Genomic DNA, 41,254 nt, shown 5'->3' on the forward strand with positions numbered 1-41,254 from the left:
TTCTGCAGCAGGCGCTCCTGGGTGGCCCGGTCAAAATAGATCATGACGTTGCGGCAGAAAATGGTGTCGAGAGGTTCCGGGAAAGCGAACGAATCCATGAAGTTGAGACGGCGAAAATCAATGATGCTGCGGATGTCCGGGGCCACGCGCACCAGTCGCTTGGCCTTGTCCTTGCTGCGCAGAAAATAGCGGCGCTTGAGATCCATGGACATCTTGGCCAGCCGTTCTTCGGGATAAACAGCGTTTTTGGCCATGGACAGCACCCGGGTGGAGATATCGGTGGCCATGACGCTGAAGCGGAACCCCGGCGAGCGGGCAGCGAACTCCGACAATACAATGCAAAGGGTATAGGGCTCCTCGCCGGTGGAACAGCCGGCGCTCCACAGCCGGAAGGGGCGTCCCGGGCCGTTCTGGCTGCGCCAAAGCGGCAGCGTCTGCTCGGTCATGATTTCGAAGTGGCGCGGTTCCCGGAAAAACTCCGTCGTATTGGTGGTGATGACGTCAATAAGGTGGACAAGTTCCTCTTCCAGTCCTTCGGGACTAAACAGGTACTCGTAATAGTCGCGATACCCGGCCTTGCCGAGCACTCGCAGACGTTTCTGCAACCGCGCTTCGACCATGACCTTTTTCGAGGACGGCAGTTTGATGCCGACCTCGGTATGAATAAATTCACTTAACCGCTTGAATTCCTTGTCGCTCATGGCGACGAGCCCGGACGTCCGGCCGGCAGTGACAGTCGCCGTCATGGAACTCAAGCCTCCCCGACATCCGGGCCGGCCTCTCCCAGGGCCTGGGCCAGGCCGGCCAGTTCCATGGAGGTAAAGACCTTGCCGATGTCCAGAATGATGATGAACTGTTCGCCGGACTGGCCCATGCCCCGGATGAACTCGGACCGGATGGGTGTTCCCATGCGCGGCGGCGGCTCGATCTGGCCGGTCTCCATCTCGTAGACTTCCTGTACCGAATCGGCCAGGGCTCCCAGCACCGTGTCTTCGCCGTCCAGGGCCACCTCGACGATGATGATGCAGGTGTCGACGGTGCGCTGGGTGGCCCCCAGGCCGAACTTCATCTTGAGGTCCACCACCGGCACGGCCCGCCCGCGCAGGTTGATCACGCCGCGGATGTAATCCGGGGTGCGGGGGACCCGGGTGATGTTGACGAGTTCGAGGACTTCACGCACCGAGGCGATATCCAGGGCGAACAGTTCGCGTTCCAGGGTGAAGGTCAGGTACTGGTTGTCGTTGGTGGTTGCGGCCTCGGCCATATCTTCCTCCCGCCCTCGCGGTGTTGCCCAAATTAGCGGACGCGATTGCGTCCGTTTCATGCAGTTTCGCCTGCTCTGCCAGCGAACCCAAACAACCCGTCAAAAATTTTCCCTTTGTGGGTTTCCAAAGGGCGATCTTTCCCTTTGGCCGCCGGAGCACCGGTGGTTCCCGTCAAGATCAAAAAGCAACTTTTGCGTCTCAACTTGGTAACGCACCCGGTCCAATCAAACGAACCCCAGGTGGGTTTCCAAAGGGCACTGCCCTTTGGCCGCCGGAGGCACTCTTTCTCTTTTCTAACTCCAGTCCGGCCGTCGGAGGCATCTCCCGTCTCCCCATTCTCCCCTGCTAGCGCAGGCCGTCGGTTTCGGCGACCCGCCGCACCAGGGCGGGCACGTCCACGATCAGGGCCATGGTGCCGTCGCCCCGGATGGTGGCCCCGGAAAATTCCTCGACATCGCGGTACAACCTGCCCAGGCTTTTGATCACGGTCTGGTGTTCACCCACCACCCGGTCCACGGCGATGCCGATGCGTTCGCCATCGACCTTGGCCACCACAATGGGTTCGATGGCCGGGGCGTCGCCGCCAAGGCCGAAGACGTCGCGCAACCGCATCACCGGCACCACTTCGCCGCGCATATTGACTATGCGCCGCTCGGCACCGTCGGCCTGCCGGGCCATTTCCACGCATTCCTCGACCAAACCCAGCGGGACGACATAGTATTCCCCGGCCACCTGCACCTGCAGGCCGTCGATGATGGCCAGGGTCAGGGGCAGACGGACGGTGATGGCCGTCCCCTGGCCGGGGTCGGAGTCGATTTCCACGCTGCCGCGCAGGGCGTCGATGGCCCGTTTGACCACGTCCATGCCGACGCCCCGGCCGGAAATGCTGGTGACGGCCTTGGCAGTGGAGAATCCGGGCTGAAAAATGAGATGGTACAGTTCCTTGGCGGTCAGGTCCGCTCCTGGCGCGATGAGCCCGCGCTGTTCGGCCTTGGTGCGGATGCCGGCCGCGTCGAGGCCGCCGCCGTCGTCGGCAACGGTAATGAGCACCTCTCCGCCGGCGTGGGCGGCGGAGAGGCTGATACGACCGATGGGGGGCTTGCCGGCGGCCTGTCGAACCTCTGGGTTCTCGATGCCGTGATCAATGCTGTTGCGCAGCAGATGGACAAGGGGATCGCCCAACCGCTCGATGACGGTTTTGTCGAGTTCGGTCTCCTCGCCGCTGGTGACAAGCTCGATCTCCTTGCCGAGTTCGCCGGAAAGATCGCGGACCAGACGGCGGAATTTGGTGAAGGTGGCCCCGATGGGCAACATGCGGATGGACAGGGTGGAATCGCGCAGGCTGTCGCTTAAGCGTTCCAGGTGCTCGGCCAGGCTGCGCAAAGCCGGGTCGCCCCGCTCGTCCACGGCCTGCCGGATCTGGGCCTGGACAATGACCAGTTCGCCCACGAGGTCGACGAGAAAATCGAGCTTGTCGGCGGGCACCCGGATGCTGGAGGTCTTTTCCAGGCGTTCAGGTTGCGCCTTCTGGCCAAGAGTGCGCACAGCGGACTGCTCGGCCAGGGCCGAAGCCACCTGGGTCGGATGCACCAGTCCCTGGTCGGTTAAAATATCGCCCAGCCGTTTCTGGGAAGACAGGGCCGCCTCAAGATCCTCAGGCGTAATGTCGCCGCGTTCGACCAGGATCTGGCCCAGGAGCTTGTGGGCCTGCTCCCCGTCTTCGGCGCAGCTGTCGTCGAGAATGTCGATGATCAGTTCACAGTCGTCCTCGGCAAAGACGAAGACGTCGGAAACCTCCTGGCGGCTGGCAGTGGTTCGCAGCACGCAGTCCCACCACACGGGGCAGGATTCCGGATCCAGGACGTCGAGGGCCGGCAGGGCTTCGGTGTGGAGGAAAAGCCGGCAATCACCCAGGGCGCAGAGATCCTCAAGCAGATGCAGGGGATTGTTGCCTGTGGCCAGCATGTCGGCATGGGGCTTGATGCGCAGCCGGTAGATCAGCGGCTGGCAGCCCCTGCGTTCCTCGGGCGGGTGGCCTTCCCGGGGGGCTTCGGGAAGCGAAGGGGCCGCGTCCTCCCCGGCAAACTGGTGGAAACCATCAAGGATGGTGCGCCCTTGGGTCGCCAGGATGGCATCCTGGTCCAGGCCGGGTTCGAGCAAGGCCCGGATGTGGTCGCAGGCATGAAAGGAAAGATCGAGCAATTGGCGGTTGACGCCGAGCTGGCCGTTTCTCACCCGGTCAAAGACGGTCTCGACATCGTGGGTAAACGCCGCGATATCGTCGAAACCGAACATGGCCCCGGACCCTTTGATGGTGTGCATGGCCCGGAAAATCTTGTGCAGCAGATCGGTGTCGTCAGGGGTTGTTTCCAACTCCAAAAGCGAGGCCTCAAGGTCGGCCAAAAGCTCCCGGGCCTCTTCCAGATAGGCCAGGCGGTGGGCGTCGTCCTGGGACATCATCGTGTGTCTGGCTCCTGTGCACCCTGCGGCGCCATGGCCCTAAAACAGCTCCACGTTGTCACCGAATTCGGTTGGTTCCTGGGCAATGGCCTTGGTCTTGGACGGTGCGGTCAGTTTCGCCCGGGATTGGCCAAAGGCCGCCTCGTGCACATTCCGCTCGGCTTCCATGGTATAGCGGTCATAGAGCTGGCGCAGCCGGCTGCTTCGCCCCTTGCCGCCGCTTGGCACAAGCTTTCGGGCCGCTGCGATCTGTTCGTCCAGGGACCGGCGGATACCCGAAAGACTGCGGCTGATCTCCCGGTCAAAGTTGATGCTGCGGGCCAGTTCATCGGCCCGAGCGCCCCAGGTGCGGCTTGAGCTGCTCAGGGACGCGAACAACTCCTGGCATTGCTTGACGGCCCCGCTGGTGTCGGCCAGAACCGTATCGAGCTCCCCGACGATCCGCCACGCTTCGGATTGATCGTTATACCGGCCGGCATTATCCTGCAACCCCTTTGAAGCACTGGCAATGTCTCCAAGGATGCGGGCAACGGCATCGGTCTGGCGGCGGGCATCACCCGACAGACGCTGGATGGCCAGGGCCAAAACGCCCAAGGCTGCCCCGGCCTCGCCGGTGTGCGCGGCCTTGATGCTGGCATTGATGGCAATGAGTTCGATTTCCGTCCCCACTTCCTCAATGGCTTCGATGGCCCCGCCCATACCGGCAATGGTGTCGGCCACGGAGTCCATGATATTGCCCAGGGCCTCGCCTTCGGCTGCGAAATCGCCAAGCTCGGATTTTACCGTGACCACGCCGGCCTCAAGCCTGGCCAGAGGCGTATCGGAGGAGCCCACGCCGGCAATGCCGCCAATGGCTTCGCCGATGCCGCGGATGCGTCCGGCAAGAGAGGCCAGGGAGTTGCGCAGGGTATCGGCGGCCTCGATGAAATGGTCGTCCGCACTGCCGATTTGGGAGGTCTGCAGGGTGAGCACGTCGGCCACGAAGGCCACCAGTTCAAGCAGTGCCGCAACATCGGCTTCGTCGGTGGCCTCGGCATCGAGCATTGCGGCCGTCTCGGCCAGGGCATGCTCGGCATGTTCGATCTGCTGGCGGACGATGTCATGGGACTGCATCGAGCGTACGGCTTGTCCGATGTCCACGGCGATGTCTTCGGCGCTGCGGGACAGTTCCAGGGAAACCCCGCTGGAACAGGAGGCCATATCGCCAAGGGCCACGATATTGGCTGCAAGCTGGCGGATAATGACCTCGTGGCATTGCTCCTGGGTATCGAGAATCGCCAGGTTGCGCTCTCTGGCCGACTGGACATGGCCGCGCAAGGTCTCAATGCGCCCGGCGATGCCGGCGCAGTGTTCGACGATCTGATGGGCCAGCTTTTCCACATCGTCGGCCAGGGTGGTAAATCCCCGGCCGTCATTGCCGAGACGGGCGCTTTCGATGCGGGTGGCGATCCCGAGAATGCTCAAATATTTGACGATTTTCGAGAAGGCCGAAAGAATGTCGGAGAGTTCATCCACGATCCGGACCACGCCGTCGATTTCCTTGAGGCTCTGACGGCCAGCGGCCCTGGCTGTTTCGTCCGTAAGCGCTTCGAGCTCTTCCGAAAGGGCGCTGAGGGTGGTGTGCATGGCCTGGCCCGAGGTGCAGGTCACCAGGGACTGGGCAGTGCGGGAGATGTCCTCGCAACTGTTCTGCAAGGCGTAGAGATCTTCGCCCAGGGATAAAAAATCCTGTTCACGGGCTTTGATGACCCCGGTCAGGCCGTTTTCACTGCCGCCAAGGGCCCTGCGGCATTGCCGCAACAGGTCGCGGGCGAAGGCTAACTGGGTCGAATCGGCCATTGTCCTCACCCCCGCCATTTATTCTTCGACAACGCATTGCCAAGCGCCCGGACAGTGGCGCATTTTATGGACATCGTACGGCCCGGGTATCTGAGCCATGGGCCAAATTACATGTTTTCCTGAAAAGATCAAAGCGTTCCTGCCCCTACAAAAGCTGCCAGCCAGGAGATCACGTTCAAAGCAGCCGTGTCGCGTTTGGAACAAACACGCGGCCTTGGCAACGCCCCTGCAGGGGGCATGCCTCGGGAAGGCAAAGGGCAGCGGCTTTTGGAAACGCACTTTTATTTCGAGTGTTGCGGGCGAACGAGGGGTGGTGGGCCATGGCTTCGCGCGCGAGGCGGGACCAGAAAAATCCGTATTTTTGCAAAAGCCCCACACGAGTCGTATGTCGTCTGTTCTAAAAAGGGCCTTTTTTAGGAATAACATTATGATTCTAGGATATTATCTTTGCTGTCCGCATGAACAATTTTGAGAGCGCGGCACTAGCGGGAGCGGCGCATGGCCTTTCGCAGCCACAGGCCCAGGGCCACCAGGGCCGCCAGACCGAGAATGGCCAGTTCGACATGGTGCACATTATCAATAAGTTTGGTCAGGACGTTTTCCAGCAGACTGCCGAAGCCGTAGCCGATAAGGGTAAAGGCCACGGCCCAGATGCCGGCACCAATAGCGTTTAAAACGAAGAACTTGAGTATGGAGATATCAGCCGTGCCCAAAACAAAGGGCGTGAGATTGCGCAGGCCGTAAAAAAATCGAAAACTCAGGATCAGGACCTCATGGTATTTCTTGAGCATGGCGTGGACCCGGTCGGCCCGGTTGCGCCATTTCTCGCTGCGGGCCACGAGCCTGCGGCCGTAATGGCGGCCGATGAAAAAGGCCGTCTGATCCCCGGCCAGGCTGCCGCAGAAGGCCACCAGGATGACCAGGCGCACATCAAGGTTAAAGGCCGGAGACTGGGCCGCAAACCCGGCCAGCAGCAAAATGGTCTCGCCTTCCAGGAACGTGCCGATGAAAAGCGCCAGATAGCCGTACTGGGCGATAAGTTCCTTCATGAATTCAATGGACATATACCCTGCCCTCATCCAGGCTCCACAGCTTCGGGAGCGTCGTTTCAATCCGGCGAGAAGTATGCGGTTCCCAGGCGTCTGTCCACAGGCTTCTTAAAAATTCGTCAACCTGGCCACAGGACACCCGGCGCGTCTTGAAAAGCACCTGCGACTCTGTCATGTATGCCCATCACCATGCACCGAAGTCGATCATGACCCACATAAGCGACCTGATCGCTCAAAACGTCGTCGAAAGTCTGCCGGTGGGCTTGCTCATCGTGGACCATACCGGCGCTTTTGCCACGGTCAATCCGGCGGCCGCCGCCATCCTGGGCTATCCCCGGGAACAGTTGCTTGGCCGGGGATGGGGCGAACTGTTTTTCGAAAACGACGCCAATGCCCGGTTCAATCAGATCGTCATGGACGTGATTCAAAACGAACTCGTCGGGCTTTGCCGGGTGGTGCCCTATGCCGCACCGAGTGGTGCACTCTTTGAATTGTCCATCACCAGTTCCTATCTGTCCGGCGACAGCAACTCCGCCGGGGTCGTGGTCATTTTGCACGACATCACCGAACTGTCCCGGATGCAGCGCCGCGAGACGGAAATCCTCAAGGAAATAAACAATATTCAACGGGAAAAGATCAGGGGCCTCAACAAGCTCGCCGCTTCGGTGGCCCACCAGATCCGCAATCCCGCCTTTGCCATCGGCGGCTTCGCCACCCGCCTGTCGCGCCAGATCGAAAGCCTGGGCATCGCCTCGCAGTATCCCGGCATCATTCTCGATGAAGCCAGACGTCTGGAAACCATTGTGCGCACCGTGGCCCGATTTGCCTCGCTTGGCCCCTTGCGCCTGGAGCCGACCACCCTGCCCGTAGTCGCTGCCGATGCCCGCAGCCGGGTGCAAGCCACGGCCACGGCCCTGGGGCGCGGCGTCACCTGGCATCTCGACGCCGTCCCCGACGTGCCTCTGGTGGCCGATGGCAGCCTGCTGGCCGCCGCCCTGGCCGAACTGTTTCGCAACAGTCTGGAGTTTGCCGCTCGCGACTCCCTGGTCATAGGCCTGAGTGCCGCCGTGGTCGGGGAACGCCTGGAAATTGCCGTCACCGACGACGGTCCCGGCATCGCCCCGGCTGACGCCCCGCACATTTTCGATCCGTTTTATTCCTCGCGCTCCGACGGCTGCGGCGTGGGCCTGACGCTGGCCCAGGAAATCCTGCTGGAGCACAACGGCCAGATCGCCCTGGACCGGGCCTACGCTCCCGGGGCCCGGTTCACCCTGTCCCTGCCCCGCTTCCCGAGCCATCTCATGTCCCGGCTTGAGGACACACCCGCCCGGCAGCCCGCGCCGGCTGTGCTCGGGGTGGGATGAGGCGCTGCCCGGGGCCCGGGGAGTAAGCTGTCGGCGCCCTGGCCCCGCCCTTGTCCTTCGCCGCGTTTCCGGCTACCGTCTTTGCTCGCCAGCACCCGGCAAACCTCTTTTTTCCCAAGGATCAGCCGCAAGACACAGCCTATGGAGATCGTTGTCAGCATCTCCGATATGAAGGTCACCAACCGCGCCAAGGATGTGCTCGTCACGCACGCCCTCGGTTCGTGCCTGGGCCTTGCCGCCTACGACCCCGTTGCCGGGGTGGCGGGGCTTATCCATTGCCTGCTGCCCCTGGCCAGGGAAATCAAGTCGCCCCAGAAAAATCCCTTCATGTACGTCAACGTCGGCGTTCCCCAAATGATGCGCGCCATGTTCGGGCGCGGAGCCACCCGGGAAAACCTCGTGCTCAAAGCTGCCGGTTGCGGTCGGATGATGCATATTTCCAATCAATTCGACACCGGGGCCAACAATTTTGCGGCGCTTAAAAAGTTGTTGCAGGTCAACGAGATGCGCCTTTCGGCCGAGGATGTGGGTGGCACCATTCCGCGAACCATGCGCCTTTACGCGGACACGGGCCGAGTCGTGATCTCATCGTGCGGGAGGTCGTGGGAATTATGAGCCGACGCGAAGACATCATCCAAAAAGCCACCGCCATACCGCATATGCCCATGCCGGTGCAAAAGGTGCTGGCCTACATCGGCAATCCCGAGGCCGACCTGCGCCAGTTGGCGAAAATCATCGAATTTGATCCGGGGCTGACCGTCAATGTCTTGCGCATGGCCAATTCCTCATTTTTCGGGGGCGTCGGCAAGGTGTCCACGGTCAAGGAAGCCCTCATGCGCCTGGGGCTTAACCGGATCTACCAGCTCGTCATCGCCTCGGGCGTGGCCCCGTTTACCCGTTACGAGATCAAGGGCTACGGCCTTCGCCCGGGCGAACTGCTCGAACATTCCGTGGCCGTGGCCACGGCCTCGGAGACCCTGGCCCGGGAACTTGAGATCGCCGCCCCGCCCCACACCTTCACGGCCGGGCTTCTGGTCAATATCGGCAAGACAGTCATGGGATCGTTTCTCGAAGTCGACGCCGCCCCCATCCTGACCCTGGCCCACGAACGCCATATCCCGTTCGAGCAGGCCGAGGAAATGGTTCTCGGCATCAACCATGCCGAACTCGGGGCCGTGCTCCTGGAGCGTTGGGGCATCCCGACCCCCATTGTCAATGTGGTCCGCTACCGCCTGCGCCCCGACGATTGCCCCGAACCCGACGTGGCCCTGGACCTTGTCCACGTCGGCGACGTCATTGCCAAGATGACCGGCATCGGCATGGGTATCGACGGGATGCAGTACGCCCCGTCCGAGGCCGTGTTCACCCGTCTGGACATCACCCCGCTTCAGATGGAAAACGTCATGGCCGCCATCATGGAGCAGATCGCCGAAGTCCGCGACATCCTGATGGATAACGCGCTTTAAAGGTTTTTTGATGACCCGATCCCCCCATCCCCTGCGCGCCCGGGACCTGAGCTATGCCCAGCGGGTCTGCGTGGCCAAGGCCGGCAAGCTCATGATGCACACCGGCCAGCTTTCCCCCCGGGCCAGAGTCGGGCTGGCCGTGTCCGGCGGTGTGGACAGCCTGGTCATGCTGGCCGTCATGGCCATCCGACGCCGGATCGTGCCCTTTCCCGTGGAGCTCATGCTGCTCCACTTGAATCCCGGCTTTGACCCGCACAACCATGCCCCCCTCGTCCCGCTGTGCGCCGGCCTCGGCATCCCGGCCCATATCGAGGTCACGGATTTTGGCCCAAGAGCCTTTTCCGAGGAAAACAAGAAAAATTCCGCTTGCTTCTACTGCGCCTGGCTGCGGCGCAAACGCCTCTTCGACCTGTGCGCCCAATACGGCCTGACCCATCTGGCCTTTGGCCACAACGCCGACGACCTGTCGGCCACCTTTTTCCTCAATCTCTTCCAGAACGGCCGGGTGGACGGCCTGTCCAGCCGGGAGTCCTTCTTCAAGGGCCGCCTCACCGTCATCCGCCCCTTGCTCCTGATTGACAAGCCGACCATTCTCCGGGCGGCCAAGGCCTGGGAACTGCCGGTCTTTTCCAATCCCTGCCCCATGGCCGGCAAATCCATGCGCCACGAGGCAGAGACCTGGGTCCGGACCATCTGCGAGGGCGGCAAGAAACGAAACATCACCCTCCAGCACGCTCTCGGCCGCTGGCAGCTGGACCGGGACGCCTTGGCCGGCGGGCCGCTGCCCGGGGACGCAGACGATGTTTAAAAACTACCAGCTCGTCATCTTTCGGGACCACCACGGGGCCTATCGCAAGTTGCGCTTCCGCGGCTGGTTGTTTGCCCTGATGCTCGTCGCCCTGGCCGCATTGGTGGCCGGCAACGTCTCTCTCGTCAAATATTATTATAATTATAAACGGATGGAACAGGAGTTGGCCCAGTGGGAGGCCAAGGCCCAGGACCAGAACGCCCAGCTTTTGAGCCTTTCGGACAAGATCAAGGGCCTGGAAACCGATCTCGTCCGCATCCGGGGGTTTGACGCCAAGCTGCGCCAGATGGTCAACATCGACCAGGACCCCCGCGAGGTCACACCCGGCGGCGAGGACAAGGACTTCGACAAAAAGTACCTGCCGCTGTACCGTCAGGAAATGCTCACCCGCAAACTCCACCAGTTCCTGACCGAACTGCGCGACCAGGCCGCCCTGGAGCGGGTGCGCCAGCAGGAGCTGGTCTCCATGCTCGACGCCACCAAGACGCATCTGGCCGCACTGCCCACCACATGGCCCGTGGCCGGCTGGATCGCCTCCCCGTTCGGGGAGCGCACCTCGCCGTTTACCGGCAAAAAGGAGTTCCACAAGGGCCTGGATATCGCCGCTCCCATCGGTGCCCCGGTGGTGGCCCCGGGAGAAGGCGTCGTGACCTTTGCCGGCGAAACCGAAGGCGGCGGCTTTGGTCTGGTCATCGACCACCAGGGGGGGCTGGTCACCACCTACGGCCACCTGCGCGATGTGCTCGTGTCCAAGGGCCAGACCGTGGCCCGGGGACAGACCATCGGCCATGTGGGGGACTCCGGCCAAACGAGCGGTCCCCATCTCCACTACGAAACGCGCCTTGGCGGAGTTCCCGTCAACCCGATGCGCTACATCCTGGAGTAGCGGGCCGGCCCCTGGCCCGGCTTTTGCTTCCCCCCTGCCATGGACTTGTTCCACATCAATCCGGCGGTCATCTTCAGCTTTTTGTTGACGTTTATGCGTTTAAGCGTCGTCTTGTTCATGCTGCCCTTTTACGGGGCCAATCTGATTCCCAATACCATCAAGGCCGCCCTGTGCTTCATCCTCGCCCTGGCGCTGTGGCCCAAACTGTCTTTTCCCGGCACGGTCATGCCCGCCAACACCTGGACCATCGCGCTCATGTTTCTGGGCGAGATCATCATCGGCCTTTTGCTCGACATCCTGGTGCGCCTGCTTTTTTCCGCCGCCCAAAGCGCCGGGGCCATCATGGGCTTTTCCATGGGCTTTTCGCTCATGAACAGCATCGATCCCATGACCGGCGCTTCGGAATCAGGCCTGGGGCATCTGATGAGCCAGGTCACCACCATGCTCTTTTTGTGCCTAAACGGGCACTTGCTGCTGCTGTCCAGCATGGCCCAGAGCTTCGAGCTCGTGCCGCCTGGGGGGCTTTTGATCAATGCCGCCCTGGGAGAACACCTCATTGCCTTTACCAGCCAGATGTTTGTCATGGCCCTTAAAATCGCCGCTCCCATCATGGCCTCGATTTTCCTGGTCGATCTGGCCCTGGCCCTCATTGCCCGGGCCGCGCCGCAGATGAACGTCCTTTTCATCGGTTTTCCCCTGAAAATCACCGTGGGCTTTCTCTTTATGACCATGGTCTTTGCGGCGCTGGCCATCACCATCGAGCAATTCCTGATGGAGCTTGAACCGATGTTCCGCCTGGTGCTCAAGGCCTCAAGCTGATGTCGCGTTCTCAATCCGTCACATCTCCTTTTTGAGAATATAAACAAGGAATTGACGCTAGAGCTTGGCACCACCCCTAAGCGGCGCGCCAGACCGGCAAAACCGGTTTCACCCCTGTACCGGGATATCGCGACATGGCCAAAGATCCGAGTAAAACAGAAAAAGCCACCCCGAAACGACGCGATAAAACGCGTGAAAAGGGGTCGGTGCCGCGAAGCCAGGAGTTGCCCAAGCTCACCGTGCTCATGGCCGGTCTTTTCGCCATCCGCTACACCCTTGAGGACATTTCCACCGAGATGCGGGATATTTTCCGGACATTTCTGGGACAACGGCTGAATTTTCAAGCCACCACCGACGACGTGACCGCGCTCATGTGGTCGCTGTCCGCCAAATTGGCCATCATGCTCCTGCCCATCCTGCTGGTCATGGCGGTCGTGGCCTACATCACCCAGCGCCTCCAGGTGGGAGCGCTTTGGCGACCGAAGATCTTCGAACCGGATTTCAGCAATATTATCAACCCGATGGCCGGGTTGCAAAAACTCCTCATCAGTCCCCGCACCTTCATCCAACTGGCCAAGCAGGTGGTCATGGCTGTGGCCATTTCCCTGGTCCCCTATCTCATCTTAAAAAATAAATTCAACGAATTTCTGCCGCTCTTTTACCAGACCACTGAAACATTTGCGGTCTTCTTGCTGAGCAACGGCTACGACATGGTCCTCTACACCCTGGGACCGCTCTTGATCATCGCCATCCTGGACGTCTGGTACACGCGCTGGGACTATGAAGAAAACATGAAAATGTCCAAGGATGAAGTCAAGGACGAGCAGAAGCAGTCCTTCGGCGACCAGGAGATCAAGCAGAAACAGAAACAAAAGATGATGGAAGTGATGAATCGCCGGATGCTTAAGGACGTTCCCAAGGCCGATGTGGTCATTACCAACCCGACGCACATCGCCTGTGCCCTGAGCTACAATCCAACTGTATCGCCGGCCCCCATGTTGCTGGCCAAGGGAGGCGATTTCATGGCCGAAAGAATCAAGGACATCGCCCGGGAGCACAATGTCCCCATCCGGGAGAACAAGCCCCTGGCACAGGCCTTGTATAAGAACGTGGAGATTGGCCAGGTGATTCCCGAGGATCTCTACCAGGCAGTAGCCTCGATCCTGGCCCAACTCGACAAGTTCCGGCGTTTTTCCCGTCCGCGCTAGGCCGGCCGGATTACCGAAAAGGGTGTCAAAATCATGGCGAAGACAGCCAACGAAACGGTCCAGTTCAACTACGAACGGTTCACCCGTCAGGGCGACCTCATGCTGGCCGCCGGTGTGGTGGTCATCCTGTTCGTCATGCTGGTCCCGGTGCCTTCGGCCTTTATCGACCTCATGCTCACCTTCTCCATCTCGATCAGTCTGGTGATCCTGGTGACGAGCATGTTCATGGGGTCGCCCCTGGAATTCTCCATCTATCCGACCTTGCTCCTGGTCACCACCCTGCTTCGCCTGTCCATGAACGTGGCTTCCACCCGTCTGATCCTGCTCCACGGCGACGAGGGCCCTTCGGCCGCGGGGCACGTCATTCAGGCCTTTGGCCAGTTCGTGGTCGGCGGCAACTACGTTGTCGGCTGCGTCATCTTTCTGGTGCTTTTCGTCATCAACAAAAAGGTCATCGTCGCCGGCACCACCCGTATCGCCGAAGTGGCCGCCCGCTTCACCCTGGACGCCATGCCGGGCAAGCAGATGGCCATTGAAGCCGACCTGAACGCCGGCCTCATAAACGAACAGCAGGCCACGAACCGGCGCAACATCATCCGTAAGGAAGCCGATTTTTACGGCGCCATGGACGGTGCCGGCAAGTTCGTCTCCGGAGACGTCACCGCCACCATCATCATCACCGCCATCAACATGTTCGGCGGGTTTTTCATCGGCGTGCTGCAAAAGGGCATGAACTGGAAGGACGCGGCCCAGACCTACACCCTTTTGACCATCGGTGACGGCCTCGTTTCCATCATTCCTTCCATCATCATTTCCACGTCGGCCGGCCTGATCGTGTCCCGGGCCGCAGCCGAGGCCAAGATGGGCGAGGAATTCCTGGCCCAGCTGACCTTCCATCCCAAGGCCCTTCGCCTCGTCTCCGCCATGCTGCTCCTGTTCGCCATCGTTCCCGGCCTGCCCACCATCCCCTTCCTGGTCATGTCGGCCCTGCTCTTCTTCGTGGCCAGACTCTCGGGGCAGCAGCAGGATATGCTCAAGACCAGCGCCGTCGAGCAGGAGAAAAAGCCGGCCCCGGAACTGGAAACCCCGGAAGAAGTCCAGGCCCTGCTGCCGCTGGACGCCCTGGAACTGGAAGTCGGGTACGGACTGATCCCGCTGGTGGACGAGGAGCAAAACGGCAATCTGCTCGCCCGCATCCGCTCCATCCGTCGCCAGTTCGCCCTGGACATGGGCGTGGTCATCCCCTCGCTGCATCTGCGCGACAATCTTCAGCTTCGCCCCGGACAGTACGTGGTCCTTATAAAGGGCAACGAAGTGGCCTCGGCCGAGATCCTCATCGACCACTATCTGGCCATGGACCCGGGCGACGCCAAGCACCGCATCCAGGGTGTGGAAACCCGCGAGCCGGCCTTCAATCTGCCGGCCCTGTGGGTGCCGGAACTGCAAAAGGACGAGGCCATGCTGGCCGGCTACACCGTGGTCGATCCGGCCACGGTCATCGCCACCCATCTGACCGAAGTCTTCAAGCGCCACCTGCACGAATTCCTCGGCCGCCAGGAAGTGCAGACCCTGCTCGAACATCTCTCCAAGCGCGCCCCCAAGGCCAGTGGAAGAGCTCGTGCCCGGGGCCATGAACCTCGGCGGCGTCCAGAAGGTGCTCCAGAACCTCGTGCGTGAAGGCGTGTCCATCCGCGACCTCCTGACCGTGGCCGAAACCATGGCCGACTACTCCTCCTCGGTCAAAGACCCGGACCAGTTGACGGAATACGTGCGCTCCCGCATGGGCCGCACCATTGTGAAGCCCTATCTGACCGGCGACGGAGCCCTGCCCATCCTGACCCTGGCCCCCAAGGTCGAAGGCGCCATCCAGGAAAGCGTACGCCAGACCGACCACGGGGCCTATCTGGCCATGGAACCCGGACTGGCCCAGCGCATCATCCAGTCCATTCAAAAGGCCATGGACAAGGCCATGCTCGGCGAAGGCCAGCCCGTGCTTTTGACCTCGCCGCTGGTGCGGCCCCATCTGGCCCAGCTCCTGTCCCGGTTCATCCCCAATTTGCCGGTGATTTCCCAGGCCGAGATTCCGGCCGAAATCAAACTGCAATCCCTTGCCAACATAGGACTGACCAATGCGGGTTAAGACCTTTCGCGGCGAGAACATGGCCGCCGCACTCTCGCAAATCCGCCAGGAACTCGGCAAGGAAGCCGTGATCCTCGGCAGCCAGACCGTTCGCGAGGACGGCCGCAGCCTGTGCGAGGTCATGGCCGCCCTGGAGCACCCCGGCCAGTCGCTGGTTGCCCCGGCCACTGCCGGCCCGGCCTGCCCGACCCGGCCGGGCAACGGCAACGGGAACGGCAAACCGGCCCCGGCCTCGGGACGCCCGCCCCAGCCGGGCAAGGCCGGACAGGCCGACTGGAACCGGGAATGGTGCGAGATCAAGGGCCATCTGCTGGCCCTCATGCGCCCGCGCATGGACCTGTCCGCCTTGAGTCCGCGCCAACGTCTGGCCCTGGAATACCTGGAACGCGAGGGCGTCAACGAAGCCTCGATCCTGGCCATTTACCGCTCCATCATCGAGCGCTGCGAGGAAGCCGTCATCCCGGCCCTGTCCCGGATCGTCGCCGTCAAACCCCTGACGCCCCAAGCCTGGCCGAACACGGCCCACATGTTTCTCGGCCCAAGCGGCGTGGGCAAGACCACCATTTTGCTGCGTCTGGCCCTGGAGGCCAGACGCCGTCTCCCGCAAAACCGGGTGGTGGTGGTCAATGCCGATACCGGCCGGGGCAAGGGACGCCTGCTCCTTCGCCACTACGCCGAACTATCCGGCCTGACTTATGCCGAGGTCGACAGCCCGGAAGATTTCGGCCGCATCCTGAACGGCGCAGCAGCCGGGGATGCGGTCTTCGTGGACACGCCAAGCCTGGCCCGCGAAGGGGCCTTGGCCGCCTGGCATAGCGAGATGGGACTGTCCGGCCGCGCCGGCCTGGCTGCCCATCTGGTCCTGTCGCCGCTTTTTTCCGACGCCCAGGCCGACCATTACCTGCGCGCCGGGCGCTGCGAGCACGTAAGCAGCCTCATCTGGACGAAGCTCGATGAAGCCTGTAACTATGGCAGCCTTGTCAACATGGCGCACGCCTCCTCCCTGCCTGTTTCGGCCCTGACCTTCGGCCCGGAACTCACCGGCAACATGGCGGCGGCCTCAGGCAAGGCGGTGTGGAAACTTCTTTTCAAACACCAGCTGCCCGGCGAATACCCGGATGCCGACGCCGCAGCCGAAGGATGACGCATGTCAAGCCGTCTCACCGATACGCCGCGCCCAAGCGCCGGACCCGGTCCGGAACTGCCCATGGTCCTGTCCGTGACCTCGGGCAAGGGGGGCGTGGGAAAGACCAACCTCTCGGTCAACCTCGCCTACTGCCTGTCGCGCATGGGCCGCAAGGTGGTGCTGCTCGATGCCGACCTTGGCCTGGCCAACGTGGACATCATGCTGGGGCTGGCCCCCACGATGAACCTGTTCCACCTCTTTCACGAAGGGGTGGAACTGCGCCATATCCTGCTCGAAACGCCCTTTGGCTTTTCCATTTTGCCGGCCTCCTCGGGCATAAGCGACATGCTGGCCCTGTCCACCGGGCAAAAGCTCGACCTGCTCGAGGCCATGGATTACCTTGAGGGCAAGATCAACTATTTGATAGTGGACACTGGCGCAGGAATTAATGATAATGTAATATATTTCAACTTGGCCGCCCGGGAGCGCCTGCTCGTCCTGACGACCGAGCCGACCTCGCTGACCGACGCCTACGCCCTGGTCAAGGTCATGCACTTAAACCATGACGTCCACCGCTTCCGGGTCGTGGTGAACATGGCCCAAAGCGCCAAGGCCGCCAAGGCGGTGTTTGAAAAACTCTATGCGGCCTGCGACCATTTTCTGTCGGGTATTTCCCTGGATTTCACGGGATATGTGCCGACCGACCCGGCCGTACGAAATGCGGTGATCCGGCAAAAACCGTTTTGCCATCTCACGCCTGATTCTCCGGCGGCCAAAAAACTTGTGGATCTGGCGCACGTGATCGACTCCTGGGAAGTGGATGCCAAGCTCGATGGAAACATCAAATTCTTCTGGAAAAAGCTCCTCTTCCAAGAACAGCCCCTGGCTTAATCTCGAGTCCGGGGCAATGTTGTGGAAAGATTTCGATGCGCGCGATCGCCAGGAGATCGTGCGCCATTACTCGCCCAAAATCAAAATCGTGGCCAGCCGGCTCAAGGCCAAGCTGCCGCCGTCGGTGGAGATGGGCGAGCTGTTAAGCGCCGGGGCCATGGGCCTGCTCGAGGCCCTGGGCCGGTTCAAGGCCGCCCTTGGCATCAAGTTCGAGACCTATGCCGAATCGCGGATCAAGGGCGCCATGCTCGACGATCTGCGGCGCATGGACTGGTTCTCCCGGGGCCAGCGCCAGCGGGTGCGCACGCTGGAGGAAGCCACCCGGCGCATTGAAAACGATTCCGGCGGTCCGCCGACACTGGGGCAGTTGGCCGAGGCCACCGGGCTCTCGGAACGCGAGGTCTCCATGGGCCTTGAGGCGCTCCAGAACCAGCTGTGCCTGAGCCTTGACGCGATCACTGAGAACATCTCCTCCTACCAACAGAACCAGCTGGACAACGAGCCGTATAAGTCTGCGGAATTCAAGGAGCTCGTCGACAAGCTGGCTTCCCTGATCGATGATTTGACTCCCAGGGAAAAGCTGGTATTGTCGCTCTATTACGGTGAGGAACTCAACATGCGCGAGACCTCCGAAGTCATGGGCATCACCGAAGGTCGCGTTTCGCAGCTGCACTCCCAGGCCCTGGCCCGACTGCGGCAGAAGTTCAAGTCTCAATACAATATCGAGCAGCACTGAGTACAACGCAGCAAACGCCAAGGCGGATGCATCACCCGGCCTGATCATCGGCCCTCTGGGATGCTCCAAGGCGACTTGAGAAGTAGCACTATTAAGGAGACGAGCCATGGCCTACAATAAGGAAATGCGCATTCTTGTCGTTGACGACTTCTCCACCATGCGCAGAATCATCAAAAATATCCTTCGCCAATTGGGTTTCAACAACATCATTGAGGCCGACGACGGCAGCACTGCCTGGGAAACCCTCAATAAAGACAAAATTGACTTCATCATCTCCGACTGGAATATGCCCAAAATGCCGGGCATCGAACTGCTTCGCAAAGTCCGCACCAGCGAGGAATTCGCCAATCTGCCCTTCCTCATGGTCACGGCTGAAGCCCAGCAGGAAAATATCATCGAAGCCGTTCAGGCCAAGGTCTCCAACTACATCGTCAAGCCCTTCACCGCTGAAACGCTTGGCCAGAAAATCGACAAGATTTTCGATAAGTAATCCGCCCGAAAGGGCCGGCAGGCCGGGGGTAATGCCCGGCTGCCGGCCCGAAGCATCAGGATTTTCCGCGCCACGACGCACCGCAGCCCCCCTGGCGGACGGTCACTTCCCCGAATGTTGCGGCCGGTGCGCCGCCCTGCCAACGAGGCCCGAGCATGGTTGACGAAAGCAGCCTCGATGCCCCGGTCAAGGCCAAGCTTGACGACTCGGAACTCTCCGACGATCTGCCCAAGGCGTTGCAAAAGGTCGATCTCGATCTTGACGACGCACCCTTTCTCGAAGACGAACCCGAAGAAGCCCCCCCTGCCCCGGAAACGCCCACCACAGGCGAAGAGCAGGCTGCGGTCGATGCGGCCGCCAAACCCTCCCGCAAAAAAAAGTTCCTCATCCTGGGCCTGGCCGTGCTGCTGCTTTTGGGCGGGGGCGCTGCCGCCTACTTCCTCTTTTTGAAAAAGCCCGCCGCTCCGCCGCCACCAGTGGAAACGCCGCATGAGGAGCCGGCCCCGCCGCCAGTCATGCCGCCGCCGCCGCCACCCGAGCCGCCCGCGCCCAAGCCGGAAATCGTCCTGACCATGGACCCTTTTCTCATCGAACTGACGGACCCCAAGGGACGGAGCCGGTTTCTGACCATCCGCTTCTCGGCGGCCACCACCGAGCACAGCGCCGAGTTGGAATTCAAGCGCAATACTATTGTCGTGCGCGATGCGGTGTATTATTATCTCAAAAACAAGAGCCTGGAATTTCTGACGGACAAGGGCAATGCGGATGCACTGAAAAAGGACGTCCTCTCGGTTATCAACCAGTTCATCGGGAGCCAACCCTTGGATAACCTGATTATCGAGGATTACCTGGTGAAATAAGATGCCAATCGACCTGACCACCGTGTTCCAGGCCGTGCCCTACGTCCAAAACGTGGCCCACGCCGAGTTGGTCAATCCCCAAGCCCAGTTGATGGCCTCCCAGACCCTGGCCCAGCAGGCTCTGGCCGAGCAGAACAAACAGACCCAGCGCATCGAGCAGCAGGAGGCCACGGATGCCGTGCGCGACGAGGAAAAAAGGGACCGCTCCGGCCAACGCCGTTCCCGGCGCGAGAAGCGCGCGGCAGCCGAGGCGGAAGAAACCCAGGCCAGCAACTCCACGCCCTTTGCCGGCCACATCATTAACATGAAGATCTGACCCCGGTGCGCTGCCCTTTTTCCCCTCTTCCCTGCCCCGGGTGCCAAGCAGGACACCCGGGAACTTCCCTGTGCCACCCCTTCGTCGTTTGCCGCACCGCGCCAATCCTCAACGCCTTGCCATTGGACCGCACCCCATGAACGGCTATTCCACGCTTATCATCTTTTTAACCGTCAGCGAGTTGGCCTTGCTGCTCCTGGTGGTCCTTTTTTTCTCGCGGCTGCGCCGTTCCGAAGAGCTTTTGTCCAAGCTCCAAAAAAACCAGGACGCGTTGCTGAAAAAGCTCGATTTCAATGCCAGGCTCGAGCAGGAACTGGTCGGCAGTTTCCAGCGCCGGCAGACCGAACTGGCCATCCTGGATCAGAAGCTTGAAGAGCGCAGCACCCAGCTGGAGAAGCTGGTGCGCAAGGCCGAAGAAATCAGCCGTTCGCCGGAATTTCTGCGCCAGATCATCGTAAACGGCACCCGCCGCGGCCAGTCGCCCCAGACCCTGGCCAAGGCCACCGGACTGTCGCTCGATGAAGTGCAGCTTATTTTGGCGCAAAAGGGGTGAGCCCCAGGCCCACCCCCGCTTCTACTGTTTGAGCTCGCGCCCCTTGACCGGGGCGTTGTCGTGGACCTTGGCGTCCTTGGGCGGGGTGAAGGCGAACAGGGTGTCGGCCAGCTTGGGATTGGTGACCACGCCTTTAAGCGTCAGGTCGTTGGTGTTGGCGTAAAAGTCCTGGATGTAGATGCGGGCAATCATGTCCGTGGCCAGATCGATCCAGACCTTGGCCATGACCAGTCCCGGCTCGGGATCCCGGGGGGCGAGCTGGAGCACCGCCTGTCCCGGTCCGGCCTCGCCGTCCTTACCGGCAACCACCAGGAAATCTTCCGTCAGATTGGCCTTGCCGGTCAGAAACCGCAGCATCGTCTTGGAGTTGATGATCTCCTCCACGGAATAGCGGTAGGCTTCCTTGTCTTCCTCGAAATAGTCCCACACCGCGTCCTTGCCGACGATGAGCAGTTCCTTCTCGGGCTTGACCGTTTCCCAGCGCACCAGCGTCGGCTTTTTAAAGACAAACGAGCCGGAGCGCTGCTCCACATCGCCGCTGGCCGCATTGCGGATGGCCTGGGTGAACTCGGCGGAAAAGGCGCTGATCGAGGCGTATTTCTTCTGGATGCGCCCGGCCAGCTCGGCCGGATCGGCAGCCAACGCCGGAACGGCCAGGGCCAGGGCAAACAGTACGAGCAAGGCAACAACACGACATTTCATGGGATTTCTCGCTTTGCGGCAGCATTCTTGCCGCCAAAGGCCAGGCAGGAGGCGGCGGCCGGCCGATTGGCCGGACGACCGCCCGCCTTATTCTTTGTTTCTGATGACCGAACGCGGCTTACTGCCTTCCTGGGGACCAAGCAGGCCGTCGCGTTCCATTTGTTCAATGAACCGGGCCGCCCGGTTAAAACCGATGCGGAAACGGCGCTGGATCAGGGAAATCGAGGCCTTGCCCTGCTCCATGACAAAATCCACGGCCTGGGGATAGACCGCGTCGGAGGCGGTGTCGTCGGCCTCGCCCACAAAGTCGCTGCCGCCGCCCTCGCCGCCCTTCTGCCATTCGCTAAAATCGAGCTTGTAGCTCGGCGCAGCCCGGCTCTTCCAGAATTCCACAACCGCGGCCGTTTCCTCGTCTGAAACAAAGGCCCCGTGCATGCGCACGGTCTTGCCGCCGCTTGGCTTATAGAGCATGTCGCCGCGCCCGAGCAGGTATTCCGCACCGACCGCGTCGAGGATGGTGCGCGAATCGTGCTTGCTCGTCACCTGGAAGGAGATGCGGGTGGGGAAGTTGGCCTTAATCAGTCCGGTGACAACGTCGACACTGGGCCGCTGGGTGGCCAGGATCAGATGGATGCCGCCGGCCCGGGCCAGCTGGGCCAGGCGCACAATGCTCACTTCCACTTCCTTGGCCGCGGTCATCATGAGGTCGGCCAACTCGTCGATGACGATGACCAGGTAGGGCAGGGGCTCCAGTTCGGCCAGCTCGGGGTCGCGGTTATCGCCAAGCTTTTCAAGCTTCTCGTTGTAGCCGGCGATGTTTCGCACCCCTAAAAGAGCCATGGCCTCGTAGCGGCGGTCCATCTCGGCCACGGCCCAATCCAGGGCGGACTTGGCCATGGCGGTCTCGGTCACCACCGGATGCACCAAATGGGGCAGGTCGTTGTAGACCGATAGCTCGATGCGCTTGGGGTCGACGAGCAGGAGTTTCACCTGATCGGGGGTGGCCTTGTAGAGGATCGAGAGCAGGATGCCGTTGATGCACACGCTCTTGCCGCTGCCGGTGGCGCCGGCCACGAGCAGGTGGGGCATCCGGGCCAGATCGGCCACGTGGGGCCGGCCCTGGATGTCCTTGCCGATGGCCAGGGTCAGGTGGGAGGATGAAGAGCGAAAAACCTCGGCGTCGAGAATCTCGCGAAAATAGACAGTCTGGCGCTTGGCATTGGGGATCTCGACGCCGACCGTATCCTTGCCCGGGATGGGGTCGATACGAACAGCGAGCGCCTTCATGGACAGGGCCAGATCCACGGACAGGCCGACGATACGGCTGATCTTCACACCCGGCGCGGGCTTGACCTCGAACATGGTGACCACCGGTCCGGGCACCACCCGCATGACCTCGCCCTGGATGCCGAAGTCGTTTAGACAGGTGATGAGGCTCTCGGCCTGGATGCGGCAGATTTCCGGATCGGCCGGAAGCAGTTCCGCCGCCGGCGGCACGGAGAGCAGATCCAGCGGCGGCAGGGTCATATCGCCGGACGCGGCAGCGGCCCGGCCGGCTTTGATCGCCTGCTTGGCGGTCATGACGGGCGCAGGCGCGGGCGTGGGGACAAGGACCGGCTCGTCGTTCTCTTTGCCCTTGGCTCCAGGCTTTATCACTGCCTTGGGGCCGTTTACCTGCTCCACCACGGCATCGAGGAAGCGGTCCACCGCTTCCGACGGCCCGGCATCGGCCTCGACGGCATCCGGACCGGCCGCAGGCGCGGCCGGCTCGGGCTTTTTAAGGCGCGGGGCACGGGCCGGTTTCGGGGCGGCCGCGACGGCGCCGCCGTCGGTCTCCCGGGCCGCAGCCCGGTTTGCGCGCCAGGCGCGTATCGTGTCGCCCGCCCGCCAGAACTGTTCGTTGACCACCCCGGCCAGCGGCCGCCAGAAATTGTCCAGGGTCAGGCCAAAGGTGAGTTGGACCGCGGCAATGAAGCCGAACAGAAGCAGAGAGGCGGCTCCGAAAATGCTCAGGTAGCGGTTGAGGAATTCAAACAGGAAGTGCCCGGTCTGCCCGCCGCCGCGCACCTGCCCGATGGTCAGCTCACCCCAGGGGGAGCCCAGGAAGACGAGCAGCACCGCAGCAAAAAGGACCACCCCGGCCGTGCGACGCACCGGCAAAACCAGGCGCGGGGCCAGAAAACGCAGCCCGCGCCAGGCAATGAGCCCAGGCACGAGATAGCCCCATACGCCCAGCAGTTCAGCGAGAAGCCCGCCCCAATACGCCCCGACCAGCCCGGCTTTGTTGGCCACGGCGTGTCGGGCCGAAACGGCCTGATTGAAGCCCGGATCGGCCGCGCTGTAGGTGTACAGGGCGACGCAGGTGAAGGCAGCCAGGAACAGCGCCCCCAGCCCGACCAGTTCCCTGGTCAGGCGGAAGCTGCCGTCCCCGACAGGTGCGCTATTCCCGGCCAATGTAGTCGCCCGAGCGGGTATCTACTTTGATCTTGTCGCCGATATTGACAAACAGGGGCACGTTGACGGTGATGCCGGATTCGAGCACCGCCTGCTTGCTGGCACCGCTGACCGTGTCGCCCTTGACTCCGGGCTCGGTCTCGGTGACTTCGAGCACCACCGAGGCCGGCAGGTCGATGTCCAGGGGCTGGCCCTTGTAAAGCAGCATCTTAAGCTCCATGCCGTCCTTGAGATAGCCGCCCTTCTCGCCAATCTGGGCCACGCTGGCGTGCATCTGCTCGTAACTCTCCATGTCCATGAAGACGAACTCTTCGGCCTCGCGGTACAGGTACTGCATGTCTTTGGATTCCAGATCGGGCTTGACCATCTTTTCGCCGGAACGGAAGGTGTTTTCCACCACCCGGCCATTGATCATGTTCTTAAGCTTGGTCCGAATGAACGCGCCGCCCTTGCCGGGCTTGACGTGGAGAAACTCCACGATTTCATAAGGCACACCATCCATTTCGATCTTGAGGCCGCGACGGAAGTCGGTCGTGGAAAGCATTGTATCTCCTTAGATGTAATTGGGATTTTCAGTGATTTGCTGCCACAGGGCCATGACGGCCAGGGCATAGCTGGTGACGCCGAAACCGGCAATGCAGCCGATGCAGTTCTTGCCGATAAGACTTTTATGGCGCAGCGGCTCGTCGGTGCGGGCAAAAATATTGGATATATGCACCTCGACGCAGGGAATGCCGATCCAGGCCAGGCAGTCGGCCAGGGCCAGGCTCGTATGGGTGTAGGCTCCGGCATTGAGCACAATGCCGTCAAGGCCGTCCTTCCAGGCCTGCTCCAGCCGGTCGATGCATTGCCCCTCGCTATTGGCCTGATGAAACTGCAGTTCCAGACGCTCGGCCTGGGGGCCAAGCATGTCGACCACCATCTCGGGCAGGTCCTCGATGGTGCGGCTGCCGTATATTTCAGGCTGGCGCACCCCGATGAAACCGAGGTTGGGGCCGTTTAAGACAAGCATTCTGACCTTGCGCATGGGGTCTTCCTTTTCTTTGCCGCCAAGACACGGCCTTGACGGATAGCTTCCCGCCGGTCACAACCCCGGCATGGACGACCAAGCACGAAAACAGACGGACCTCGGATTGACCTTGCTCAGTACGGCCTATCTGGCCAACCAACTGCCAACCCTCGACGCGCCCCAAATTGCCTTGGCCGGGCGTTCCAACGTCGGCAAATCGACCCTGGTCAACTGCCTCGCCGGGCGCAAGGCCCTGGCCAAGACCAGCGCCACCCCGGGCAAAACCAGAAGCCTCAACTTCTATATGGCCGAGAAGCATGGCTTTTGCCTGGTTGATCTGCCCGGCTACGGCTATGCCCGCTGCTCCAAGGATGAGCGCGACAAGTGGGCCAAACTCATCGAATCCTACATCAAAACGACCAAGAGCCTCTTGGCCGTGACCGCCCTTATCGACTGCCGGCTGACTCCCCAGCGCCTGGATATGGAACTGGTGGACTGGCTGCGATCCCGGCGTATCCCGGTGCTCATCGTCCTGACCAAGGCCGAAAAAGTGGCCCAGCGCGACCGGGAGGCCCGGAAAAAAGAGTGGCGGGAGCTTGCGCAACCCGCCTTCCCGCCCATTGTTTTTTCCGGCAAGACCGGGCTTGGCCGGGAGGCGCTGTGCCGGGTCCTGATCGAAACCGCGCTTAGCCCCGAGGCATCCTCACGTTCTTTGAAAAAAATTGGCGAGAAACTCGGTGTCACGGGGGCTTAGATTGAACTGCATGGCAGCTTTGTCGATAAGTTCGGGAAATGGCTTGCCCGTATCGCCCCCTCGTCGATCCATTTGACGGCGCGTCTGGTCAGTTCGCCTTGCGGCATGATCGTGGCCATAAAGCCTCCTTGCTCGGCCTCAAGGCATACACGAGGCCGGGCCGGGTTGCAACTTGCCCGGCCATTGGGTAGACCCGCCTCGAAATCCCGCCGCAGGAGACCGCTTTCCCATGACTGAATCCCTCGCCGCCGTCGTCCTTGGCCTCGTGGAAGGTGTGACCGAATTCCTTCCCGTCTCCTCCACAGGCCATCTCATTTTGGTCGGCCATCTCATCGGTTTTACTGGTGAAAAAGCCGACAGCTTCGACATCATCATCCAGCTCGGTGCCATCCTGGCCGTGGTGTGTCTGTATTGGCAACGCTTCTGGTGGCTTGTCTCGCCAAAGCCCCTGCACGCCTTTTCCGGGCTGCGCGGCCTGTGGATGCTGTTTCTGACCTCGCTCCCGGCCGGCATCGTCGGCCTGCTCGCCCGAAAGACCATCAAGGCCCATTTGTTTGGCCCGACCAGCGTGGCCCTGGCCCTGGCCGTCGGTGCCCTCATGATCTTCTGGGTGGAACGGCGCAAGGTGCGCGACCGCTTCTACACCCTGGACGAAATGACGCCCGGGCTGGCCCTTGGCATCGGCTGCTTCCAGTGCCTGTCGCTGTGGCCCGGCTTTTCGCGCTCGGCAGCCACGATCATGGGCGGCATGCTCCTTGGGGCCAAACGGGGGCTGGCGGCGGAATATTCGTTCATTGCCGCGGTCCCGCTCATGTTTGCAGCCACACTGTACGATTTTTACAAGAGCGCTGATCTGTTTTCAGCCGACGACCTGGGCGTGTTGGCCATCGGATTCGTCGTGTCCTTTGTGGCGGCCCTGGCTGCGGTCAAAGGCTTCATCGTGCTGGTCAAACGGGTGTCGCTGCGGCCCTTTGCCTGGTACCGGCTGGTCCTGGCCGGGGCAGTGTTTCTTTTCTGGCCGAAATAGCTGGTCAAAAAAAATGCTTGCCAAGCCCGGACGGATTATATAAGTACCCGCTTCTGCACAGCATGACGGTTTGGCGAGGTAGCTCAGTTGGTTAGAGCATGCGGCTCATATCCGCAGTGTCGGGGGTTCAATTCCCTCCCTCGCTACCACATAGTTTAGCGGAGACAGCAGTCTCCGGAAGGCAAAAGCCGGACTCGCAACAGTCCGGCTTTTTCTTTAGGAAAGTCCGGCCCGGACCGGGTGGCGAAGCGAACTCCCGCCGTCGTCGGCATGGCGTTTGGGCCAAAGCGCCCACCGCTCCGGCAGTTCCACCCCCAACCACGGGAGCAGTAACACGTGATGGACAACCGCCTGCCCCGCCAAGCGCCCTGGTGGATCGGTCTATGCGCCGGGCTGGCCACGGTTTTGTTTCTTCCGCAGCTTTTTGCCGGCTCATTCCCGGCCCTCTACGGCACCGTCACCGGCCTGCTCCTCCTGGCTGTCTGGAAGTTTCCGGGTAACCGCCGGATCGCTTGCGGGCTTGCAGCCATGCTCGCCACCCTGGCCGCCCTGTCGCTTTGTCCGGCGGTCCTGGCCGAGGGCAGGGCTGCCCTGGCCGCCCTGCTGGCCAACAGCGTCCCCGCCTTGATAGACGGCCGCGAAACGGTCAAGATCTGGCTTGTGGCCCAGGGGCGCAGCCTCTACCCGGACATGGCCGGCTATCCCTATCTGGTGACCCTGTACACGCCGATCTACCATTCCCTGGCCGCTCTCGTCGCCCTGGCCGCCACGGCGGGCGATGTCATTACAGCCGGTCATGTGGTCAGTTACGCCGGGTGGCTGGGACTGGCCTGCGTCATGGCCTGGATCATCCGCCGCCAATCGGCCAGTCGCGTCATGGCTGCCATCGTGCCGTTGGCCTTTCTCACCGGTCCCTATCTGGCCGGCTATATGCTGCATATCCGCCCGGACCTCCTGGCCTGGTGTCTGGCCTTCGGGGCCGTGGGCCTCTTTGCCGCCAAGGCCGAGGCCGGCCCGTCGCGGGACTGGCCGGTGGCGGCCGCCCTGGCCATGACCGCTGCCCTTTTGACCAAACAGCAGACCCTGGCCGTGGCCTGCGGCCTCATCACGGTATGCCTGGTGCAACGCACCCATTTCGGGCTGTGCCTGCGCTTTGCCGGACTGGTCGGCGGCCTCGGGCTGGCGGCGGCGGCGGCCCTGTATTGGCTGACCGACGGAACCTTCCTGCTCCATACCGCCTGGTATCCGGCCCGTCTGGCGGCCGATCCGTCCATCACCAACCTGGACAACGCCTGGCCCAGGCTGGCTGCGTTTTGCCGCGTCTATTGGGGGCTTTTGGCCCTGTTTGCCCTGGCCCTGGTCCATGACCTGCGGCGAAGGACTCTCCCTCTGCTGGACTGGCTGGTCCTTATTCATGGGCCGTTTCTGGTCAAACTGGTCAGCACCTGGGGTGCGGACGAGAATTACTTCATCGGGCTTATCGGCCTTATGACCCTGCGCGTCGGCGTCTTTCTCGGCACTCTCGCTGCCAGCGGCCCGCGGCAGGCCGCCCTGGCCCTGGCGCTTCTTGTGCTGCTGTTGCCGACAAAGCCCCTGTCCTGGTCCGGCCCGGCAGCCGGGCAGGAGGGAATGGCTGTTTGGGAACAGGAGGCGCTGCGCCAGGCCGCGGGCAACCAGGACACGCTGATCAACGCCGAAGGCGCTGCCCCGCTGCTGGCGGCCAACGGTTCCAGGCTCTTTTTCTTCGATGCCACGGAAACCCAGTTTTTCGAGAAAGTCGGCCTGTGGTCGTTTCGCGATTCGCAAATGGCCAAGGATATTGCCAGACGCCGATTTCCGGTCATCATCCTCAACCCGACCTTTCTCGATCCGCAACTGCTTCGCGCCGTGCAAAACACGTATGCCTTGGCTCGGCAATTGCCGGGCTACGCCATCTATGCCCCCAAAACCGGCGTCGTCCAGGTCCTGGCCGATGTCCTGGCCTCCTCGGACGACGGGCAGTCCGTGCGTCTGCTGCGGGCCGAAAACCTGGAAACCGGGACCGGTTTTGGCGCCCGCTTCACCGGACGTCGTCCGGACGGCGCAACCGGCCCCGGCGAAGCCGTCTACGCAGTATCCGCCCCTTTTGTGGTCCAAAAGGCCGGGTTGACGCTTTTCCCCAAGGTGGCCGTCCTTGGCCCGGACAGTTTCATCGAAGCCGCCTGGTCTGCCGACGGGGTCACCTACCACCCGTTTCTGCGCTATGACGGCTCTGCCGCCGACAATGCCACAAACCTGTTTGAACCACGGCTCGAAGCCGCTTTCAGCCCGAACACGGCCTCGTTTTTCATCCGGCTCACCCTGTCCGGTGCCGCCAAGGTGTGGACCGGCGACAGCGCCCCCCTGCTCGTGACCCTGCAATGAGCCGGGCCAAGGCCGTCATTTCCCCCAGAGCAGTACAAAGGGCCGGGACACCATGCGTGCCCCGGCCCTTTGGCTATTGGCGGGTCTGCCTTACACCATGCCGACAGATACCGGCAGTGGCGGCAAAGCGGACTATTCAAGCATGGCCGACAGGTGTGGCGCAACCTTGCCCGGTATGAATTCAATAATCTCGTAGCTGGCCGCACCTTCCCGGGCAAAGGGGTCCTCGGCCAAAGCCGTTTCCAGGACGGACCGGCTCCCGGCCCGGGCCAGGATCACGCCGCCGGTGCGCGGCTCGCGCCGTCCCGAAGCCAGGAAAAGCCCGCGGGCGTAATTCTCGTCAAGATACCGGACATGGGCTTCAAGCAATGCATCAATCACTTCCAAAGGCTTTTGGTAAGTCAAAATCACGATGAACACGGCCGGCCTCCTTTTCCTTCAAAGAAGACTCGTATAACAAATCCGGGACGTAGGCGGCAACAAGGCTCCTGCCCAGAATCCACCCGGGAGAATCGGCCCATGGAAAAAAGCGACCTCGACGACATCACCACCCTGCTCGACAGTCTCAAACTGGGCGCAGCCCTTGGCTGGGAAGAGGTGCGCAATATCGCCGGGTACATGCAGGTCAAAAGCTTCCCGGCCGGCACCACCATCATCCAGGAAGGCCGCAAGGCCACCTCCCTGGCCTTTATCGAATCGGGCGTGGTCACCATCCAGAAAGAGGAAGCCGGGGGCTCGGAACGCCATATCATCGACCTCAGCCGGGACGCGGTCATCGGTGAGGTGGCCTTCTTCGACAGCGAGCCGCGTTCGGCCACGGTGGTGGCCAGAACCGACGTCCGCCTGCTCATCCTCACCCGGGAGCGCTTTGACGAGCTGGCCGAGGTCAACCCGGCCCTGGCCATCAAAACCCTTTTCTATATCGGCCGGGTCCTCAGCCGCCGGTTGCGCCAGGTGACGGGCCGCTTTGTCGGCCTGCTGGCCTGAGTACGTCCTTTGCCGCCCCGGTCCCGCCCGGCCAGAGGCCGGGGCTGTCCGCGGCATTGCATCCCCTGGCTCTGGCGACGCACAGCCGCTCCACGAAAAAACGCCCGCTTCGCGCCTTGCTGCGGCAAGACGGGAAGCGGGCGTTCGGCAACAGGGGCGGTGTCAGGCCGGCAGGGCTGTCTGACCGACCTCCAGGCCGGAAATCACGCTTTCAAGATCACGGGCCTGCCCGGCCAAGGCAGTCACCGCCCGGGACGACACGGCCATGGCTTCGGAAGTCTGGTTGGAAATGCGGCTTATTTCTTCGGCGGATTGGCGGATCTGTTCGGTGGTCGCCGATTGTTCCTCGGCGGCTGCGGCCATGGAACGGATCTGGTCCGAGGTGCGCGAGACGATGCCCACGATTTCCTGAAGCATGACTCCGGAGGCATTGGCCTTGTCGGTGCCGGCGGCAATGGCCCGGCTGGTCTCGTCGGTCTTGGCGCTGTTTTTGCGTACGCTTTGTTGCATGGTGGTGATAAATCCGGCCACATCCTTGGTGGCGGCCATGGTTTTTTCAGCCAGCTTGCGCACCTCGTCGGCCACCACGGCAAAACCACGTCCCGCCTCCCCGGCCCGGGCGGCTTCGATGGCGGCATTGAGGGCCAGCAGATTGGTCTGATCGGCAATATCGGCAATGACGCCCATGATCTTGCCAATGCCGTCAGCCTGGCCGCCCAGGTCGTCCATATCCCGGCGCAGTTCCTCGGCCAGTTGATTGACATTGCGGATGGACTGCACCACCTCGGAGACCATTGCCGCTCCAGCCGTGGCCTTGCCCCGGGCGTCATCAGCCAGGGAAGCGGCGGCCGAGGCGTTTTTGGCCACTTCCATGACTGCGGCGTTCATGGCGTCCATGGCCAGGGCTGTCTCGCCGATACGTTCCTTCTGGGCCGAGGTGCCCTGCTCCACGCTGTCCACTTGGCGCGACAGGGCTTCGGTCTCCTGGGCCAGGGTATCGGCGATGGATTTGGCCTCCTGGGCCGTCTCCAGCATCCGGCCGGTCTGCTCGCGCATGACGGCCTCGCTGCGGCGCAGTTCGGTAAAATCGGAATAGACGCACAGCGCTCCCATAAGCTTGCCGTTGATGGCATTGTAAAGGACCGTGGCATCGATCAGGACATTCCGCTTGCTTCCTTTGTGGGAAATAAGCTCAACTTCTTTGCGTATTGGCCGATTTTCGGCCATGGCCTGCCCAAGTACGGTCTTGCGGCCCGCCTCGCCGTAAAAGAACTCCGCCACATTGCGTCCGTAATAGGCTTCAGGGCGTCCCGCCTGCTCAAGGAGCTGCATGAGGGTGTCGTTGGTCAGGCGCAGATTCTCGACGGTGTCCACCACTACAAAGGGTGTGGCCATGCCGGCTACGATCCCCTGGTAGTAGCCCAGGGAATCTTCGAGGTTGCGCACCATGCTCTGCAACGAACCGCTTATGGCTTCGAATTCGCGCGGCAACCCGGTCCTCGGGCTTGAGGTGAAGTCCCCGGTGGCGATGGTGCGGGCATAGGTGATAAGCGCCTCGGCACCGCCCGACACGCCACGAATGAGCCAGGTGATCAAGGCCACCAGCACAAGCACGGACAACAGGGCGAAGATCAGAAACATCCGAAAGACCGACTTTTCTCCCTCCTGGATGGCGTCAAGATTGGCCTTGGACACCTTCTGCTGCACGGCAATGGCCTCCAGAACGGTTTTTTTGACGGCGCGCCACAGCGGTGTTTCGTCGGAATTGAGCAACTGCACTGCTTTGACCGTTTCTCCGGCAGTGGCCATGTCCATGAGCTTGCGTTTCAGCACATGGCTGGCATCCCAATTCGGCAACATGCCCTTCAGCGTCGCGGCCATGTCACCCGTAGCCAGGGCTGACGCCGCGGCCAGGGCCTCCCGGAACTGTTTGTCGGCCTGGGTGTAATTATCACGCGCCTTCTGGTCAGTGGAGTTGAGTATGACGTTTCGGGTCGCCTGTTCAGTCTGCAGGCCTTGAGCATAGACATCCTGAAGATGGTAGAGTAATGGCCCGTCAATGGCACTGACATTTTCCAGATAGCCAAGCATTCTGTTCTGCTGTATATACAATAGAGCAAGAGTCAGTGTTGCTCCAACAACACTTGCAATGCCAAGCGTCATCAAAAGTGATTTCAAGCTTAATCGGTTCATTCCTTCCTCCTGGCTGGCCTCGGGGACAGCAAATGACGCAGGCAACGCTCTCGCGCGCCGAACTTGCACAGCTTGCCGGAGAAAACGGCAAACATGTTTCATCAATGTATTTTACGACATAATTTATTGCCAATTTATTGGCAACAGGCAAGATTACTTGGGAAAATCATCACAATTCGCCCCGTTGCATTTTTTCTGATTGCACAAGATCTTGTGACATTATGAACAATCATCAAAAACAGCAGGTTCCGGCTTGACCAAGAGCAGAACGAAATAACCTCGCAGTCTCGAGTTGTACTGCTGTTGCGAACGCCATTCATTGCGAAATGTATGTGCCATAGTGAAAAACAGAATTATTTAGCAAAATTTTTTTGTGTTAAATACATACAGGACAAATATCAGGAAGAAGTAACTGTAATAACTACGTTTAGCATCCATCTATCGCTTCTTTCGGCAGATCACCCCTCTATTGATCGAGCCTCTGTCCGCTACTTTCCGTCTATTGGTCTCCAAAACGAGACTTAATCTCCCAGTCTAAGCGCTCACTGCCGCAGCTTGCCTTCTCGAAAATATACAACGACCGGCCTGTCGCCAGCCATTTTGACCGCTTGAGAACAATCAGGGTATCGGTCTCGGCCACAGCCTCGGGAACTCTTTCGTAACATCAAACATAACCCCCATGGAGGCCGAAAATAGCATTGGACAGTGTCTGTTCAGAGCGGCTCCAGCCTTTTGCATAACCCAAAATTTCAGGCCATCAGACATCATATAGTCACGATTCCAGAAAAATAATGACCGCACGGGCTACAAGCATCGCGCGGGTGGATTGCACCCGCGCAACCAACAAACAAGTGAGCCAGGGCGCGGGGATACGAGTTGTTTTTACTCTGGAGCGTTTCTTGGCAAACACCGGCCACGCCTTTGGCGGGGTCCACCGAATCGTGTTCGCGGAATGCCTTTTTGCGCCTGGACCGGGATTTTATCTGCAAAAAATGCTTTCCGGACCGGGTTGCAAACGGTAAGGAAGAAGAAAGATTGTCCGGATATGATCGGCAATCTTCGACATGGCCTGCCCCATTTTTTTTGCGCACACCCAGTCGCCGGCCTGGCCGGCCAAGGCGATGCAAGGAGTTTTGCCCATGCGCCGATTCATCCCCCTGCTGCTTTTGGCCGTGGCCCTGGCCACCGGTTGCACCCGTCCGCCCTATGCCAAACCCGGCGCGGAACTCTCTGCCGTGGAAGACGACTACACGGACTGCTACAGCCAGGCTTCGCTTGCGGTGAACACGCCGCCGTTTCCTGACCGGCCCTTGTCCGTGGTTGACAGCGATGCCGATGCCTGCATGAAGGAACGGGGTTACGCGTCCAAAATCCGGATGTTTTAGGGATTCTCCCCCTTGCGCTTCGGGGGAAAAGCGTTACATTGTCCTTTCGACGGGGGTGCCCTGGTTTCGACGGGGATAGTGAAGCCCTGGTTGCAGGCCGAGGTGCCGCGAGGCCTCGTAAAACACGCGGCAACTGGTTAACTGCCAACGACTACGACTACGCTCTGGCTGCTTAATTGACAGTCAGCGTTCCATCAGCTGACGCCTGATACGCTGGACCGGAACGCCAAACCCCATCAGGCTGGCGCGAACCCTCGTCCGTTGGGGTAAGCTCGAGACAATAGACGGACTGGCCGGAGGCGGCCCGGCCGAAAGGCCTGCCCGAGGCGAGATTGTTTTTCGGTCTAAGCCTGTAGACGCCTGGAGTGGAGCATTCTCGGACGGGGGTTCGATTCCCCCACCTCCACCAACCCCGCATGTAACGTAACGAGATAACGTCCAGAAGACCAAGAATTTCAAGGAAAAGCCGGTACCGCAAGGTTCCGGCTTTTCCGTTTTTGCCCGGGGACAGCCGACACACCCGGGCAACCGGGCGGGAACTGGAATGCGGCGCGAAGGTTGCCCGGAAGTTCATGGCCACGCAAAACCAGGGACAAAAAGCCGCCTGCCGCTTCCCCTTTTCCTACCCGCCTTCGTCACGTCCCAAAGAGACTGCGCGTGCGGCCGGATACTTTCCCACATTTTCCCAAAAGGCCTTGATAAAATACGACAGCAGGACGTATGTTCCCGGCATAGTTCTCACCACGTAACTCGCAAGCCAAGTAGGTCCCATCATGCGTACCGCCCGTTTTCACCCAACCCTGCCATCGGTCCGCAAGCTGTCGCTTGTCGTGTGTTTGTCGCTTCTCCTGGCCTGCGCCTTCTGCCTGGTCCCGGGCCAGGCACAGGCTGACGAACTCGGAAAACCGGTCGGACGGGTGACCATGGAATTTGGCCAGGGAGGGTTCGTGCTCAGCGCCTCAGGCGGCAAGGGGACATTGACTTTCAAAGGCCGCAAGTACGCCTTCAAGGTCGGCGGCGTGGGCCTGGGAGGGCTTGGCGTATCGAAGATTAACGCTTCTGGCGAAGTCTATGGCCTCAAACGCATTGAAGACTTCCCCGGTGGTTTTATCCAGGCTCACGCCGGCTACGCTGCGGTCGAGGGCAAGGGCGTCTTGTGGCTTGAAAATACCAACGGCGTTGTCATGAAGCTGCGCTCCACCAGCAAGGGATTGTCGCTCAATCTGGGCGCTGAAGGGCTCAAGATTGAAATGGGCCACATCACGAAGAGCAAGCCCAGAGGGTAACCGCTCCCCCTGTCAGGATCAGCTCGGCCTGTCGGCATAGCGGGCCAGCCGAGGGCCATCGGGCGGACGGCGTCCGTCAAACTGGCCGCAGGCGGCAAAATAGCGCACGTCGCTGAGCCACAGGCCGAGCTGGCTGACATCTCCACGGGCAAGCGACAGCCAGCCGGCCGGGCCGGCGGCCAGATCACCGAGCGGGCCGAGCAGTTCGCTCGGGTCACGGAAGCACTCCCAATCGCAGGCCCGGCAGTGGGCTTTGCCGTCCAACCCATCTTCGCCAAGATCCCAAAACGGCCCCAGGTTCTCTGACCCGCGATAGCCGCAGGGAAAACTGTTGCCGAAGCGGTCGACATAGAAAAAGCTCACGCCGCCCAGGCAGGGCCGCCCGCCTGCCCCGTCCCCGGAGTAGTGCCGCACCAGGGACGAAACGGCGCAGCGGGGCGTAAAGATGCGCAACTGGCCGCGATGGCGGGGAACAGTGTCGAGCACGGCCCGGAAAAGCGCCCGTTTTTCCCAGTCGGCAAAGGTCACCCGGGCATCGGCCGCCGTGGCCGCATACACGGCCTGGGTCCCCTTTTCCTGGTCGGCGTCGCTCATGGGATAGCAGCAATTGGCCATGGTGAAGCCAAGATCGGCTGTTGTCTGAAAAAAGACCGACAGCCCATGGCAGGCCTTCTCGTAAAACTGCGCCTCGCTCGCCGCTTCAAGGGCCGTCTCACCGGTCAGAAGCCGGGTCAGGGCCAGATTGGCCGTGGGATAGAGGCCGTGGGCGTGAAAAATCGGCAGGGCTTGGCGTATTCCCTCCACCATGCCCGGGAACCCGCGATTGGCTTCATGGACGCCGGCATCGGCCGAATCAAGGCTGATCCAGAAATTACGCACCGGCGTGTTGGCCAGCCTCTCGGCCAGACCGGTCACCCGGTCACGAAAATCCGGGGCCTCGGGATGGGCAAAGCGGTAGCCGTTGGTCCCGGTGCGCAGGTATTTAATCCCGGCCCGGCCGGCATAGGCCAACAGTTCATAGAGCAGCGGACCGGTCAAAAACGGTTCGCCGCCGGTAAAGGACAGGGCACTGACTCCCAGACGGGCGCAGTGGTCGATGATCCGTTTGGCCGTATCGCCGTCCATGTCGCCGCGCGGGCCGACATTTGCCACATTCATGCCGCATTGGACACAACGGGCATTACAGCGGTCGGTCAGCTGCAACACCACTTGCCGGGGCCGGCCCCGACGGCGCAGGATTTTGAGGATGGGCATGGCAGTCCTTGAAACGGGTTTGTAGCCTGCCTCCTAGACACTCCCCCAACGCGGCTCCATGACTGCCCGGTGACGTTGCTGCGTCGGCCGGGCCATCGCCTTTGGCGCGTCGTCAAATTGTAACGACGCCTGGGCATGGTGCGCCCATGGACGCCACACCTCCGCCAATGCCCTGCATCGCCTGCCTCAACCACAAAGGCGGCGTCGGCAAGACAACCTGCTCCGTCAATCTGGCGGCCGGACTGGCCCGGCTTGGCTGGCGCATCCTGGCTGTGGACGCCGATCCCCAAGCCCACTTAAGCGCCTCCCTGGGGCTGGCCGCCCCGGACGGCGGCGGACTGGCCGGAGTCCTTGACGGTCGCATCAGCCTCTCTGCGGCCAAGCTGTCGGCAGGTCCGTGCACGGTTGTGCCCGGCTCGGCCGCCCTGGCAGCAACCGAATCCGCCCTGGCAACCGGGAATCCCGGCCACGACCGGTTGCGTCAGGCCCTGGCCGGCATCACCGGCTTTGATCTGGCCATCATCGATTGCCCGCCTCATCTCGGCCCGCTGACCCGGCAGGCGCTGACAGCGGCAAGTGGCGTCATCGTCCCCATGACCCCGGACTACTTGGCCATGCAAAGCCTGGCCTGGCTGATGGACACTCTGGCCGGACTGTCGGCCGAGCATTTGGCTCCGACCGTGGTCGGCATCGTGCTCAACCGGTTTTCCGGCCAAAAGCGCCTGCACCGCGAGGTCCAGGCCGCTGTGGCCGAGCATTTCCCCGGCGTGGCCTTTGCCAATGTCATTCGCGAAAACATCAGCCTGGCCGAAGCGCCAAGCTTTGGCCAAGACATTTTCCAGTATGCGCCGCGCAGCGCCGGAGCCTCGGATTTCGCTGCGGTGTGCCGGGAAACGGCGGCCCGGCTCGGTCTTACCCCCCTATCCGGGGCAAGCGGCAACGCCAGATAAGGACCTTCCACCATGGCTACCCGTTCCCGACTTGGCCGCGATCCGTTGCAAGGCGCAGCCAAACCGGCTGCCAAACAGCCGACCCGGCAACAACGCAAGTCCCCGGCCCGGGCCAAAGCCGCCCCACAGCCAAGCGCCGTCGACCAGAACGCGCCGCCGGCTGCCGAGGCAACTGATTTGCCCCAGCTACCGATGTCAGCCGTCCCGGACAGCGTCCAACCGGCTGGGACGGCCAAACCTGCCAAACCCGCGAAGGGTGACGCGCTGTCCGCGTCCGGTGGGGATGGAACTCCGACAATTGTGGCCCTGGCCCAAGCGCCGTTTGCACCCGATGGGCCCGCGGCAGACTCACTGCCCGACCGGGCGGCACTGTCCGGCCTGGAGGCTGCGCCAACGGCGCCATCCGCGGCCCCCCGGTCCGAGACGGCTGCCCTGCCGCCTGATGCCGCCGGCCCCGGGATGTCGGCCGCAACCGATTCGGTCCGGCCCGACCCGGCCGGGACGCGGCTGGAAGATGCTCTTTTCGGTGAGGCCGCCTTGGCGAAGGGCACGACCGCGCTCGTTGCGCCAAGGGCTGAAGGCGGGGGGTGCGAATGCGCCAACGCCACCCCCGAGGCTCCGTTTGTCGAGCCTGTCGCCCCTCCCGTGCAGAGAGTCGCCTGCGCCGCCGAAGCCCCCTCCCCGGCCCGGCCCACGCCCGTTGCGCTGGAGCAGGGCGCGCATCCGGTGGAAGTCTTTTTGCGAGGCGTCCTTGAAGGCTTGCTCCCCGAGGGAGAGGCCGTCTTGCGGGTGGAAGTCGATCCAGAGACATTTGCCTTGCCCGTGGAAAAACTCTTCTATTTCAGCCATGCCCTGCAACGCATCGTGACCCCCCTGGAACACCTGAATGGAGTGGATTGGCGGCCGGGCGAGCTTGCCGGCCCCCTGCCCGTGCTCACGGTCCGGCTGCGGGCCCACAGCGCCAACCGCCATGTCCTGAGCCTTACCGACAACGGGTTGTTTTTTCGCAGCCGCCTGCCGGAATTACGCCTGGGCATGGAAGCCTTAAAACCGCTTGTGGCCTTTGTCGTCAAACGCCAAGGGTCTGTCCGTCTGGCCCAGGGACGTTCGATCACTTTTGAAATCATCGGCTGACGTCGCACAGCCAAAGGAGCCGCCCATGGAAAAGGACAAGAGCAAGATCAAGGTCGAAGGGGTGATGCAGATCACGGAAGTGATCGCCAACCTGGAAAAGCTGGTGACCGACATGAAGGCCGGGCTGGTCACCATCGCTGCCGGTGAGGAGTCCCTGACCCTGCACCCGTCGGTACTGGTCAATGTGGACATGAAGGCCTCGCAGAAAAAGGACAAAGAGAAGTTCACCCTGGAAATCTCCTGGAAAAAGCACAAGGAGATGGAGGGCTTTACAGAAATGGGCGAGTAGTCTTTGCGCTGCCGCCACGAATGCCGCCAGGGTCCTATCCCATCGGACCCTGGCGGCATTCGTGCATCCGGAAAGTGGCAGACGAAAAGCCGTCCGGAATCAGGGTTGTTCCTCGAAAAACCGGATGGCGTTTCGCAGTTCGCCGAAGCGGTAGATGTTGTAGTGGGCGGCAACGCCGTCCATCTGCTGCTGGCCCTGGCCGGTGGCGAAAAAGACGGTCCGCATTCCGGCCTGCTTGGCCCCGTAGATGTCGCGGTACATGTCGTTGCCGACAAAGACCACTTCCTCCGGTTGCAGATGCATCCGCCGCAGGGTCAGGGCATAGATGCGCGGATCGGGCTTGCGATAGCCAAGGTCGCCTGAAACGACAATCGGAAAGAAATACTCGGCAAGGCCGACCATGCGCATCTCCGGCACGGCCCAGGCCGTCTGGGCATCGGACAGGGCGGCCAGACGATAGTGCTGGCGCAGCTCGTCCAGGACCTCGCGCACGTCGGGATAGAGTTCCAGGCGATTGAGCGAAATTCCCCGGTAGAGTTCGGCCAGGAAATGCGGCAGTTGGGCCAGCTTGTTTTTGGGGAGTTCTGCCCCGCTGCGGGCCAGCCGGCTGGTGAGAAACTCCCGCCACACGGCCACGGCATCGTATTCCGGAAACGGCTCCCCGCCCGCCCGACGCTGCTCCTTGAGGATCTGAAAATAACCCTCGCGCACATCACCCCGGCTGGTGCGGATGCCGTAGTATTTGAGCAGATGGCTGATGGAGCGGTAAATCTGCTCGTTGCCCTCGTCGGTGTTGATGTCAATGAGCGTGCCGTTCACATCGCAGATGATTCCCCGAACGATCATAGGAGCCCCCCGAGCAGAATGACTTTGGCCTCATGGACAAGGCGATTGCGGTATCCGTCCTCCAGCCAGCTGTTACGGGCGATACGCAGGAGGGTGAGGCCGAGATGAAACGGCAGCCGGGCGGTCAGGGCCGCAAAGGTCTGCTCGCGGTCCGGGAAATGGCCGGCATACTCCCACAGAAAGTGGCCGACAAAGGGCTCGGCCCGGTCGATATTTCCGGTCATCTGCAAAAAGCAGTGCTTGAGTTCGCCACAAAGCCGGCCCACGTCGTAGACCCGGTCGTCACGGTGCATCCGCTCCAGATCGATGGCGTACACGTCCTGGCCCCGCCCGAACAGGAAATTGGACGGCGTGGCGTCGCCGTGCACCGCCACCTGCACGTCCTGCCACATGGCAGCCCGGTTGGCGTAGCCATGGCCCAGTTCCCGCAGCCGGTTGATCCGGCGGGCGGAGATGCCGGCATGGGCGGCCAGGTAGCCGACCACGCGGTCGTAGTAGCCTTGCGTTCTGGCGAAATCGACCAGTTCCGGGCCGGCTGTGGCGTTGTGCAGGCGGGCGAAAAACCGGGCCAGACCGGAGAGCTTGCGAAACAGCCGCTCGTCCCGGCCGTTGCCGGCCGCCGCTTCGATGACGCTATCGAGCTGTTCGCCGGCGATATGTTCGATGACGAGCAGATCGCCCAGCCCCGGGTTGACGCCCAGGGGACGGACCACATAGTCCGGCAGGCTATCGAGGCCGAGGCTTCGGGCAAAGTCCAGGTTGCGCCGCTCGTTCTCGGCGGTCTGGGGGGCGTTGCTGCCGTTTAACCCCCTGGAATGGGCGTAAAATTTCCCCACCACGTGGGCTTGCGTCCACTTGTCTTCATAGAGATAGACGTCGCTTGCCGGCGAGACGCGGTACACCCGCCACCGGGGCTCGCGGTCACTGACCACCAACTGGGGCAGGATGGCGTCGCGCAGATAGCTGTGCAAAGGATCGGAGGCGGCGAGATGGCCGAGGTATTGGCGCATGGCGACAACTTTGAAGCCGGTTGCGACAATTTTGTGCCGTAAACCGGGTTGACGATTTCTTCCAACTGTATAACCAGCCTCTGGTATATGCAAATCCTTCCGACATTCCAACCGGCCTGTCCCGCTGCCCTGGTGCTGCGGCACCCCCCGGACGGGCCACTACCTGTCGCCCGACCGGCCGATGCGGCCGCGCCTGCCCTTGCCCAGGATGGCACGACGCCGCAACTCGTATGCGCCGCCTGTGCCCATCCGATCACGACCGACGCCTGGCGCATCCCGGTGGCCGGTTCCCACCACCACGTTTTTGCCAATCCTTACGGCCACGTGTTCACTCTCGAGTGTTTTGCCGCTGCCCCGGGCTGTGTCGCGCTGGGACCGCCTTCGGCGGATTTTTCCTGGTTCGCCGGCACGAGCTGGCAGCTGGCAATCTGTGCGGCTTGCAGTCAGCATCTGGGCTGGCGCTACGAGCGGGACAGCGGCGGCGGCGGCTTTTTCGGACTCATTCCCCAACGCCTGCAGCGCAGCGCTGACGGTTTGGCCTGATTTCTGCATTGAAACATTTCGAATAGGGTTGCCCGGACGACTTGTCAGGGTCCGATGGGTGGCTATATTAAACTTGACCGTACACGTAGGGATTGCCCCGAGACCGCAATGCCAAAACGGTTGCGCCGTCAGAATACGACGACCACCCGGGAGGGTGCAGACATGAATAAACACCTGACGCTTATTACCACAACGCCGCCCATCAGCCTCTCCTGGGAGGAGGATGCCAGCGGCCCGGAAACGCCCATGAAACCCATTTTCGATAATCCGTCCCTGGCCAAGGCCGACCGCATGGTTTGCGCCCATTGCGGCGAAGACATCACCCGGTCGAGCCTGCGTATCGCCGTCCACGGCTCCCATCGGCACACCGTGCCCACCGAGCACGGCATCGACCAGGAAATCGGCTGTTTTTCCCTGGCTCCGGGTTGCCTGTCCGCCGGCCATTTCGCCCTGGATTTCGGCCAGCAGGCAGAAGGCTACTGGCAGATGGCCTTGTGCGCCAGTTGCGGCAACCATCTGGGCTGGCACCATCAGACGGACAGCGACATGGGCTTTTACGGGCTGATCCTCGATCATCTGGCCGCCGGCCCCGATGACAACCAGGAAAAGGCCGCCTAGTCTGTTTGCCGCAAGGACCGCTTCTTCCACAAATCATGTTCCCGCTGCGAAAGCCTCCAGCCGGAGGCTTTCGACCCCGGGGAGACGCCTCCCCCTTCCCCCCCACCACGCCCGGACCATAAAAAAGCCGGGAG

General features: G+C 61.8%; 40 protein-coding genes, 1 tRNA gene, 1 other RNA gene and 1 pseudogene. 28 read left to right on the top strand and 15 right to left on the bottom strand.

The features are described 5' to 3' along the window. From DVDV_RS08835 to DVDV_RS08855, 5 genes are all read right to left on the bottom strand, one after another. The coding region (locus DVDV_RS08835; RefSeq protein ID WP_075354316.1) for a protein-glutamate O-methyltransferase CheR at positions 1 to 746 on the bottom strand (746 nt) is incomplete at its 3' end. Positions 747 to 751: 5 nt separating this feature from the next. Continuing rightward, positions 752 to 1,264 carry a chemotaxis protein CheW gene (locus DVDV_RS08840; protein WP_075354317.1) on the bottom strand — a complete coding sequence of 171 codons (513 nt, stop codon included), beginning with the start codon at positions 1,262 to 1,264 and terminating at the stop codon, positions 752 to 754. 346 nt (positions 1,265 to 1,610) lie between these two features. Beyond that, positions 1,611 to 3,725, bottom strand: coding sequence for a chemotaxis protein CheA (locus tag DVDV_RS08845; protein WP_075354318.1), 2,115 nt, complete (start codon positions 3,723 to 3,725; stop codon positions 1,611 to 1,613). A gap of 39 nt (positions 3,726 to 3,764) precedes the next feature. Next, complete coding sequence (locus tag DVDV_RS08850; RefSeq protein ID WP_075354319.1) at positions 3,765 to 5,564, bottom strand: methyl-accepting chemotaxis protein; 1,800 nt, start codon at positions 5,562 to 5,564, stop codon at positions 3,765 to 3,767. Between the two features lie 482 nt (positions 5,565 to 6,046). Further along, positions 6,047 to 6,628, bottom strand: a complete 582-nt coding sequence (locus DVDV_RS08855) for a DedA family protein (protein ID WP_075354320.1) — start codon at positions 6,626 to 6,628, stop codon at positions 6,047 to 6,049. Positions 6,629 to 6,819: 191 nt separating this feature from the next. Between DVDV_RS08855 and DVDV_RS08860 the strand changes: the two genes are divergently transcribed. The 15 genes and pseudogenes from DVDV_RS08860 (at position 6,820) to DVDV_RS08930 (ending at position 20,276) form a co-directional block, all read left to right on the top strand. Continuing rightward, a complete protein-coding gene (locus DVDV_RS08860) occupies positions 6,820 to 7,977 on the top strand; it encodes a nitrogen regulation protein NR(II) (protein ID WP_075354321.1) in 1,158 nt (385 codons plus the stop codon). 141 nt (positions 7,978 to 8,118) lie between these two features. Continuing rightward, positions 8,119 to 8,592, top strand: a complete 474-nt coding sequence (locus DVDV_RS08865; RefSeq protein WP_075354322.1) for a chemotaxis protein CheD — start codon at positions 8,119 to 8,121, stop codon at positions 8,590 to 8,592. Continuing rightward, positions 8,589 to 9,443 carry an HDOD domain-containing protein gene (locus DVDV_RS08870; protein ID WP_075354323.1) on the top strand — a complete coding sequence of 285 codons (855 nt, stop codon included), beginning with the start codon at positions 8,589 to 8,591 and terminating at the stop codon, positions 9,441 to 9,443. Before DVDV_RS08865 ends, DVDV_RS08870 begins: the two co-directional genes overlap by 4 nt. A gap of 10 nt (positions 9,444 to 9,453) precedes the next feature. Then, positions 9,454 to 10,251 carry an ATP-binding protein gene (locus tag DVDV_RS08875; protein ID WP_075354324.1) on the top strand — a complete coding sequence of 266 codons (798 nt, stop codon included), beginning with the start codon at positions 9,454 to 9,456 and terminating at the stop codon, positions 10,249 to 10,251. Next, a complete protein-coding gene (locus DVDV_RS08880) occupies positions 10,244 to 11,137 on the top strand; it encodes a M23 family metallopeptidase (protein WP_075354325.1) in 894 nt (297 codons plus the stop codon). Before DVDV_RS08875 ends, DVDV_RS08880 begins: the two co-directional genes overlap by 8 nt. Positions 11,138 to 11,176: 39 nt before the next feature. After that, entirely contained in the window at positions 11,177 to 11,956 is a 780-nt protein-coding gene (fliR, locus tag DVDV_RS08885; protein WP_075354326.1) for a flagellar biosynthetic protein FliR, read from the top strand. Between the two features lie 134 nt (positions 11,957 to 12,090). Beyond that, positions 12,091 to 13,164, top strand: a complete 1,074-nt coding sequence (gene flhB, locus DVDV_RS08890; RefSeq protein WP_075354327.1) for a flagellar type III secretion system protein FlhB — start codon at positions 12,091 to 12,093, stop codon at positions 13,162 to 13,164. 33 nt (positions 13,165 to 13,197) lie between these two features. Continuing rightward, positions 13,198 to 15,304: pseudogene (gene flhA / locus DVDV_RS08895) on the top strand (flagellar biosynthesis protein FlhA). Next, the gene (locus tag DVDV_RS08900; protein ID WP_075354328.1) at positions 15,294 to 16,448 is read left to right on the top strand and encodes a flagellar biosynthesis protein FlhF; all 1,155 of its coding nucleotides are present in this window, start codon (positions 15,294 to 15,296) and stop codon (positions 16,446 to 16,448) included. The pseudogene flhA and the gene DVDV_RS08900 overlap by 11 nt, the downstream one beginning before the upstream one ends. 3 nt (positions 16,449 to 16,451) lie before the next feature. Further along, positions 16,452 to 17,321, top strand: coding sequence for a MinD/ParA family protein (locus tag DVDV_RS08905; protein WP_075354329.1), 870 nt, complete (start codon positions 16,452 to 16,454; stop codon positions 17,319 to 17,321). Further along, positions 17,263 to 18,057 (top strand): FliA/WhiG family RNA polymerase sigma factor, encoded by a 795-nt coding sequence (locus tag DVDV_RS08910; protein WP_075354330.1) that lies wholly within the window; start codon positions 17,263 to 17,265, stop codon positions 18,055 to 18,057. The genes DVDV_RS08905 and DVDV_RS08910 overlap by 59 nt, the downstream gene beginning before the upstream one ends. 106 nt (positions 18,058 to 18,163) lie before the next feature. Then, the gene (locus DVDV_RS08915) at positions 18,164 to 18,547 is read left to right on the top strand and encodes a chemotaxis response regulator CheY (protein WP_075354331.1); all 384 of its coding nucleotides are present in this window, start codon (positions 18,164 to 18,166) and stop codon (positions 18,545 to 18,547) included. Positions 18,548 to 18,702: 155 nt separating this feature from the next. Continuing rightward, positions 18,703 to 19,407: a flagellar basal body-associated protein FliL gene (gene fliL, locus DVDV_RS08920; protein WP_075354332.1), complete on the top strand. Its 705-nt coding sequence runs from the start codon at positions 18,703 to 18,705 to the stop codon at positions 19,405 to 19,407. 1 nt (position 19,408) lies between these two features. Continuing rightward, complete coding sequence (locus tag DVDV_RS08925) at positions 19,409 to 19,723, top strand: hypothetical protein (protein ID WP_075354333.1); 315 nt, start codon at positions 19,409 to 19,411, stop codon at positions 19,721 to 19,723. Between the two features lie 136 nt (positions 19,724 to 19,859). Then, positions 19,860 to 20,276, top strand: coding sequence for a hypothetical protein (locus DVDV_RS08930; protein WP_075354334.1), 417 nt, complete (start codon positions 19,860 to 19,862; stop codon positions 20,274 to 20,276). Between the two features lie 21 nt (positions 20,277 to 20,297). Here DVDV_RS08930 and DVDV_RS08935 read toward each other — a convergent pair whose 3' ends face one another. The 4 genes from DVDV_RS08935 to DVDV_RS08950 all read right to left on the bottom strand — a co-directional run bounded on the left by DVDV_RS08935 (position 20,298) and on the right by DVDV_RS08950 (position 24,459). After that, on the bottom strand, positions 20,298 to 20,978 hold the full coding sequence (locus DVDV_RS08935; RefSeq protein WP_075354335.1) for an outer membrane lipoprotein carrier protein LolA: 681 nt from the start codon (positions 20,976 to 20,978) through the stop codon (positions 20,298 to 20,300). A gap of 87 nt (positions 20,979 to 21,065) precedes the next feature. Continuing rightward, positions 21,066 to 23,432, bottom strand: a complete 2,367-nt coding sequence (locus DVDV_RS08940) for a DNA translocase FtsK (protein ID WP_075354336.1) — start codon at positions 23,430 to 23,432, stop codon at positions 21,066 to 21,068. Beyond that, positions 23,419 to 23,976: an elongation factor P gene (gene efp, locus DVDV_RS08945; RefSeq protein ID WP_075354337.1), complete on the bottom strand. Its 558-nt coding sequence runs from the start codon at positions 23,974 to 23,976 to the stop codon at positions 23,419 to 23,421. Before efp ends, DVDV_RS08940 begins: the two co-directional genes overlap by 14 nt. 9 nt (positions 23,977 to 23,985) lie before the next feature. After that, on the bottom strand, positions 23,986 to 24,459 hold the full coding sequence (locus DVDV_RS08950) for a type II 3-dehydroquinate dehydratase (RefSeq protein ID WP_075354338.1): 474 nt from the start codon (positions 24,457 to 24,459) through the stop codon (positions 23,986 to 23,988). Between the two features lie 70 nt (positions 24,460 to 24,529). On the opposite strand from DVDV_RS08950, the gene yihA reads away from it, so the two are divergent. Then, positions 24,530 to 25,195, top strand: coding sequence for a ribosome biogenesis GTP-binding protein YihA/YsxC (gene yihA, locus DVDV_RS08955; RefSeq protein WP_075354339.1), 666 nt, complete (start codon positions 24,530 to 24,532; stop codon positions 25,193 to 25,195). On the opposite strand, the gene DVDV_RS23775 is transcribed toward yihA, so the two are convergent. Beyond that, a complete protein-coding gene (locus DVDV_RS23775) occupies positions 25,192 to 25,314 on the bottom strand; it encodes a hypothetical protein (protein ID WP_303046328.1) in 123 nt (40 codons plus the stop codon). The genes yihA and DVDV_RS23775 overlap by 4 nt on opposite strands. Before the next feature lie 110 nt (positions 25,315 to 25,424). On the opposite strand from DVDV_RS23775, the gene DVDV_RS08960 reads away from it, so the two are divergent. From DVDV_RS08960 to DVDV_RS08970, 3 genes are all read left to right on the top strand, one after another. Further along, positions 25,425 to 26,222, top strand: a complete 798-nt coding sequence (locus tag DVDV_RS08960; protein WP_075354340.1) for an undecaprenyl-diphosphate phosphatase — start codon at positions 25,425 to 25,427, stop codon at positions 26,220 to 26,222. Positions 26,223 to 26,294: 72 nt separating this feature from the next. Next, positions 26,295 to 26,371 (top strand) — tRNA-Met (locus DVDV_RS08965). Positions 26,372 to 26,558: 187 nt separating this feature from the next. Next, on the top strand, positions 26,559 to 28,625 hold the full coding sequence (locus DVDV_RS08970; RefSeq protein ID WP_139311569.1) for a hypothetical protein: 2,067 nt from the start codon (positions 26,559 to 26,561) through the stop codon (positions 28,623 to 28,625). A 132-nt stretch (positions 28,626 to 28,757) separates the two neighbouring features. Here the strand turns inward: DVDV_RS08970 and DVDV_RS08975 are convergent, their stop codons facing one another. Then, positions 28,758 to 29,045 (bottom strand): YciI family protein, encoded by a 288-nt coding sequence (locus DVDV_RS08975; protein ID WP_075354342.1) that lies wholly within the window; start codon positions 29,043 to 29,045, stop codon positions 28,758 to 28,760. Positions 29,046 to 29,144: 99 nt separating this feature from the next. Here DVDV_RS08975 and DVDV_RS08980 point away from each other — a divergent pair, with 99 nt between their 5' ends. Beyond that, positions 29,145 to 29,612, top strand: a complete 468-nt coding sequence (locus DVDV_RS08980; protein WP_075354343.1) for a Crp/Fnr family transcriptional regulator — start codon at positions 29,145 to 29,147, stop codon at positions 29,610 to 29,612. 162 nt (positions 29,613 to 29,774) lie between these two features. Here the strand turns inward: DVDV_RS08980 and DVDV_RS08985 are convergent, their stop codons facing one another. Beyond that, positions 29,775 to 31,703, bottom strand: a complete 1,929-nt coding sequence (locus DVDV_RS08985; protein WP_254845320.1) for a methyl-accepting chemotaxis protein — start codon at positions 31,701 to 31,703, stop codon at positions 29,775 to 29,777. Positions 31,704 to 32,944: 1,241 nt separating this feature from the next. Here DVDV_RS08985 and DVDV_RS08990 point away from each other — a divergent pair. The 3 genes from DVDV_RS08990 (at position 32,945) to DVDV_RS09000 (ending at position 34,476) form a co-directional block, all read left to right on the top strand. Continuing rightward, the gene (locus DVDV_RS08990) at positions 32,945 to 33,190 is read left to right on the top strand and encodes a hypothetical protein (RefSeq protein ID WP_075354345.1); all 246 of its coding nucleotides are present in this window, start codon (positions 32,945 to 32,947) and stop codon (positions 33,188 to 33,190) included. A 51-nt stretch (positions 33,191 to 33,241) separates the two neighbouring features. Continuing rightward, positions 33,242 to 33,599: a transfer-messenger RNA gene (gene ssrA / locus DVDV_RS08995) on the top strand. A 364-nt stretch (positions 33,600 to 33,963) separates the two neighbouring features. Beyond that, a complete protein-coding gene (locus DVDV_RS09000; protein ID WP_075354346.1) occupies positions 33,964 to 34,476 on the top strand; it encodes a hypothetical protein in 513 nt (170 codons plus the stop codon). 18 nt (positions 34,477 to 34,494) lie between these two features. On the opposite strand, the gene DVDV_RS09005 is transcribed toward DVDV_RS09000, so the two are convergent. Further along, complete coding sequence (locus tag DVDV_RS09005) at positions 34,495 to 35,730, bottom strand: radical SAM protein (protein ID WP_075354347.1); 1,236 nt, start codon at positions 35,728 to 35,730, stop codon at positions 34,495 to 34,497. A gap of 146 nt (positions 35,731 to 35,876) precedes the next feature. Between DVDV_RS09005 and DVDV_RS09010 the strand changes: the two genes are divergently transcribed. The 3 genes from DVDV_RS09010 to DVDV_RS09020 all read left to right on the top strand — a co-directional run bounded on the left by DVDV_RS09010 (position 35,877) and on the right by DVDV_RS09020 (position 38,103). Next, positions 35,877 to 36,680, top strand: coding sequence for a ParA family protein (locus tag DVDV_RS09010; protein WP_075354348.1), 804 nt, complete (start codon positions 35,877 to 35,879; stop codon positions 36,678 to 36,680). Between the two features lie 459 nt (positions 36,681 to 37,139). Then, positions 37,140 to 37,814 carry a hypothetical protein gene (locus DVDV_RS09015; RefSeq protein WP_139311570.1) on the top strand — a complete coding sequence of 225 codons (675 nt, stop codon included), beginning with the start codon at positions 37,140 to 37,142 and terminating at the stop codon, positions 37,812 to 37,814. A gap of 25 nt (positions 37,815 to 37,839) precedes the next feature. Further along, positions 37,840 to 38,103 (top strand): amphi-Trp domain-containing protein, encoded by a 264-nt coding sequence (locus DVDV_RS09020; protein WP_075354350.1) that lies wholly within the window; start codon positions 37,840 to 37,842, stop codon positions 38,101 to 38,103. Between the two features lie 99 nt (positions 38,104 to 38,202). Here DVDV_RS09020 and DVDV_RS09025 read toward each other — a convergent pair whose 3' ends face one another. Both DVDV_RS09025 and DVDV_RS09030 read right to left on the bottom strand, forming a co-directional pair. Further along, positions 38,203 to 38,949, bottom strand: a complete 747-nt coding sequence (locus tag DVDV_RS09025) for an HAD family hydrolase (protein WP_075354351.1) — start codon at positions 38,947 to 38,949, stop codon at positions 38,203 to 38,205. Further along, on the bottom strand, positions 38,946 to 39,959 hold the full coding sequence (locus DVDV_RS09030) for a phosphotransferase (protein WP_075354352.1): 1,014 nt from the start codon (positions 39,957 to 39,959) through the stop codon (positions 38,946 to 38,948). Before DVDV_RS09030 ends, DVDV_RS09025 begins: the two co-directional genes overlap by 4 nt. Positions 39,960 to 40,046: 87 nt before the next feature. Here DVDV_RS09030 and DVDV_RS22215 point away from each other — a divergent pair, with 87 nt between their 5' ends. Both DVDV_RS22215 and DVDV_RS09040 read left to right on the top strand, forming a co-directional pair. Further along, positions 40,047 to 40,502, top strand: coding sequence for a cereblon family protein (locus DVDV_RS22215; RefSeq protein WP_139311571.1), 456 nt, complete (start codon positions 40,047 to 40,049; stop codon positions 40,500 to 40,502). A 162-nt stretch (positions 40,503 to 40,664) separates the two neighbouring features. Then, positions 40,665 to 41,120, top strand: coding sequence for a cereblon family protein (locus tag DVDV_RS09040; RefSeq protein ID WP_075354354.1), 456 nt, complete (start codon positions 40,665 to 40,667; stop codon positions 41,118 to 41,120). Positions 41,121 to 41,254: the final 134 nt, after the last annotated feature.

The sequence above is a fragment of the Desulfovibrio sp. DV genome, from assembly GCF_001936595.1.
In the GTDB taxonomy this organism is placed as follows: Bacteria; Desulfobacterota; Desulfovibrionia; order Desulfovibrionales; family Desulfovibrionaceae; genus Solidesulfovibrio.

What these genes read in the sequence shown, in the direction of transcription:
- DVDV_RS08840 (WP_075354317.1), bottom strand. Translation starts at nt 1,264, where the DNA reads ATGGCCGAGGCCGCAACCACCAACGACAACCAGTACCTGACCTTCACC.
- DVDV_RS08845 (WP_075354318.1), bottom strand. Translation starts at nt 3,725, where the DNA reads ATGATGTCCCAGGACGACGCCCACCGCCTGGCCTATCTGGAAGAGGCC.
- DVDV_RS08850 (WP_075354319.1), bottom strand. Translation starts at nt 5,564, where the DNA reads ATGGCCGATTCGACCCAGTTAGCCTTCGCCCGCGACCTGTTGCGGCAA.
- DVDV_RS08855 (WP_075354320.1), bottom strand. Translation starts at nt 6,628, where the DNA reads ATGTCCATTGAATTCATGAAGGAACTTATCGCCCAGTACGGCTATCTG.
- DVDV_RS08860 (WP_075354321.1), top strand. Translation starts at nt 6,820, where the DNA reads ATGACCCACATAAGCGACCTGATCGCTCAAAACGTCGTCGAAAGTCTG.
- DVDV_RS08865 (WP_075354322.1), top strand. Translation starts at nt 8,119, where the DNA reads ATGGAGATCGTTGTCAGCATCTCCGATATGAAGGTCACCAACCGCGCC.
- DVDV_RS08870 (WP_075354323.1), top strand. Translation starts at nt 8,589, where the DNA reads ATGAGCCGACGCGAAGACATCATCCAAAAAGCCACCGCCATACCGCAT.
- DVDV_RS08875 (WP_075354324.1), top strand. Translation starts at nt 9,454, where the DNA reads ATGACCCGATCCCCCCATCCCCTGCGCGCCCGGGACCTGAGCTATGCC.
- DVDV_RS08880 (WP_075354325.1), top strand. Translation starts at nt 10,244, where the DNA reads ATGTTTAAAAACTACCAGCTCGTCATCTTTCGGGACCACCACGGGGCC.
- fliR (WP_075354326.1), top strand. Translation starts at nt 11,177, where the DNA reads ATGGACTTGTTCCACATCAATCCGGCGGTCATCTTCAGCTTTTTGTTG.
- flhB (WP_075354327.1), top strand. Translation starts at nt 12,091, where the DNA reads ATGGCCAAAGATCCGAGTAAAACAGAAAAAGCCACCCCGAAACGACGC.
- DVDV_RS08900 (WP_075354328.1), top strand. Translation starts at nt 15,294, where the DNA reads ATGCGGGTTAAGACCTTTCGCGGCGAGAACATGGCCGCCGCACTCTCG.
- DVDV_RS08905 (WP_075354329.1), top strand. Translation starts at nt 16,452, where the DNA reads ATGTCAAGCCGTCTCACCGATACGCCGCGCCCAAGCGCCGGACCCGGT.
- DVDV_RS08910 (WP_075354330.1), top strand. Translation starts at nt 17,263, where the DNA reads ATGGAAACATCAAATTCTTCTGGAAAAAGCTCCTCTTCCAAGAACAGC.
- DVDV_RS08915 (WP_075354331.1), top strand. Translation starts at nt 18,164, where the DNA reads ATGGCCTACAATAAGGAAATGCGCATTCTTGTCGTTGACGACTTCTCC.
- fliL (WP_075354332.1), top strand. Translation starts at nt 18,703, where the DNA reads ATGGTTGACGAAAGCAGCCTCGATGCCCCGGTCAAGGCCAAGCTTGAC.
- DVDV_RS08925 (WP_075354333.1), top strand. Translation starts at nt 19,409, where the DNA reads ATGCCAATCGACCTGACCACCGTGTTCCAGGCCGTGCCCTACGTCCAA.
- DVDV_RS08930 (WP_075354334.1), top strand. Translation starts at nt 19,860, where the DNA reads ATGAACGGCTATTCCACGCTTATCATCTTTTTAACCGTCAGCGAGTTG.
- DVDV_RS08935 (WP_075354335.1), bottom strand. Translation starts at nt 20,978, where the DNA reads ATGAAATGTCGTGTTGTTGCCTTGCTCGTACTGTTTGCCCTGGCCCTG.
- efp (WP_075354337.1), bottom strand. Translation starts at nt 23,976, where the DNA reads ATGCTTTCCACGACCGACTTCCGTCGCGGCCTCAAGATCGAAATGGAT.
- DVDV_RS08950 (WP_075354338.1), bottom strand. Translation starts at nt 24,459, where the DNA reads ATGCGCAAGGTCAGAATGCTTGTCTTAAACGGCCCCAACCTCGGTTTC.
- yihA (WP_075354339.1), top strand. Translation starts at nt 24,530, where the DNA reads ATGGACGACCAAGCACGAAAACAGACGGACCTCGGATTGACCTTGCTC.
- DVDV_RS23775 (WP_303046328.1), bottom strand. Translation starts at nt 25,314, where the DNA reads ATGGCCACGATCATGCCGCAAGGCGAACTGACCAGACGCGCCGTCAAA.
- DVDV_RS08960 (WP_075354340.1), top strand. Translation starts at nt 25,425, where the DNA reads ATGACTGAATCCCTCGCCGCCGTCGTCCTTGGCCTCGTGGAAGGTGTG.
- DVDV_RS08980 (WP_075354343.1), top strand. Translation starts at nt 29,145, where the DNA reads ATGGAAAAAAGCGACCTCGACGACATCACCACCCTGCTCGACAGTCTC.
- DVDV_RS08985 (WP_254845320.1), bottom strand. Translation starts at nt 31,703, where the DNA reads ATGCTTGGCTATCTGGAAAATGTCAGTGCCATTGACGGGCCATTACTC.
- DVDV_RS08990 (WP_075354345.1), top strand. Translation starts at nt 32,945, where the DNA reads ATGCGCCGATTCATCCCCCTGCTGCTTTTGGCCGTGGCCCTGGCCACC.
- DVDV_RS09000 (WP_075354346.1), top strand. Translation starts at nt 33,964, where the DNA reads ATGCGTACCGCCCGTTTTCACCCAACCCTGCCATCGGTCCGCAAGCTG.
- DVDV_RS09005 (WP_075354347.1), bottom strand. Translation starts at nt 35,730, where the DNA reads ATGCCCATCCTCAAAATCCTGCGCCGTCGGGGCCGGCCCCGGCAAGTG.
- DVDV_RS09010 (WP_075354348.1), top strand. Translation starts at nt 35,877, where the DNA reads ATGGACGCCACACCTCCGCCAATGCCCTGCATCGCCTGCCTCAACCAC.
- DVDV_RS09015 (WP_139311570.1), top strand. Translation starts at nt 37,140, where the DNA reads ATGTCGGCCGCAACCGATTCGGTCCGGCCCGACCCGGCCGGGACGCGG.
- DVDV_RS09020 (WP_075354350.1), top strand. Translation starts at nt 37,840, where the DNA reads ATGGAAAAGGACAAGAGCAAGATCAAGGTCGAAGGGGTGATGCAGATC.
- DVDV_RS09025 (WP_075354351.1), bottom strand. Translation starts at nt 38,949, where the DNA reads ATGATCGTTCGGGGAATCATCTGCGATGTGAACGGCACGCTCATTGAC.
- DVDV_RS09030 (WP_075354352.1), bottom strand. Translation starts at nt 39,959, where the DNA reads ATGCGCCAATACCTCGGCCATCTCGCCGCCTCCGATCCTTTGCACAGC.
- DVDV_RS22215 (WP_139311571.1), top strand. Translation starts at nt 40,047, where the DNA reads ATGCAAATCCTTCCGACATTCCAACCGGCCTGTCCCGCTGCCCTGGTG.
- DVDV_RS09040 (WP_075354354.1), top strand. Translation starts at nt 40,665, where the DNA reads ATGAATAAACACCTGACGCTTATTACCACAACGCCGCCCATCAGCCTC.